The organism is Erwinia aeris, from assembly GCF_041224955.1.
Classification (GTDB): domain Bacteria; phylum Pseudomonadota; class Gammaproteobacteria; order Enterobacterales; family Enterobacteriaceae; genus Erwinia; species Erwinia aeris.
Genome location: NZ_JBGFFX010000010.1, coordinates 113638 through 171040, shown reverse-complemented (window position 1 = coordinate 171040; position 57403 = coordinate 113638). Strand labels below are relative to the sequence as shown.

At 57.7% G+C, this 57403-nt stretch carries 52 protein-coding genes (2 of these 52 running past the window's edge); 19 read left to right on the top strand and 33 right to left on the bottom strand.

Annotated features, from left to right (window positions below; genetic code table 11):
* Positions 1-169 carry the end of a YccS/YhfK family putative transporter gene (locus tag AB6T85_RS16655; RefSeq protein WP_253457687.1) on the top strand. It extends 1910 nt beyond the left edge of the window, so only the last 169 of its 2079 coding nucleotides appear in the window; its start codon lies beyond the left edge, outside the window; the stop codon is at positions 167-169.
* A gap of 93 nt (positions 170-262) precedes the next feature.
* Here the strand turns inward: AB6T85_RS16655 and argD are convergent, their stop codons facing one another.
* From argD to ppiA, 4 genes are all read right to left on the bottom strand, one after another.
* Positions 263-1480, bottom strand: coding sequence for a bifunctional acetylornithine/succinyldiaminopimelate transaminase (gene argD / locus AB6T85_RS16650; protein ID WP_301730895.1), 1218 nt, complete (start codon positions 1478-1480; stop codon positions 263-265).
* An 85-nt stretch (positions 1481-1565) separates the two neighbouring features.
* The gene (locus AB6T85_RS16645) at positions 1566-2141 is read right to left on the bottom strand and encodes an aminodeoxychorismate synthase component II (RefSeq protein WP_253457682.1); all 576 of its coding nucleotides are present in this window, start codon (positions 2139-2141) and stop codon (positions 1566-1568) included.
* Between the two features lie 32 nt (positions 2142-2173).
* On the bottom strand, positions 2174-2734 hold the full coding sequence (locus AB6T85_RS16640; protein WP_369896191.1) for a putative adenosine monophosphate-protein transferase Fic: 561 nt from the start codon (positions 2732-2734) through the stop codon (positions 2174-2176).
* A 72-nt stretch (positions 2735-2806) separates the two neighbouring features.
* Positions 2807-3379, bottom strand: coding sequence for a peptidylprolyl isomerase A (gene ppiA / locus AB6T85_RS16635; RefSeq protein ID WP_253457676.1), 573 nt, complete (start codon positions 3377-3379; stop codon positions 2807-2809).
* A gap of 266 nt (positions 3380-3645) precedes the next feature.
* Here ppiA and tsgA point away from each other — a divergent pair, with 266 nt between their 5' ends.
* Entirely contained in the window at positions 3646-4827 is a 1182-nt protein-coding gene (tsgA, locus tag AB6T85_RS16630) for an MFS transporter TsgA (protein ID WP_253457673.1), read from the top strand.
* A gap of 30 nt (positions 4828-4857) precedes the next feature.
* On the opposite strand, the gene AB6T85_RS16625 is transcribed toward tsgA, so the two are convergent.
* Entirely contained in the window at positions 4858-6138 is a 1281-nt protein-coding gene (locus tag AB6T85_RS16625; protein ID WP_301730896.1) for a cytosine deaminase, read from the bottom strand.
* A gap of 219 nt (positions 6139-6357) precedes the next feature.
* Between AB6T85_RS16625 and nirB the strand changes: the two genes are divergently transcribed.
* Genes nirB through cysG form a run of 3 tightly spaced genes read left to right on the top strand, consistent with a single transcriptional unit; the run spans position 6358 to position 10634 of the window.
* Positions 6358-8889: a nitrite reductase large subunit NirB gene (gene nirB / locus AB6T85_RS16620; protein ID WP_369896189.1), complete on the top strand. Its 2532-nt coding sequence runs from the start codon at positions 6358-6360 to the stop codon at positions 8887-8889.
* Complete coding sequence (gene nirD / locus AB6T85_RS16615; RefSeq protein ID WP_253457664.1) at positions 8886-9212, top strand: nitrite reductase small subunit NirD; 327 nt, start codon at positions 8886-8888, stop codon at positions 9210-9212. The genes nirB and nirD overlap by 4 nt, the downstream gene beginning before the upstream one ends.
* Positions 9213-9269: 57 nt before the next feature.
* Entirely contained in the window at positions 9270-10634 is a 1365-nt protein-coding gene (cysG, locus tag AB6T85_RS16610; RefSeq protein ID WP_369896187.1) for a siroheme synthase CysG, read from the top strand.
* Positions 10635-10693: 59 nt separating this feature from the next.
* On the opposite strand, the gene trpS is transcribed toward cysG, so the two are convergent.
* The 12 genes from trpS to pilM all read right to left on the bottom strand — a co-directional run bounded on the left by trpS (position 10694) and on the right by pilM (position 20620).
* Positions 10694-11695: a tryptophan--tRNA ligase gene (gene trpS / locus AB6T85_RS16605; RefSeq protein WP_125289866.1), complete on the bottom strand. Its 1002-nt coding sequence runs from the start codon at positions 11693-11695 to the stop codon at positions 10694-10696.
* Positions 11696-11712: 17 nt separating this feature from the next.
* Positions 11713-12390 carry a phosphoglycolate phosphatase gene (locus AB6T85_RS16600; RefSeq protein WP_253457655.1) on the bottom strand — a complete coding sequence of 226 codons (678 nt, stop codon included), beginning with the start codon at positions 12388-12390 and terminating at the stop codon, positions 11713-11715.
* A complete protein-coding gene (rpe, locus tag AB6T85_RS16595) occupies positions 12374-13060 on the bottom strand; it encodes a ribulose-phosphate 3-epimerase (protein WP_125289868.1) in 687 nt (228 codons plus the stop codon). Before rpe ends, AB6T85_RS16600 begins: the two co-directional genes overlap by 17 nt.
* A 53-nt stretch (positions 13061-13113) precedes the next feature.
* Positions 13114-13932 (bottom strand): adenine-specific DNA-methyltransferase, encoded by an 819-nt coding sequence (gene dam, locus AB6T85_RS16590; RefSeq protein WP_253457652.1) that lies wholly within the window; start codon positions 13930-13932, stop codon positions 13114-13116.
* 119 nt (positions 13933-14051) lie between these two features.
* Positions 14052-15059, bottom strand: a complete 1008-nt coding sequence (locus AB6T85_RS16585; RefSeq protein ID WP_301251834.1) for an SPOR domain-containing protein — start codon at positions 15057-15059, stop codon at positions 14052-14054.
* 62 nt (positions 15060-15121) lie between these two features.
* On the bottom strand, positions 15122-16213 hold the full coding sequence (gene aroB, locus AB6T85_RS16580; protein WP_369896183.1) for a 3-dehydroquinate synthase: 1092 nt from the start codon (positions 16211-16213) through the stop codon (positions 15122-15124).
* 38 nt (positions 16214-16251) lie between these two features.
* The gene (gene aroK, locus AB6T85_RS16575) at positions 16252-16773 is read right to left on the bottom strand and encodes a shikimate kinase AroK (protein WP_034934892.1); all 522 of its coding nucleotides are present in this window, start codon (positions 16771-16773) and stop codon (positions 16252-16254) included.
* A gap of 389 nt (positions 16774-17162) precedes the next feature.
* Positions 17163-18425: a DNA uptake porin HofQ gene (hofQ, locus tag AB6T85_RS16570; RefSeq protein ID WP_369896182.1), complete on the bottom strand. Its 1263-nt coding sequence runs from the start codon at positions 18423-18425 to the stop codon at positions 17163-17165.
* Positions 18325-18777, bottom strand: coding sequence for a hypothetical protein (locus tag AB6T85_RS16565; protein WP_369896181.1), 453 nt, complete (start codon positions 18775-18777; stop codon positions 18325-18327). The genes hofQ and AB6T85_RS16565 overlap by 101 nt, the downstream gene beginning before the upstream one ends.
* Positions 18767-19264 (bottom strand): HofO family protein, encoded by a 498-nt coding sequence (locus tag AB6T85_RS16560; RefSeq protein ID WP_253457640.1) that lies wholly within the window; start codon positions 19262-19264, stop codon positions 18767-18769. The genes AB6T85_RS16565 and AB6T85_RS16560 overlap by 11 nt, the downstream gene beginning before the upstream one ends.
* On the bottom strand, positions 19257-19796 hold the full coding sequence (locus AB6T85_RS16555; RefSeq protein WP_253457637.1) for a PilN domain-containing protein: 540 nt from the start codon (positions 19794-19796) through the stop codon (positions 19257-19259). Before AB6T85_RS16555 ends, AB6T85_RS16560 begins: the two co-directional genes overlap by 8 nt.
* Positions 19796-20620 carry a pilus assembly protein PilM gene (gene pilM / locus AB6T85_RS16550; RefSeq protein WP_301730904.1) on the bottom strand — a complete coding sequence of 275 codons (825 nt, stop codon included), beginning with the start codon at positions 20618-20620 and terminating at the stop codon, positions 19796-19798. The genes AB6T85_RS16555 and pilM overlap by 1 nt, the downstream gene beginning before the upstream one ends.
* A gap of 116 nt (positions 20621-20736) precedes the next feature.
* Between pilM and mrcA the strand changes: the two genes are divergently transcribed.
* Positions 20737-23283, top strand: a complete 2547-nt coding sequence (gene mrcA, locus AB6T85_RS16545; protein ID WP_253457629.1) for a peptidoglycan glycosyltransferase/peptidoglycan DD-transpeptidase MrcA — start codon at positions 20737-20739, stop codon at positions 23281-23283.
* An 82-nt stretch (positions 23284-23365) separates the two neighbouring features.
* On the opposite strand, the gene nudE is transcribed toward mrcA, so the two are convergent.
* Positions 23366-23932, bottom strand: a complete 567-nt coding sequence (gene nudE, locus AB6T85_RS16540; RefSeq protein WP_253457626.1) for an ADP compounds hydrolase NudE — start codon at positions 23930-23932, stop codon at positions 23366-23368.
* Positions 23933-24338: 406 nt separating this feature from the next.
* Between nudE and AB6T85_RS16535 the strand changes: the two genes are divergently transcribed.
* The 4 genes from AB6T85_RS16535 to pckA all read left to right on the top strand — a co-directional run bounded on the left by AB6T85_RS16535 (position 24339) and on the right by pckA (position 29821).
* Complete coding sequence (locus AB6T85_RS16535) at positions 24339-26477, top strand: intracellular growth attenuator family protein (RefSeq protein ID WP_369896178.1); 2139 nt, start codon at positions 24339-24341, stop codon at positions 26475-26477.
* A gap of 140 nt (positions 26478-26617) precedes the next feature.
* Complete coding sequence (gene hslR / locus AB6T85_RS16530; RefSeq protein ID WP_301251843.1) at positions 26618-27019, top strand: ribosome-associated heat shock protein Hsp15; 402 nt, start codon at positions 26618-26620, stop codon at positions 27017-27019.
* A 23-nt stretch (positions 27020-27042) separates the two neighbouring features.
* Complete coding sequence (gene hslO, locus AB6T85_RS16525; protein WP_253457617.1) at positions 27043-27921, top strand: Hsp33 family molecular chaperone HslO; 879 nt, start codon at positions 27043-27045, stop codon at positions 27919-27921.
* Between the two features lie 286 nt (positions 27922-28207).
* Complete coding sequence (pckA, locus tag AB6T85_RS16520) at positions 28208-29821, top strand: phosphoenolpyruvate carboxykinase (ATP) (protein ID WP_301251845.1); 1614 nt, start codon at positions 28208-28210, stop codon at positions 29819-29821.
* Between the two features lie 58 nt (positions 29822-29879).
* On the opposite strand, the gene envZ is transcribed toward pckA, so the two are convergent.
* A complete protein-coding gene (gene envZ / locus AB6T85_RS16515) occupies positions 29880-31229 on the bottom strand; it encodes a two-component system sensor histidine kinase EnvZ (RefSeq protein ID WP_253457611.1) in 1350 nt (449 codons plus the stop codon).
* Positions 31226-31945: an osmolarity response regulator transcription factor OmpR gene (gene ompR, locus AB6T85_RS16510; RefSeq protein WP_001157751.1), complete on the bottom strand. Its 720-nt coding sequence runs from the start codon at positions 31943-31945 to the stop codon at positions 31226-31228. The genes envZ and ompR overlap by 4 nt, the downstream gene beginning before the upstream one ends.
* A 290-nt stretch (positions 31946-32235) precedes the next feature.
* On the opposite strand from ompR, the gene greB reads away from it, so the two are divergent.
* The 5 genes from greB (at position 32236) to AB6T85_RS16485 (ending at position 39695) form a co-directional block, all read left to right on the top strand.
* Complete coding sequence (gene greB / locus AB6T85_RS16505; RefSeq protein ID WP_253457608.1) at positions 32236-32715, top strand: transcription elongation factor GreB; 480 nt, start codon at positions 32236-32238, stop codon at positions 32713-32715.
* A 98-nt stretch (positions 32716-32813) separates the two neighbouring features.
* Complete coding sequence (locus tag AB6T85_RS16500) at positions 32814-35126, top strand: Tex family protein (RefSeq protein ID WP_369896176.1); 2313 nt, start codon at positions 32814-32816, stop codon at positions 35124-35126.
* Between the two features lie 224 nt (positions 35127-35350).
* Positions 35351-35575 carry a FeoA domain-containing protein gene (locus AB6T85_RS16495; RefSeq protein ID WP_125289886.1) on the top strand — a complete coding sequence of 75 codons (225 nt, stop codon included), beginning with the start codon at positions 35351-35353 and terminating at the stop codon, positions 35573-35575.
* Positions 35576-35589: 14 nt separating this feature from the next.
* Entirely contained in the window at positions 35590-37890 is a 2301-nt protein-coding gene (gene feoB, locus AB6T85_RS16490) for a Fe(2+) transporter permease subunit FeoB (RefSeq protein ID WP_369896174.1), read from the top strand.
* 95 nt (positions 37891-37985) lie between these two features.
* Positions 37986-39695, top strand: coding sequence for an alpha-amylase family glycosyl hydrolase (locus AB6T85_RS16485; RefSeq protein WP_369896172.1), 1710 nt, complete (start codon positions 37986-37988; stop codon positions 39693-39695).
* Between the two features lie 19 nt (positions 39696-39714).
* On the opposite strand, the gene AB6T85_RS16480 is transcribed toward AB6T85_RS16485, so the two are convergent.
* The gene (locus AB6T85_RS16480; protein ID WP_253461199.1) at positions 39715-39984 is read right to left on the bottom strand and encodes a YdgH/BhsA/McbA family protein; all 270 of its coding nucleotides are present in this window, start codon (positions 39982-39984) and stop codon (positions 39715-39717) included.
* A gap of 146 nt (positions 39985-40130) precedes the next feature.
* Positions 40131-40907, bottom strand: a complete 777-nt coding sequence (bioH, locus tag AB6T85_RS16475; protein ID WP_253457593.1) for a pimeloyl-ACP methyl ester esterase BioH — start codon at positions 40905-40907, stop codon at positions 40131-40133.
* Between the two features lie 34 nt (positions 40908-40941).
* Between bioH and gntX the strand changes: the two genes are divergently transcribed.
* From gntX to AB6T85_RS16460, 3 genes are all read left to right on the top strand, one after another.
* A complete protein-coding gene (gene gntX / locus AB6T85_RS16470; RefSeq protein ID WP_369896171.1) occupies positions 40942-41622 on the top strand; it encodes a DNA utilization protein GntX in 681 nt (226 codons plus the stop codon).
* A 59-nt stretch (positions 41623-41681) separates the two neighbouring features.
* Positions 41682-42257, top strand: coding sequence for a Fe-S biogenesis protein NfuA (nfuA, locus tag AB6T85_RS16465; protein WP_125289892.1), 576 nt, complete (start codon positions 41682-41684; stop codon positions 42255-42257).
* Positions 42258-42472: 215 nt separating this feature from the next.
* Positions 42473-42598, top strand: a complete 126-nt coding sequence (locus AB6T85_RS16460; RefSeq protein WP_301289650.1) for a hypothetical protein — start codon at positions 42473-42475, stop codon at positions 42596-42598.
* On the opposite strand, the gene AB6T85_RS16455 is transcribed toward AB6T85_RS16460, so the two are convergent.
* From AB6T85_RS16455 to glpE, 6 genes are all read right to left on the bottom strand, one after another.
* Positions 42590-43108: a ClbS/DfsB family four-helix bundle protein gene (locus tag AB6T85_RS16455; RefSeq protein ID WP_369896168.1), complete on the bottom strand. Its 519-nt coding sequence runs from the start codon at positions 43106-43108 to the stop codon at positions 42590-42592. The genes AB6T85_RS16460 and AB6T85_RS16455 overlap by 9 nt on opposite strands.
* Positions 43109-43573: 465 nt before the next feature.
* Positions 43574-45652: a 4-alpha-glucanotransferase gene (malQ, locus tag AB6T85_RS16450; RefSeq protein WP_369896167.1), complete on the bottom strand. Its 2079-nt coding sequence runs from the start codon at positions 45650-45652 to the stop codon at positions 43574-43576.
* Positions 45645-48065: a maltodextrin phosphorylase gene (malP, locus tag AB6T85_RS16445; protein WP_369896165.1), complete on the bottom strand. Its 2421-nt coding sequence runs from the start codon at positions 48063-48065 to the stop codon at positions 45645-45647. Before malP ends, malQ begins: the two co-directional genes overlap by 8 nt.
* Before the next feature lie 147 nt (positions 48066-48212).
* Positions 48213-48971 carry a DeoR/GlpR family transcriptional regulator gene (locus tag AB6T85_RS16440; protein WP_253457578.1) on the bottom strand — a complete coding sequence of 253 codons (759 nt, stop codon included), beginning with the start codon at positions 48969-48971 and terminating at the stop codon, positions 48213-48215.
* Positions 48972-48990: 19 nt separating this feature from the next.
* Positions 48991-49803, bottom strand: coding sequence for a rhomboid family intramembrane serine protease GlpG (gene glpG, locus AB6T85_RS16435; RefSeq protein WP_253461197.1), 813 nt, complete (start codon positions 49801-49803; stop codon positions 48991-48993).
* Positions 49804-49851: 48 nt separating this feature from the next.
* Entirely contained in the window at positions 49852-50181 is a 330-nt protein-coding gene (gene glpE, locus AB6T85_RS16430; protein ID WP_253457575.1) for a thiosulfate sulfurtransferase GlpE, read from the bottom strand.
* A 226-nt stretch (positions 50182-50407) separates the two neighbouring features.
* Between glpE and glpD the strand changes: the two genes are divergently transcribed.
* Entirely contained in the window at positions 50408-51916 is a 1509-nt protein-coding gene (glpD, locus tag AB6T85_RS16425) for a glycerol-3-phosphate dehydrogenase (RefSeq protein ID WP_301730910.1), read from the top strand.
* Between the two features lie 55 nt (positions 51917-51971).
* On the opposite strand, the gene AB6T85_RS16420 is transcribed toward glpD, so the two are convergent.
* The 5 genes from AB6T85_RS16420 to glgC form a co-directional block, all read right to left on the bottom strand.
* Positions 51972-52337, bottom strand: a complete 366-nt coding sequence (locus AB6T85_RS16420; protein ID WP_253457570.1) for a hypothetical protein — start codon at positions 52335-52337, stop codon at positions 51972-51974.
* Between the two features lie 14 nt (positions 52338-52351).
* Positions 52352-52627 carry a hypothetical protein gene (locus tag AB6T85_RS16415; RefSeq protein WP_253457568.1) on the bottom strand — a complete coding sequence of 92 codons (276 nt, stop codon included), beginning with the start codon at positions 52625-52627 and terminating at the stop codon, positions 52352-52354.
* 342 nt (positions 52628-52969) lie between these two features.
* A complete protein-coding gene (glgP, locus tag AB6T85_RS16410; RefSeq protein WP_253457565.1) occupies positions 52970-55417 on the bottom strand; it encodes a glycogen phosphorylase in 2448 nt (815 codons plus the stop codon).
* 19 nt (positions 55418-55436) lie between these two features.
* A complete protein-coding gene (gene glgA / locus AB6T85_RS16405) occupies positions 55437-56870 on the bottom strand; it encodes a glycogen synthase GlgA (protein WP_125289905.1) in 1434 nt (477 codons plus the stop codon).
* A 75-nt stretch (positions 56871-56945) separates the two neighbouring features.
* A protein-coding gene (gene glgC, locus AB6T85_RS16400) for a glucose-1-phosphate adenylyltransferase (protein WP_253457562.1) crosses the window boundary here: on the bottom strand, positions 56946-57403 show its end. The gene runs 832 nt beyond the window's last position; 458 of the gene's 1290 nt are visible here — the last part of the coding sequence; the start codon falls outside the window, past its right edge — the gene reads right to left on this strand; the stop codon is at positions 56946-56948.

Sequence of the window (57403 nt, the reverse complement as noted above, 5' to 3'; positions counted from 1 at the left end):
GCTGGAGACGGATACGCCCTTTCAGCAGGGCGCGACCACGGTGATGGAAAGGCACATAAAGCGCATTCTGGAACATCTTGGCGTGATGCACACTATTTCTTCGTTGGCCTGGAGCAGCCGGCCTCATCATGGCCGCTGGCTGTCGCGCCATTTACGGAAATCAGCCTGATGATGCTGAGCAGAAGTTTTTCGGCGCGTGTAAGCGGCTGGTGCAGACGACGCACCTGTTTAGCCGGAAGCGCGAGGCTTCCGGCCTGACGATTTAAGCCAGCAGTTTTTTCACGGCGGTGGCGAAGCGGTTCATGCCCTCTTCGATATCGGTCGGTTCAATGACCAGCGACGGCGCAAAACGGATCACGTCCGTCCCGGCATTGAGGATCATTACGCCTTCGGCGGCGGCGGCGTTCAGAATATCGCGCGCTTTACCGGCATGCTGCGGCTTCAGCGCCGCGCCAATCAGCAGGCCTTTGCCGCGAATGTCGCTGAACAGATCCAGCTGCGCGTCCAGCGCTTTCAGCGCGGCGACAAACTGCTCGCGGCGCGCCTCTACACCGTTCAGCACTTCTTGCGTATTGATGATATCCAGCGCCGCTTCCGCTACCGCGCAGGCCAGCGGGTTGCCGCCATAGGTGGTGCCGTGCACGCCGGGCGCCATCACCGAGGCGATCTCGTTGGTGGTCAGCATGGCGCTGACCGGAAAGCCGCCGCCCAGCGCTTTGGCGGTGGTCAGAATATCGGGCTGGACGCCGTAGTGTTCATACGCAAACAGCTTGCCGCTGCGGCCCATGCCGCTCTGTACCTCATCCAGCACCAGCAGCGCCTGATGCTGGTCGCACAGCTCGCGCAGCCCCTGCATAAACGCCTGAGTAGCCGGCATCACGCCGCCTTCGCCCTGGATAGGTTCCACCACGATGGCGCAGGTATGGTCGTCGATAACCGCTTTTACCGCGTTAAGATCGTTAAACGGCACGTGGACGATGTCCGCCGGTTTAGGGCCAAAGCCGTCGGAATATTTCGGCTGGCCGCCGACGGAAACGGTAAACAGCGTGCGGCCGTGGAAGGCGTTATGAAACGCGATAATTTTGCTTTTAAAAGGCGAATGGCGTTTAGTCGCGTAATAACGAGCCAGCTTAAAGGCCGCCTCGTTGGCTTCCGCGCCGGAGTTAGCGAAGAACACGCGTTCGGCGAAGGTGGCGGTAATCAGCTTGCTGGCCAGGCGCAGCGCGGGTTCGTTGGTGAAGACGTTGCTGGTGTGCCACAGGGTTTCACCCTGCGTTTTCAGCGCTTCCACCAGCGCCGGATGACAGTGGCCCAGCGCGGTAACGGCGATACCGCCGGAAAAGTCGACGTACTCTTTACCCTGCTGATCCCAGACGCGGCTGCCTTTTCCCTTAACCGGCACAAACTGCGCTGGTGCATAAACAGGCAAAATCACTTCATCAAACGTCGAGCGCGTTACCGCTAATTTATCCGCTGCCATTGCCAACCTCATCTTTTTACGTTACAGAGCCACTGAAATTATAATCACAAAATATGCATAAAAAATCACTTTAAGGCAATCAAATTTATTGCCTGAGGAAATTCTTCAGCAGCTGATGCCCCTGCTCGCTGAGGATACTTTCCGGATGAAACTGCACGCCTTCCAGCGGCAAATCACGATGCCGCACGCCCATGATCTCGTCCTTCTCGCCGTCGCGCAGCGACCAGGCCGTCACCTCAAAATCGGCGGGGAGCGAGGCAGCCTCGACGATTAGCGAATGATAGCGCGTTACCCGTAGCGGATGATTCAGGCCGTTAAAAACGCCGCTGTTATTATGCTCAATCAGCGAGGTTTTACCGTGCATTACCTCACGCGCCCGCACAATACGCGCGCCAAAAGCCTGCGCTATCGCCTGATGCCCCAGACAAACGCCAAGCACCGGGATTTTTCCGGCGAAGGCCCGGATAGCCTCCAGCGAGATGCCCGCCTCGTTGGGCGTGCACGGCCCCGGCGAAATCACCAGATGTTCAGGCTTTAGCTCGCTTATTTGCGCCAGCGTCAGCTCGTCGTTACGTCTGACGTGAACATCTGCGCCTGCTTCACAAAAATATTGATAAAGGTTCCAGGTAAAAGAGTCATAGTTATCGATCAGCAGCAGCATACAAGCTCCGGGAAAAAAGAAACGCCGCTATTCTACGCGTTTTCGTCCCGCTCGCTGATGACTTTGCCGAAAGCGGCTTCCAGCAGCGATGAGTCGCCCGCCAGGCTTGCCTTAACGGCCGCCTGCCAGCTTTCGCTGTCGATCAGGCTCCATTGAATGTCGCAACCGGCATGGATAATCAGCTGTTCGAAAAAAAGCCGCTGGGCGCGTCCGTTGCCGCGCAGAAAAGGATGCAGCACGGTCAGCTCGCAGTAGTACCAGGCGAGCCTTTCCGCCATGCGATCCAGCGGCAGATCGGCCAGACCGTTCTCTTCTTCCAGCGCCTGCATCAGCGCGTTGCCTTCTTTCTCGATGTATTCAAAGTGGCAGCAGGGCGTGTCGCCGATGGCGATATCGACTTCGCGCAGCTCGCCCGCCTCCTCCAGCACATCCTGAAAAAGCGCGCGGTGCATGGCGCGCAGATGAGGCAGACCCGGATTGCGCGTGCCCAGTTCGGGCAGGGAACCCGTTAATAAAAAGCTCGCCAGGAAGTTGGTCGGCAGACGCTGCTGCCAGAGCGTATTTTTTTGCTTGTCGGTGAGCTTTCTGGACATGAGTTCTCCTTGAAGGGGTAATTGCTGCTAAAAGCTTAGCTGATTATCAGCAGCAATCCCCCGACCGGAGCGTTAAGGCAGGATTTTTGCGGAAAGGATCACGACAGGTTTAACCGGCACGTTCTGGTATGGCCCCATATTCTGGGTCGGCACCTGAGCGATTTTATCCACCACTTCCTGGCCTTTCACCACTTTGCCAAAGACGGCATAGCCAAAGTCACGCTGGCCGTGATCCAGGAAAGCGTTGTCCGCTACATTGAGAAAGAACTGGCTGGTAGCGCTGTCTTTATCGGCGGTGCGGGCCATGGAGATGGTGCCGCGCTTGTTCAGCAGGCCGTTATCCGCTTCGTTTTTAATCGGCGCGGCGCCAGGTTTCTGCTGCATATCGGCGGTAAAGCCGCCGCCCTGCACCATAAAGCCCGGGATCACGCGATGGAAAACGGTGTTGTTGTAGAAGCCATTGTTGACGTAATCAACAAAGTTCTTCGTGGAAATCGGGGCCTTTTGATTATTGAGTTCCAGCTCAATATTGCCAGCAGAGGTGGTCAGCAGCACGTGCGTATCTCCTTTTGCCGCCAGGGCAGAAGCAGAGAGCGTAGATAACGCAAACACGGTGGCGACCGCTGTCAAAGTACGTTTTAACATAAAAGATTCCTTACTTAAGGGCTACAGGCCGAAAGCTGATTGTAAAGAGGCGCTTATCCCTGCGCCAGCGTTTTACCTATTTTTACGCGTGCCGGGCCGACGCAAACGCTTTCGCCAGGCAAAAAACGGTGATATTCATCACGAATATCCTGAAATCGCTGGGGAAACTTGCATTATTTATTTAAGCAGATCACGAATCCAGCTAAACTGCCCGCGCTTAGCGTGAGCGTCCAGCCTCACAACTCTTGACTCCACGGGCCACAACTATGACTAATCGCGATCGAATCGGGCTTACCTGGATCAGCTTTTTCTCCTATGCGCTAACCGGCGCGGTAGTAATCGTCACCGGTATGGTATTGGAGAATATTGCTGACTATTTTCATCTGCCAGTTGCGCAGATGAGCAACACCTTCACCTTCCTGAACGCCGGCATTTTAGTCGCCGTGTTTCTTAACGCCTGGCTGATGGAAATCATTCCTCTGCGCCGACAGCTGATTTTCGGCTTCGTGCTGATGGTGCTCGCCATACTGGGGCTAATGACCAGCCACTCGCTGAGCGTCTTCTCGCTCTGTATGTTCGTGTTGGGCGTGGTCAGCGGCATCACCATGTCGATTGGTACTTTCCTGATCACCCATCTGTACGAAGGCCGTCAGCGCGGTTCGCGCCTGCTGTTTACCGACTCCTTCTTCAGCATGGCGGGCACTATTTTTCCCATTATCGCCGCCGCGCTGCTGGCGCGTTCGCTGCCGTGGTACTGGGTTTATGTCTGTATCGGCGTGATCTACCTGGCTATTTTTGTGCTGGCGCTCTGCTTTGAGTTTCCCGTGTTGGGCAAAAAAGCCGCCGTTCAGAACGTGGAAAAAGAGAAATGGGGCATCGGCGTGCTGTTCCTGTCTGTCGCCGCGCTCTGCTACATCCTCGGCCAGCTTGGCTTTATCGGCTGGGTGCCGCTGTACGCCACAAAAACCATGGGCATGGATCTGACCCAGGCTGGCGCGCTGGTCGGCAACTTCTGGACCGCCTATATGATCGGCATGTGGGCGTTCAGCGCCATTCTGCGCTTCTTCGATCCGCAGCGCATCGTCACCGTACTGGCGCTGCTGGCGACGGCGCTGATGTACTGGTTTATCAGCAGCAGCGACGCCAGTATGCTGAAGTGGATCATGATGAGCCTGGGCTTCTTCTCCAGCGCCATCTACACCACCATCATTACGCTGGGATCGCTCCAGACTAAAGTCTCTTCGCCAAAGCTGGTGAACTTTATTCTGACCTGCGGCACCGTTGGCACCATGCTGACTTTCGTGGTCACCGGCCCGATTGTGGATAAGCACGGCGCTCACGCGGCGCTCTCTACCGCTAACATGCTGTACGCGGTGGTGTTCGTGATGTGCCTGCTGCTGGGCTTCGTCAGCAAACACAAGCTGCACGGGCATATGTCCTCGCACTAACGGGAAAGGCCGGGAAACCGGCCTTTTTTATTAGCGCCGAAAATCCACTTTTTCGCTCTCCGCTAAATAAATTGTGCTCGCCGCAGGCTGCGTTTGTGCAATCACCCTTCCCTGACGGATCGAATAACGCGTCGGCACCTGACGCCGCAGCGCATCAAAACCGTTCTCCGCAGGCAGGATAATCAGGTTGGCGCTGTTGCCGCTCTGAATGCCGTAATCCTGCAGCTGTAGGGTTCTGGCGCTGTTATGCGTAATCAGCTTAATGCCTTCATCCAGCTGGCCATACCCCATCAGCTGACAAACATGCATCCCCATATGCAGCACCTGAAGCATATTGGCGGTGCCGAGCGGATACCAGGGATCGAAAACGTCATCGTGGCCAAAGCAGACGTTGATCTCCGCCTCCAGCATCTCTTTTACCCGCGTTACGCCGCGCCGTTTGGGATAGCTGTCGAAGCGTCCCTGAAGATGGATATTCACCAGCGGATTGGCGACAAAATTAATGCCGGAAAGCTTCAGCAGCCGAAACAGACGCGAGGTATAAGCGCCGTTATAAGAGTGCATCGCCGTGGTATGGCTGGCGGTGACGCGGGCGCCCATTTTCTCGCGCAGCGCCAGCGCGGCGACGGTTTCCACAAAGCGCGACTGTTCGTCGTCGATTTCGTCGCAGTGCACGTCAATCATGCGCTGATACTTCTGCGCCAGCGCGAAAGTTTTATGCAGCGACTCCACGCCATACTCGCGCGTAAATTCAAAATGCGGGATAGCGCCAACCACGTCCGCGCCCAGCCGCAGCGCCTCTTCCAGCAGGGCTTCGCCATCGGGGTACGAGAGAATGCCCTCCTGCGGAAACGCGACGATCTGGATATCGACCCAGGGTGCCATCTCGCTTTTCACTTCCAGCATGGCCCGCAGCGCGGTAAGCGAGGGATCGGACACGTCTACGTGCGTGCGCACATGCTGGATACCGTTGGCGATCTGCCATTTCAGCGTCTGCCGCGCGCGGGTTTTGACATCTTCATGATCCAACATCGCTTTGCGCTCTGCCCAGCGCTCAATGCCTTCAAACAGCGTACCGGATTCATTCCAGGCCGGTTCGCCTGCGGTCTGGGTGGTATCAAGATGGATATGCGGCTCAATAAAAGGCGGAAAAGCCAGCCCGCCCTCCGCATCCAGCGATCCTTCCGGCGCGGCGCCGTGCGACTGGGGCGAGATCGTGGCGATTTTGCCGTCGCGGATAGCAATCTGCCAGAGTCCCTCACGCCACGGCAATCGCACATGGTGAATGCTTTTTAATGGAATAGCCTGCATAAACACGCTCCTGAACGTCGGTGGTTTTTTTAACCATACCATCCTTTGTGGCGGAGCGAGACGGGAGCAATACCAGTAAAATCCATAACTTACTTAAAAAAGCTTAAAAATCATCACTCTACCCATAAAGGGGTATTTAAAAACTGGCTTGATATACATCAATAACCCTGGAGTTTTGCGCGCTATTGTAGCGGCATTATTTTGTAATGTGAGGCACAAATGCGCACCCGACTCGTTATTATTGGCAACGGCATGGTAGGGCATCGCCTGCTGGAAGAGCTGGCCGAAAAGGCCGCGCCGGAGCAGTTCGACATCACGGTTTTTTGCGAAGAGCCTCGCGTGGCTTACGATCGCGTGCATCTCTCCGCTTATTTCACCCATCACAGCGCCGAGGCCCTTTCGCTGGTGGCGGAAGGCTTCTGCGAAAAGCATAAAATAAGCGTGCTAACTGGTGAAAAGGCCTTAACAATCGACCGCCAGGAAAAGGTGGTGTATTCCGACCAGGGCCGCGCGGTGAGTTACGATAAGCTGGTGCTGGCGACCGGCTCTTATCCCTGGGTGCCGCCAATTGCAGGCGCCGACGGGAACAACTGCTTTGTTTATCGTACGCTGGACGATCTGGACGCAATCGAAGCCTGCGCCCGTAACAGCCGTAGCGGCGCGGTGATCGGCGGCGGTCTGCTGGGGCTGGAGGCCGCCGGCGCGCTGAAAAATCTGGGCATGGAAACGCACGTGGTGGAGTTCGCGCCCGTGCTGATGGCGGAACAGCTCGATCCGCTGGGCGGAAAGCTGCTGCGGAAAAAAATCGAAGGAATGGGCGTTGCCGTTCATACCAGCAAAAATACCCGACAGATTATTGACGGCCCGTCAGGCGGAAAAATCCTGCAGTTTGCGGATGAAAGCCAGCTGGCGGTCGATTTTATCGTGTTTTCCACCGGCATTCGCCCGCAGGATCGTCTCGCCAGAGAAGCCGGCCTTGCCATTGGCCCGCGCGGCGGCGTAGTGATTGACGACAGCTGCCGCACTACGGATGCAGATATTTACGCCATTGGCGAATGCGCCGCCTGGCAGGAACGCGTGTATGGCCTGGTGGCGCCGGGCTACAAAATGGCGCAGGTTACGGCAGACAGCCTGCTGGGCCGGGAGAACGCCTTTACCGGCGCGGATATGAGCGCGAAGCTCAAGCTGCTGGGCGTGGACGTCGGCGGTATCGGCGATGCGCACGGCCGGACGGAAGGCGCGCGCAGCTATCTCTACCTGGATGAAAACAAAGAGGTCTATAAGCGTCTGGTGGTCAGCGCGGACAATAAAAAGCTGCTGGGCGCGGTGCTGGTGGGCGATACCAGCGACTACGGCAATCTGCTGCAGCTGATGCTTAACGGCATCGAACTGCCGGACAACCCCGACACGCTGATCCTGCCCGCCCATGCGGGAAGCAAACCGGCGCTGGGCGTGGATTCGCTGCCGGAAACGGCGCAAATCTGTTCCTGCTTTGACGTCACCAAAGGCGACCTGGTGCTGGCGATCCACAACGGCTGCCATACCGTGGCGGCGCTGAAGGCGGAAACCAAAGCCGGCACCGGCTGCGGCGGCTGCGTGCCGCTGATGACCCAGGTGCTGAACGCCGAGCTGAGCCGCCAGGGCATTGAAGTTAACAGCCACCTTTGCGAACACTTTCACTATTCCCGCCAGGAGCTGTATCACCTGATCCGCGTGGAAGAGATCCAAACCTTTGAGCAGCTGCTTAGCAAATATGGCCAGGGCTATGGCTGCGAGGTCTGTAAACCCACGGTAGCGTCATTACTTGCCTCGTGCTGGAACGATTATGCCCTCCAGCCTTCGCTGGTGCCTTTGCAGGACAGCAACGACAGCTTTCTTGGCAATATTCAGAAAGACGGCACCTACTCCGTGATCCCGCGCTCTGCGGGCGGCGAGATCACCCCAGCCGGGCTGATAGCCATTGGCGAGGTTGCCAGCCGCTACGGCCTTTACACCAAGATCACCGGCTCGCAGCGCATCGGTCTGTTCGGCGCGCAGAAAGACGATCTGCCCGCCATCTGGCAGACGCTGATCGAAGCCGGTTTTGAAACCGGCCACGCCTACGCCAAAGCGCTGCGCATGGCGAAAACCTGCGTGGGCAGCAGCTGGTGCCGCTTCGGCGTCGGCGACTCTGTGGGGCTGGGCGTGGAGCTGGAAAACCGCTACAAGGGCATCCGCACGCCGCACAAGATGAAATTTGGCGTGTCGGGCTGCACCCGTGAATGCTCGGAAGCGCAAAGCAAAGATGTCGGCATCATCGCTACGGAAAAAGGCTGGAACCTTTACGTCTGCGGCAACGGCGGTATGAAGCCGCGCCACGGCGATCTGCTGGCGGCGGATCTGGATCGGGACACGCTTATCCGCTATCTGGATCGCTTTATGCTGTTTTATATCCGCACCGCCGATAAATTGCAGCGCACCTCGCTGTGGCTGGAGAGCCTGGACGGCGGCATCGACTATCTGCGCCAGGTCATTATCCACGACAAGCTGGGCCTCAACGCGCAGCTGGAGGCCGACCTGGCCCGCCTGCGCGAGCGCTTCGTCTGTGAGTGGCAGGCAACCCTTGCGCAACCGGAGCGGCTTGCCCGCTTCCGCCACTTTATCAACAGCGACAGCCGCGACCCGCTGGTGCAGAGCGTGCCGGAGCGTCAGCAGCACCGGCCCGCGCGGCCCGAAGAGCGTATTCCCGTTGTTATGGAGGAACAGCCATGAGCCAGTGGCATAGCGTTTGCCCTTTAGAAAGTATTCAGCCCGCCACCGGCGTTTGTGCGCTGGTGGCGGGAGAACAGGTTGCCCTGTTTCGCCCTCGCGCCGATGAAGCGGTGTTCGCCCTGAGCAATATCGATCCCTTTGCCCAGGCCAGCGTGCTCTCACGTGGCCTGATTGCCGAGCACCAGCAAAGCCTGTGGGTTGCCAGCCCGCTGAAGAAGCAGCGTTTTCGCCTGAGCGACGGCCTCTGTATGGAGGATGAGAGCCGCTCGATCCCCGCCTGGCCCGCCAGAGTCCGCGACGGCATGGTGGAAGTGGCGATATAAGCCCTTCTCTCTTTTTCACGGCCGCGCATTGCGGCCCTTTTTTATTGCGAGCCTCCTGTGAACTGGTTTCCTCTTTTTTGCGACCTGCGCCATAAGACCGTCCTGCTGGTCGGCGGCGGCGCCGTGGCCGAGCGCAAAGCGCGGCTGCTGCTGAAGGCTGGGGCGGATGTCCGCGTCTGCGCCACGCATTTTTCCTCCCCCTTTTACGAATGGCAGCAGGCCGGGAAGCTGACGCTGCGGGAAGCGCGCTTCAGCCCTGAACACCTTGACGGCTGCTGGCTGGCAATAGCGGCGACGGACAGTCATGAGGTCAATCAGCAGGTCAGCGACTACGCCAGCGCCCGGCAGATGTTCTGCAACGTGGTGGACGCGCCTGCCCAGGCCAGCGCCATCATGCCTTCCGTGGTCGATCGTTCGCCGCTGATGATTGCCATTTCCAGCGCTGGCGACGCGCCGGTGATGGCTCGCCTGCTGCGGGAAAAAATCGAAGCGCTGCTGCCGCAGCATTTGGGCAAAGTTGCCGCGTGGGCGGGCGCGTTACGACCACGGGTAAAATCAACCTTCAACGAAGCCGGGCAGCGCAGGCGCTTCTGGGAAAAACTGTTCCACCACGACCGGCTGGCGCAAACGCTCGCCAACGGGGACGATAAGCAGGCGGAAAAGCTGACGGAAGCATTGTTTAACGAGCCGCTGGCGCAACAGGGCGAAGTGGTGCTGGTCGGCGCCGGGCCAGGCGATGCGGGCCTGCTGACGCTGAAAGGGCTACAGCAGATCCAGCAGGCGGACGTGGTGGTTTACGACAGGCTGGTATCTGAAGAGGTGCTGGAGCTGGTCAGGCGCGATGCGGAAAGGATTTTCGTCGGTAAACGCGCGGGCTATCACTGCGTGCCGCAGGAGGCCATCAATCAAATCCTGCTGGAGCAGGCGGGCCAGGGAAAACGCGTGGTGCGGCTGAAAGGCGGCGATCCCTTTATTTTTGGGCGCGGCGCGGAAGAGCTGGAGGCGCTGTCCGGATCGGGCATTCCTTTTTCCGTGGTGCCGGGCATTACCGCCGCCTCGGGCTGCTCGGCCTACAGCGGCATCCCGCTCACCCATCGCGATTACGCGCAGAGCGTGCGGCTGGTGACCGGCCACGTGCAGAAAAACGGTGAGCTGGACTGGCAAAACCTGGCGGCGGAGCGGCAGACGCTGGTGTTCTATATGGGGCTGACGCAGGCGGCGGAGATCCAGCGGCAGCTGCTGGCGCACGGTATGAGCGGCGGGATGCCGGTGGCGCTGGTGGAAAACGGCACCTCGACCCGACAACGCGTTGTGGCAGGGCAGCTGAGCGAGCTGGCCGAGCTGGCCACGCAGGCGCAAAGCCCGTCGTTGATTATCATCGGTCGGGTGGTGGCCTTACGCGAGCCGCTGCGCTGGTTTTAGCCAGCCCATAAAAAACGGCGCCCCGGACTGACTTTCAAGGGCGCCGTTCAGGTTAGCCGTTACGGCTGGGCGACAAAGCCTACGGCTTCGTAGACTTTTTTCAGCGTTTCCTGCGCCTGAGCGCGAGCTTTCACCGCGCCGTCACGCATAACCTGCTCCAGGAAAGCCTCATCATTGCGATAACGATGATAGCGCTCCTGCAGCTCGCTCAGCATCCCGGAAACCGCATCGGCTACCGCGCCTTTCAGGTGCCCATACATCTGGCCTTCAAACTGCTTTTCCAGATCGGGAATGCTGGTGCCGGTCACGCCGGACAGGATATCCAACAGGTTAGAAACGCCCGCTTTGTTTTTTACGTCATAGCGCACGACCGGCGGCTCGTCGCCATCGGTCATGGCGCGCTTGATCTTCTTGACCACCGACTTCGGATCTTCCAGCAGGCCGATCACGTTGTTGCGGTTATCGTCCGACTTGGACATCTTTTTGGTCGGCTCCAGCAGCGACATGACGCGCGCGCCGGATTTCGGAATAAACGGTTCCGGCACCTTAAACACATCGCCATAGAGCGCATTGAAACGCGCGGCCACGTCGCGGCTCAGCTCCAGATGCTGCTTCTGATCTTCGCCAACCGGCACCTGCGTGGTCTGGTAAAGCAGGATATCCGCCGCCATCAGCACCGGATAATCGAACAGGCCCGCGTTGATATTCTCTTCATAGCGTGCGGATTTGTCCTTGAACTGCGTCATGCGGCTCAGCTCGCCGAAATAGGTATAGCAGTTCAGGATCCAGCTCAGCTGCGTGTGCTCCGGCACGTGCGACTGCACGAAGATAGTGCTTTTCTGGGGATCGATGCCGCAGGCCAGATAGAGCGCCAGCGTATCCAGGGTCGCTTTACGCAGCGCAGCCGGATCCTGACGTACCGTAATGGCATGAAGATCGACAATGCAGTAAATGCAGTTGTAGTCGTCCTGCATGCTGACCCACTGACGCAACGCTCCCATATAGTTACCGATGGTCAGTTCGCCGGAAGGCTGCGCGCCGCTAAATACGATGGGTTTCATCTTTTTCGTCCTGGTCGTTACAGCCCTAATGCGGGCAACAAATCGTTAAAATGGTCAAGCACCAGCGTCGGCTGGCTGCTCGCAATCGGCTCGCCGTAGTTATAGCCGTAGGTCAGCCCTACGCAGGGCGTGCCCGCCGCTTTCGCCGCCTGAATATCGTTGCGGGAATCGCCCACGAACAGCAGTTCGCCGGGCAGCAGGCCAAACTTGCCCAGCACCAGAAACAGCGGGGCCGGATGCGGTTTTTTCGCCGTCACGTCGTCGCCGCCGATAATCAGCGAAAAGCAGTCGTCAATGCCGAGCGAGGCCAGCAAAGGCGCGACAAACGGCGTCGGCTTGTTGGTCACGATAGCCATCGGCATCCCGGTGGCCGCCAGTTTTTGCAGGCCTTCTTTCACGCCGGGGAAGAGTTTACTGCCGCTTTCGACAACGACAGCATAATGCTTATCAAGCAGCACCCGCGCGTCGCGCAGCAGATCGCTTTCCGGCGCGTGTCCCAGTGCCCAGGTCAGCGCGCGTTCAATCAGCACGTCCGCGCCGTTGCCAATCCAGGTGGAGACGCGCGCCAGACCCGCCGCCGGAAGGTTGAGCGACTGCAAAGCGGCGTCTACCGCGCTGGTCAGGCCCGGCGCGCTGTCGGTCAGCGTGCCGTCAAGATCGAACGCCAGCGCGCGAATATCAGTGAAATGAGCCATGACGAGATTTCTCCAGTTCCGTGCGCATATCATCAATGACTTTTTTATAGTCAGGCTGATTGAAAATAGCGGATCCGGCCACGAACATATCGGCGCCGGCCGCGGCGATTTCGCCGATGTTTTCTGTCTTCACGCCGCCGTCCACTTCCAGGCGAATATCGTAGCCGCTTTGGTCGATTAGCTTACGGGCCTGGCGCAGCTTGTCCAGCGTGCCGGGAATAAACGACTGACCGCCGAAGCCCGGGTTAACGGACATGATCAGCACCACGTCGATTTTGTCCATAACGTAGTCCAGATAGCTGAGCGACGTGGCCGGGTTAAACACCAGCCCTGCTTTACAGCCATGCTCTCTGATCAGCTGTAGCGTGCGGTCAACATGCTCGGACGCTTCCGGGTGGAAGGTGATATAGCTGGCGCCAGCCTTGGCAAAATCGGGGATCAGGCGATCGACCGGTTTCACCATCAGGTGCACATCGATCGGGGCGGTAATGCCGTAATCACGCAGCGCTTTCAGCACCATCGGCCCCATAGTCAGATTGGGCACGTAGTGATTATCCATGACGTCGAAATGCACGACATCGCCACCGGCAGCCAGCGCTTTGGCCGTGTCTTCGCCCAGGCGAGCAAAGTCTGCAGACAGAATTGACGGAGCGAGCAAAAACTTTTTCATCCATTTCTCCCAATTTAGCGCGCCTGGCGACAGGCACGTAGTGCTGTTGAGGATCAGTCGCTGCTAAACAGCGCCAGCAGCTCGTTGACCTGCAAACGCCCGCTGCCGCTGCGGCTGATCGAGCGACGAGCTTTAATCTGATGCAGCTGCGCGGCCTGATACCACTCGCGGGTCAGCGGCGTATCGTGATTGGAGATCAGTACCGGAATACGGCTTTCACGCGCCAGCTTCTCCGCCAGCTCCGCCAGGTGCTGCTGCTGCGCCAGGCTAAAGCTGTTGGTGTGGTAAGCGGTGAAATTTGCCGTGGCCGACAGCGGCGCATAGGGCGGATCGCAGTAGACCACCGATCCCGGCTCCGCCCGACCCAGCGTATCAGCGTATGATTCGCAGATAAAGGTGGCGTTTTGCGACCGCTCGGAGAACCAGTACAGCTCATCCTGAGGAAAATAGGGTTTGCGGTAGCGGCCAAAAGGTACGTTAAACTCGCCGCTTAAATTGTAGCGGCACAGTCCATTGTAGCAGTGGCGGTTAAGGTACAAAAACAGCACGCTGCGGCGCCAGGCATCAGTAGATCGATTAAACTCCAGCCGGCGAGCGTAGTAGAACTCAGCGTCGTTGCTTTCGGTCGTGAACAGCTGGCTGGCATCCGCCACAAACTCGTCCGCGCGATCTCTTACCACGTTGTACAGGTTGATCAAATCTTTGTTGATATCCGCCAGCACGTAGCGCGAGAAATGCGTATTGAGGAATACGGACCCTGCGCCAACGAAGGGTTCAATCAGGCAATCCCCTTCCGGCAGGTGACGCTGGATATCGTTAAGCAGCGGGAACTTGCCGCCCGCCCATTTTAAAAAAGCGCGATTTTTTTTCATGCCGTCGTTTTATTACACTTACTCTTCTGGCTGCGGTTACACCGACAGCATATCTGCGCTTTAAATTACCAGCCCGCATAACGCGGGCTGGCAGAGAACATCGTCAGGCTCAATAGCCGTTAATTTGCTGACTCTTTTTTCACCTGGCTGACAGGTTTCACCCAGGGGTTTTTCGCCTGCACCTCTGACGGCAGCGAAGCTACCGCGCGTTTTGCATCTGCCGGCGTGGCGTAAGCGCCGCTTACCAGTACGTACCAGGGCTGGCCGTTGCGCGTGGTTTTATACACGTGATAGCCGCTCAGGTTCTGCTTTTTCGCCCAGGCGTTAAGCGTATCGGGACGCGAAGCGCTGCTCAGCTGCAACGTATAGTTGCCGCCGGTTACCGCAGCAGGCGCGGCTACCGGCGCGCTGTGGCTCTCTTTCGCGACCGGTTTCGCCGCCGCAGGTTTGTGCGTGGCGGGTCTGGTGTGCTGCTGAGGCGCGGCAGGCTGACGCGTAGCCGAACGTGCAGGCGCAGGCTGAGACGTCTGCGGCGCGGTGACCGGTTTGCCAGCAGTGCCGCCGCCCGCAACGGTCGCCGGTGCCAGCGGCAGCGAGCTGCCCTGCATATCCGTGCTGGCCGCATCCACCTGATTCTGCTGGTTAGAGAGCGCGCTATTGAGATCGCCCGGCAGCTCGACGCGCTGTTGGCCCGCCGGGGTCTGCACGGGCTGCGCTTCGGTCGGCGTGGAGGCGACCGGCGGGGCACTCAGTTCCTGAGGTGCATTACCGGATGCGGCTGAGCCCTCGGCAGGCTGCCCGCCCGCGCCAGAGGCGCTTGCATCAGCGCCAGGCTGCTGCGCGCCGCTCTGTCCGCTCATGGAAGAAGAGCCGGTCAGATCGATATTTTTATCGCTGCCGCCGGAGGTGGCCGGCGTCTGGGCGGCTTTTTTATCGCCGCTGTCCGACGAGTTCAGCGTTGAACCGATGCCAAGCACGATCAGCAGCAGCACCAGCACGCCTACCCCCATCATCAGATGCTGGCGTGATACCGGCACCTTAGGGGCAGAGGACGTTTTTCGCGCTCGCTGTGGACGGCGATCGCTGGTATCAGGCTTTAACTCATCTTCCGGTTTAAAATCGTCCATTTCACCTCCTCCGGTAAAGCAGCCGCGCCGCTTTACGTGTACGCCAGTAGTTAACTAACGGCTCAGGCCGGTTTCTGACAGTCGTTAATCGCTGCCAGCACCGTATCATGCGCAACGCCGCCGCGCACGCAGGCCTGTCCTAAAGCCAGCGGCAGCACCAGACGCAGCTCGCCCGCAAGCACTTTTTTATCACGCAGCATATGCGGCAGATAATCCGTCGCCGCCATGCTCTCCGGGCCGTGCACCGGCAGTCCGGCACGCTGCAGCAGGCTGATGAGCCTGTCGGTATCGCCAGCGGAAAACTCGCCCAGCCGCTCTGCGGTACGCGCGGCCATCACCATGCCGGCCGCCACGGCCTCGCCATGCAGCCAGTTACCGTAGCCCATATGCGCTTCGATGGCGTGTCCGTAAGTGTGGCCCAGATTCAGCAACGCGCGCTGCCCCATTTCGCGCTCGTCGGCGGCGACGACCTCGGCTTTCAGCTCGCAGCAGCGGCGAATACAGTAGGCCATCGCCTTGCCGTCCAGCGCCAGCAGCGCATCCAGGTTAGCTTCCAGCCAGCAGAAGAACTCACCGTCGAGGATGATGCCGTATTTGATCACTTCCGCAAGACCTGACGCCAGCTCGCGAGCGGGCAGGCTGCTCAGGCAGTTGATATCGATCACTACCGAAGCCGGCTGATAGAACGCGCCGATCATGTTCTTGCCAAGGGGATGATTAACGGCCGTTTTGCCGCCAACGGAGGAGTCCACCTGCGACAGCAGCGTGGTAGGAACCTGAATAAACCGCACGCCGCGCTGGTAGCTGGCCGCCGCGAAACCGGTCAGATCGCCAATCACGCCGCCGCCCAGGGCAATCAGCGTGGTATCGCGACCGTGCGGTTTTTCCAGCAGCGCGGTAAAGACCCGATCCATCACCGCCAGCGTTTTGTGCTGCTCGCCATCGGGCAGGATCACCTGGTCCACTTCTATACCAGCGCTTTCCAGCCGCTGACGAACAGGTTGAAGATAAAGCGGTGCCAGCGTGTCGTTAGTGACCAGCATTGCCCGCTCGCCCGCCTTAAGCGGCCAAAAAGAAGCCGGATCGTTAAACAGTCCGGCAGCGATGGTAATGGGGTAACTGCGTTCCCCCAGAGTGACGGTAATCTTCTCCATGAAGCACTCCTTTTCGGCCCGCAGGCGGAGCAGAGCCGCTAGCTCTTTTCCAGCATGTTAATGATTTGATTTGCGACGACTTTAGCACTTTGGTCATCGGTACGAATGGTGACGTCAGCAATCTCTTCATACAGCGGATTACGTTCGTCCGCCAACGCTTCCAGCACTTCGCGCGGTGGAGAATCCACCTGCAGCAAAGGACGCTTTTTATCGCGCTGCGTACGAGCCAGCTGTTTTTCGATCGTGGTCTCCAGATAGACCACCACGCCGCGAGCGGAAAGACGGTTGCGTGTTTCGCGAGACTTAACGGAACCGCCGCCGGTCGCCAGGACAATGCCCTGCTTCTCGGTGAGTTCGTTAATGATCTTTTCTTCGCGATCGCGGAAGCCTTCTTCGCCTTCGACGTCGAACACCCAGCCCACATCCGCTCCGGTACGTCGCTCAATTTCTTGATCGGAATCGAAAAATTCCATATTGAGTTGCTGAGCTAACTGACGCCCAATAGTGCTTTTGCCGGCACCCATAGGCCCAACCAGAAAGATATTGCGTTTCTCTGCCATTTTTTCGGTATTACTAAGACAATTCGTTAATGATACCCCGTCCTACAGCGGACAGGACATGAACTGAAACCTCATGAGCGATAGTGCGAGAGTCAGAGGAAAATTATCTCAACACTGAAGGTGTTTTGGCAACCGATTAAATTGACCTTGCCCATTGCGCCCACAGCTGGCGCGTTCAGTCCGCTTCATTTATCACGCCGATGTCACAGCATCGGTTACGCCGGTTGCGCACGATAAAAAACGGGTAAATGCTTTTTCTTAAAGCCAAACCGAGGCCTGTAATTCAAAAATCGCTAAACCTTGTAAGCTAATTCCGCCCTTGCGTCAAACGCATATGGCTGCAATCCGCTAAAAAAGCACTCGCTCGCTCAGTTTGTTACAAAAAAGCTTTACTCGTCACGAATCAGTCTTGGGGTTATGAAGATCACCAGCTCACGTTTTTTTTGGCCGGTAGTCGCATGGCGAAAAAGCGCGCCCAACAGCGGTACAGAGCCAAGAAACGGCACCCGGCTCTGCCCTTTTGCGCGCTGCTGCTGGAAGATGCCGCCCAGCGCCAGCGTTTCACCATCTTTCAGCGTGACCTGGGTCTGGATCTCCTGTTTATCGATGGCGATATATTCGCCCTCGCCGCTGCGTACCGTACTGCCGGGCAGGTTCTGGCTGATATGCAGCCTTAGCATGATGCGGCCGTTCGGCTGCACGTAAGGCGTTACGTCCATGCCTAAGACCGCCTCCCTGAACTCCACGCTGGTTTTACCGTTGCTACCGCTGGAGACCTCATAGGGGATTTCGGTGCCCTGTTTAATACTGGCGGGCTGCTGATGCGAGGTGAACAGTCGGGGACTGGCGATAATCTCCAGTTTGTTTTCCTGCTCCAGCGCGTTCAGCTCCAGATCCAGCATCCTGCCGTTCAGGCGCGCCAGGGTAAAGCCTAAGGCCAGTGCGGGATTAGCCACCGGCAGATCAACGCGCAGCTGGCTGACCCGCAGCGCGCGGGCGATCTGCTCTTCGCCGCCCAGGCCCCAGCGCACGCCCAGCTCGCGCAGGCTCTCTTCGCTGAGGGTAACGATATGCGCGGCGAGTTCGACCTGCTCCAGCGGCGTATCCAATGCCGTGACCCAGCGCTGGATCTCGTTCAGCGCGGCTCGGGTGTCGCGCAGGATCAGGCTGTTGGTGCGTTTATCTACCGTCACGCTGCCGCGCGAACTCAGCAGCTTCGCCTGCGCGCTCTGCAGGCTGCCGTAGACTTTTTCCGCCTCTGCATAGCGCAGCGGCAACGCCAGCGTATCAAGCGGCAGCGCCTTTTCCGCCTCCTCCCGCTCAAGCGTTTGCCGTCGCTGCTGCTCTTCCTGCCAGCCCTGCGGGAAAACCAGCAGCACGTTGCCTTCTTTATTCACCTTCAGCTTCGCCAGGCGGGAAACCAGCGTCAGCGCCTGCTGCCAGCTGACCTCTTTTAAACGGACGGAAAGCCGTCCCTCGACGCCGGGCGCAACCAGCAAATTCAGCTGCTGATAGTCCGCCAGCGCCTGAAGAATTTGCCCGACAGGCGCGTCATCGAACGCCAGGGAAAGCGGCGCCGGGCTGCCCCGCAATGGCGTTGCCAGCCATAGCGGCAGCAGGAGAAGAACTTTCCACAGGCGAATGTGTTTCATAAAGGCTTCCTTGCAAGTTAATCCTTAAAGGCGCGCTGCACGGCGTGGCGGCCGCCAGCGTAATGCCCAGCGCGGTGACGTCCCGCAGCTGCCAGTAAGCGTCCGGCCAGCTCTGCGCAGCCCATAATTTACCGCTGCCGCTACGGGTCACCAGCCAGGCGCGGTAGTTCGCTGGCCGACCGATGATGCCGCGCAGCTGCGGCGGCGGCATGGGTAACAGGGGGTCACAAAACATGTTTTCCGGCGGCGAAAAGGGATCGCGGGCCGCCAGCGCGCTACACCCCAGCAGCAGCGCAGCCACCAGTATTACCGGGCGTTTTAGCCAATCTTTTAAAAAGGCACTAGCGTTCATATTGCACCACCAGATTTAACCGCAGCTGTTCATCCACCCGCTTCAGGCTGAACTGCGCCAGCCTGACGGCGGGTTGCCGCTCGCTCAGATAGCGAAACGCGGACTGCAGCTGCGGCCAGCTAAGCAGCAGGGTTAATTCGCCGCCCTGAGGCGTTGGCTGCCAGCCCTGTAAACGGTTGCCCGCCGCCTCGCTCAGCTGTAGCCACGAGAAAGGCCGCGCCGCCCCAGGCCGTAACGCCAGTTGCAGGCCAGCGATATCCGCTTCGGCTTCGTGCAGCGAGCTTCGCTGTTGCAAATTGTGCAGCAGCAGCCGATAGCGCTTGTGCTCCTGTTGCCGCTGCTGCGCCACCTGTAAAGCCTGCTGCTGAAGAGGCCGCAGCCAGACCTGGCGTACCATCAGCGCGCCCGTGATAAAGCAGAGCACCAGCAACAGCAGCCTTAGCCAGAACGGCAAAGCGAGCCAGCGATGCAGCAGAACGCTACTCATGTTCCTGTTCCGGCAGCGTGGCCTCCAGGCTGAAGCGGATAATGCCCTTTCCGTCGCGGCTGAGCCTGCCGGTGTTGACCTGTTGAAACAGGTGAAACCGCTCTAACTGCTGACGAAACGCCTCAACTTCAGCCAGCCGCAGGCAAAATCCGGTGACGGTCAGACTCTGCGCGGTTTTGCTGATTTCGCTCAGCCAGAGCGCCGCTGGCAGGGTTGCGGCCAGGTCACGCGTAAATGCCTGCCACTCGCGCAGGCGCGCCTGCCTGCCTTCACTGATGGCCAGCGCGCGTCGAAGCGTATCGCGCCGGGCTTCCAGACGAGCCAGGCGAGCGCTGAGCCTGTCGAGCTGGTCGTTGGTTTCTTTCAGCCAGCGCAGGCCGGTCTGCTGCCGCTTGCCGAGCGTCTGCTGCTCCAGCAAGGGCATCGTCAGCGCGAGCAACAGAACCAGTAGCGCCATAAGCAACAGGCCGTCGCGGCGCAGCTGTTGACGCTGCCGCTGCCGACGCCAGGGAAGAAAATTTACCCAGACCATCAGGCGTCCTCCGGCCGCAGCGCCAGCCCGGCGGCCAGCGCAAAAGCGCCGCTGTACGCGGGCAACGGCAGCGACTTAAAAGCGAAAGCCGCCAGCGGCTCCAGCCACAGCGCATCGGCAGGCAGCGCTTCCGGCAAGGCCGAGCTATAGTAAAGCGTGGCCGCATCGGCGAGGTATTTTTCGCGCAGCGCCGCCAGGTTGGCCGCTTCATCAGCGGGACACCACCCCCATGGCGGCTGTAGCCGCGCGCCAAACCAGAGCCAGTGGTCGGGTAAACGGTGCACCAGCACGGCATCCGGGCTGAGCCGCAGGCTTTGCGCCAGCGCAAACAGCGCGGCCGGGGCCAGCTCCAGCACCCGAGGGTTGAGTCCCGCCGTCTTCAGCATCGATAGCCAGTCATGAACCGCGTCCCGACGGGCGGCGGTCAGCCACAGCTGCCCGCTGTCGGCAGCTGCCTGGCGGTAGTCAAGCGCAAGTTTTTCAGGCTCTATCGGAAAAAATCGCTTCGCCGCGGCCGCGATATAGCTGCTACGCTCTGGTTCACGCAGTGAGGTTTGCGGCAGCGCCAGCGCGTGCTGCAACGCCAGCCGGGCGGGAAAGCCGACGCGCAGCGAGATCTGCCGCGGCAGCCGTTTTCGCCACTGTCGCAGCAGGGGAATAAGCGGGTCGGGCCGTTGCACCAGCCCGTTGGTTAACGTATCGTGCGGCAGCGCATGTTGCCACCAGTGGCGCAGTTGCCAGCCGTTACGACGGTATTGAATACCCAGGGCGCAAAGCTGTCCGTTCTGAATATCCAGGCCGACTTGCCATGTCTGAAATGCCATTTCGCGCGGTCTCCCTGCTCAGTAGAAAAATGATGTATCCAGGCCTCTGGCTTGCCTTTATACTACCGCGCGATTGTTTATAAACTGTCCAGGCGACTTAAGATGGAAAATATCAGGTGAAGTTCGTAAAGTATTTTTTGATCCTTGCAGTGTGTTGCATTTTGTTGGGAGCCGGCTCGATTTATGGTCTGTATCAGTACATACAGCCGCAGCTGCCCGATGTCGCCACGCTGAAAGATGTCCGGCTGCAAACGCCCATGCAGGTCTACAGCGCGGATAACGAGCTGATTGCTCAATACGGCGAAAAGCGCCGCATCCCGTTAAAGCTTGGGCAGATCCCGCCCGTCATGGTCAAGGCCTTTATCGCTACCGAAGACAGCCGCTTTTATGAGCATCACGGTATCGATCCTATCGGCATTTTCCGCGCGGTAAGCATTGCGCTGGTTTCCGGCCACGCTTCCCAGGGCGCCAGTACCATCACGCAGCAGCTGGCCCGTAACTTTTTCCTCAGCCCCGAGCGTACGCTGATGCGTAAAATCAAGGAGGCTTTTCTCGCCATTCGCATTGAGCAAATGATGAGCAAAGACGAAATCCTTGAGCTTTACCTGAACAAAATCTATCTGGGCTACCGCGCCTATGGCGTGGGCGCCGCTGCACAGGTCTATTTCGGCAAAAATGTCGATCAACTCTCGCTGGGCGAGATGGCGATGATCGCCGGTCTGCCTAAAGCGCCATCGACCTTTAACCCGCTCTATTCCCCTACTCGCGCGCTGTCTCGTCGCAACGTCGTGCTCAGCCGCATGCTGGATCAGAATTACATTACGCAGGCGCAGTATGACGAAGCGCGCCTTTCGCCGCTGGAAGCGCACTATCACGCGCCGGAAATCGCCTTCTCCGCCCCTTATCTGACCGAGATGGTGCGTCAGGAGATGGTGAAACGCTACGGCGACAACGCGTATAACGACGGCTTTAAAGTCACCACGACCATTACCCGTAAATTACAGCTGGGCGCGCAGAAAGCGTTGCAGGACAACGTGCTGAATTACGATATGCGTCATGGCTACCGCGGCCCGGCCAACGTGCTGTGGAAAGTCGGCCAGACCGCCTGGGGCCGTACGGAGATCCTGAAAACGCTGAAGGCGCTGCCGGTTTACGGCCCGCTCTTCCCGGCGGTGGTAACCGAAGCCAACCGCGAAGAAGCCACGGTACTGATGCGCGACGGCAGCAGCGTGACGCTGAACCTGGCTGGCGTACGCTGGGCGCGGCCTTATAAATCCGATACCGTCCAGGGCCGCACGCCGACTTCCGTGACCGAAGTGGTGCAGCCGGGCCAGCAGATTTGGGTTCGCCAGATGGATACCGGCTGGTGGCTGGCGCAGGTGCCGGACGTTAACTCGTCGCTGGTTTCGCTGGATCCGCACAACGGCGCCGTTCGCGCACTGGTAGGCGGTTTCGACTTTAACCTGAGCAAATTTAACCGCGCGACCCAGGCGCTGCGCCAGGTAGGCTCGAACATCAAGCCGTTCCTGTATACCGCAGCGATGGATCGCGGGCTGACGCTGGCCTCTATCCTGAACGACGTGCCGATCTCCCGCTGGGATGCCGGCTCGGGCGCCGACTGGCGGCCAAAAAACTCACCGGCGACCTACGACGGCCCGATCCGCCTGCGTCAGGGGCTGGGTCAGTCCAAGAACGTGGTCATGGTGCGCGCTATGCGTGCGATGGGCGTTGATTACGCCGCGCAGTATCTGCAACGCTTTGGCTTCCCGGCGCAGAATATCGTGCACACCGAATCGCTGGCGCTTGGCTCCGCTTCGTTTACGCCATTGCAGATGGTGCGCGGCTATTCGGTGATGGCCAACGGCGGCTTCCTGGTCGATCCTTTCTTTATCAGCAAGATTGAGGATGAACAGGGCAATACGCTGTTTGAAGCCAGGCCGAAAGTAGCCTGCCCGGAATGCAATCTGCCGGTGATTTACGGCGAGACGCAGAAAGCGGTAGCGCTGAATGAAGACAGCGTGGAAAACCCGACGGTATCGCAGCAGGGCGGCAACGCAGTCGTTCCGCAGCCGCAGCTGGAGCAGGTTTCCCAGCCGCCACAGCAGGATGAACAGTACGCGCCGCACGTGATCAACACGCCGCTCTCTTTCCTGATCAAAAGCGCGATGAACTCCAATATCTTTGGCGAACCGGGCTGGATGGGCACCGGCTGGCGCGCAGGACGCGATCTGAAGCGCAACGATATCGGCGGTAAAACGGGCACCACCAACAGCTCGAAAGACGCCTGGTTCTCAGGCTATGGTCCGGGCGTGGTGACCTCTGTGTGGATCGGCTTTGACGATCACCGCCGCGATTTGGGCCGAACGACCGCTTCCGGCGCGATTAAAGATCAGATTTCAGGCTATGAAGGCGGCGCGAAGAGCGCTCAGCCAGCGTGGGACGACTACATGAAGGTCGCGCTGGATGGCGTACCGGTGCAGCCGCTGACGCCGCCTGAAGGCGTGGTTACCGTCACCATCGATCGCCGTACCGGCAAGCTGGCCAACGGCGGCGGCAATACCCGTCAGGAGTACTTTATCAACGGCACACAGCCGACCGAGTATTCCGTCCATGATGTCGGCACCACGCTGATGGACAACGGCGAAAGCCACGAGCTGTTCTGATGCCGGGCCATGTCGCCCGTGCCTGATGGCCACAAAAAAGCCCGGTTTTTACCGGGCTTTTCTTTGGAATGCTGTCGCGTTTTTAGTAGCTCAGCCGCCCCTGGCGAATCAACCACTCCCGCACCATAAACAGCGCGCTGACGTTGCGCGCCTCGCAAAAATCAGGCTCCTGCAGCAGCGCCATCAGGTTATCCAACGGCCAGCGAACCTGCGGCAGCGGTTCCGGCTCGTCGCCTTCCAGCCGCTCTTCGTAAAGATCTTCCGCCACGATGATATTCATCTTACTGGAAAAATAGGACGGCGCCATGGTGAGCTTGCCCAGCCATTCCTGCTGACGTGCGCCAAAACCTACCTCTTCCTTCAGCTCGCGGTTGGCGGCTTCCGCAGGCGTTTCGCCCGGATCGATCAGGCCTTTAGGGAACCCCAGCTCATAATTTTCCAGTCCGACGGCATATTCCCGGATAAGAATAAGATGGTTGTCCACAATGGGGACGATCATCACGGCTTCACGTTCAGTGGGTTTCATTCGCTCATAAACGCGCTCAGCACCGTTGCTGAACACTAAATCCACGGCCTCCACGGTAAACAGACGCGACCGCGCGACGGTTTCAACATTCAGGATTTTAGGTTTTTGCAGTTGTCCGGTCATAGTGGCCCCAGGGAAAAGCCAAAAAAATGAGCGTAATAGCTCGCCAGTCGCGGTAAATTTACCGACAGTTACGCTATTGTGCGGCAGTGAAAGAAGGTTGCCAATCAGCGCATGAATTATTTTACACCGTTATAACAAATCCACCCGTAAGTAATTAAAAAGTTTTAAAAAAGTCAATGCGTGTTTTACAAAATAAGAATATACCGATATTGCTACGGCCTATGGCTTGTTACCATCTCGGTCGGGGCTAATCTACTATTATTCTAATTTTATGATTTTGCGCGTTATTTTATTAAACTTCGCGGATTGCCAGCGCTGCCTGAAGCCGTCACAATATCGATATAACTATGATTCAGGCCGGTAATTTCCAGCACAATGGCAGGAGCAGGATGGCAGGGAGAAAAGCATGAGCACAATAGTCATTATATTGGCTGTAATGCTGGCCTGTTCACTCGGAGCGGGTTGTTTTTTCTGGTACGCTATGCGGCATCGCCCGCCGTTGGCGAAACCGCTGCCATTCATTAGTCCGCCTTTTCGCAAGCTGAGCGACGACGAGCGTAAAGCCGTTGAACGCTACATCGGCTCTTTAGCGAAGCACCGCAGCATTCCGCTTCCCGGCGGCAATACACATGCAAACGATAATCTGGCGCTAACCTCGCAAAGCAGCAACGTCTATCCGGTTACCCGCTCTATTACCCGCTACGGCCTTTCCACCGACGATCCGCACAAATGGCGTTACTATCTGGATGCGGTTGAAGTGCATCTGCCGCCGCTGTGGGAACAGTACATCGCCGAAGAAAATTACGTCGAGCTGATCAAAACGCAAACTATTCCGCTGGTGGTTTCGCTCAACGGGCATTCGCTGGTCAACTACGTTTACGAGCCGCCTGCGCTGGGGACGGTAACGCGGCCTGCGGCGCAAAACGCCTCGATCAGAAAAGAAGAAAGCGAAAACATTGAGCTGCTTAGCGTGCGTAAAGAGACGCCTGAAGAGTATATGCTCAGCCGTCCCGACGGCACGCGCGAGGCGGTAGCTATCAGCCTGGGGCTGCTGCTGCTCTTTTTTAGCCTGATTAGCCCGGCGGTAATGATGCCGTGGCTGGTGGTCACCGCGCTGGTCATTATCCTTATCAGCGCCTGGTCGCTCTGGCGGCGGCCAGGCGAGAAAGACCTGCGGGAAATCCACTGCCTGCGCGGCGCGCCCAAACGCTGGGGTCTGTTCGGCGAATCCAACCAGGGCCAGGTCAGCAATATTTCACTCGGCATTATCGATCTGATCTATCCTCCCCACTGGCAGCCTTACGTGGCGCACGATTTAGGCCAGCCTACCGAAGTGGATATCTATCTTAACCGTCAGGTCGTGCGTCAGGGCCGCTTTCTGTCACTACAGGATGAAGTCCGCAATTTCCCTATTCATCGCTGGCGCAAAAACCTGGTGCTGGCTACGGGTTCGCTGCTGGTGCTGGTGCTGCTGGTTTTTCTGGTGCCGCTAAGTATGCCGCTCAAGCTAAGCATCGCCTGGCTGAAAGGCACCGAAAGCGTCCAGGTGCACAGCGTGGGCGAGCTGGAAAACGTTGCCTTGCGCATCGGCGACTCCCTTAAAGTCAGCGGTGAAGGCATGTGTTCAGTCCCGGCGACCTATCAGGGCAACCGCAGCTACGCGTTTATGCCTTTCGACTGTTCGGCCGTCTACTGGAATAACGCCGCTCCCCTGCCCCAGCCGCAGTCGGATATTATCGATAAGGCTACCGCCCTGCTGAACACCACCAGCCTGCAGCTGCATCCACAGAACAGCACCGATCCCAAGCTTAATCCGCAGCTCGCCACGGCTATCCAAAAATCAGGCATGATCCTGCTGGATGACTTTTCCGATATCGTGCTGAAAACGCAGGATCTGTGCAGCCAGGAGCAGGACTGCGTCAGGCTGAAAAACGCGCTGGTCAACCTTGGCAACGCTAAAGACTGGGAAACGCTGGTGCGTCGGGCGGACTCTGGCGCGCTGGCCGGCACCAATGTGCTGCTGCGACCGGTCAGCGCCGAAGCGCTGGAAAACCTGGTCAACACCGCCACCTCTTCGTTTTTCTATCGGGAAACAAGACGCGCGGCGGAAGCGCTTAACAGCCCGCCGCCCGGCGGTTTTCTGATCCTCAGCGATGAAGGCCGCCAGCTGGTCAATCAGCAGGCGCCCGGCATCTCCCTGTTCGACTTCAACGCGCCCGACCAGTGGCCGGAATTACAGCGCCTGGCGGGCATGCTGCTGCACACGCCGTTTTCCGCCAGCGGCATCGTGACCAGCATTACCACCGACGCCAACGGCACGCGGCATATCGCGCTGCACAGCGAGCCGGACGCCACCCGACTGGGCCACTATCTCGGCACCACCCTGCTGCTACTGATCGTTGCCTTAAGCTTTATCTTTAACGGTCTGCTGGCCCTCAGACGTATTCATCTCAATCGCGTGCGCACCACGGCGATTCAGGACTATTACGATAAGTGTTTTAACCCCGCGCTAAGCACGCCGCAGACTATCCGACCGCTGTTCTGAGCCCGTCGGTTTTATGCTATTTTTAAGGTTATCGTCCTCTCTGCGCCATCCCGCATGACGCTCTCCGGCTTAAGCCGGAGAGGCACCTTGATTTCCGACAGGCAACCCATACATAGGGATATTCCCAAACAGGAGCAGCGATGAAAGAGAAATCCGCAGAAGCGGTTCGGCTCGATAAATGGCTGTGGGCCGCTCGCTTCTATAAAACCCGCGCGGTCGCACGTGAGATGATTGAAGGCGGCAAAGTGCACTACAACGGCCAGCGCAGCAAGCCGAGCAAGCTGGTGGAGCTGAACGCCCAGCTAACCTTACGCCAGGGCAATGATGAACGTACGATCATCGTTCTGGCAACGGGTGACCAGCGTCGTCCGGCCGCAGAAGCCCAGCAGATGTATGCCGAAACGGCTGAAAGTATTGAGAAGCGGGAAAAGATAGCGCTGGCGCGAAAAATGAACGCGTTGACTATGCCGCATCCTGACCGTCGCCCTGACAAAAAAGAGCGCCGGGACCTGATGAAATTTAAAAATTCTGGCGACGAATAAGCTTGCCACAACGAGAGAGAATTATGGCTCATCAAGACCAAATGCACCGTTATCTGTTTGAAAATTACGCCGTACGCGGCGAACTGGTGACGGTATCCGACACCTGGCAGCAGATTATCAACGGTCACGATTACCCGCTGCCGGTACAGAAAGTGCTGGGCGAGCTGCTGGTCGCCACCAGCCTGCTGACCGCCACGCTGAAGTTCGACGGCGACATCACCGTGCAGCTTCAGGGCGACGGCCCGCTGAACCTGGCCGTGATCAACGGTAACAATCGTCAGGAAATGCGCGGCGTGGCCCGTGTTAACAGCGAGATCGCGCCGGACAGCAGCCTGAAAGAGATGGTCGGCAACGGCTACCTGGTGATCACCATCACGCCAGCCAAAGGCGAACGCTATCAGGGCGTGGTTGGGCTGGAAGGCGAAACCCTGGCCGAGTGTCTGGAAGACTACTTTATGCGTTCGGAGCAGCTGCCGACCCGCCTGTTTATCCGTACCGGCGAAGCGGAAGGCCAGGCTGGCGCAGGTGGTATTCTGCTGCAGGTTCTGCCCGCGCAGGACGCCAAAACAGAGGACTTCGAGCATCTGGCGACGCTGACCGACACCATTAAAACGGAAGAGCTGCTGGGCCTGCCGGCCAACGAAGTGCTGTGGCGACTGTATCATCAGGAAGAAGTCACGCTCTACGATCCGCAGGACGTGATCTTCCGCTGCACCTGTTCGCATGAACGCTGCGGTGAAGTTCTGCGCAGCCTGCCGGAAGAAGAAGTGAATGAGATCCTGGCCGAAGACGGCAAGATCGATATGCATTGCGACTACTGCGGCAGCCACTATATTTACGATGCTGTAGATATCGCAGCGATCCGCAACGACTCTGCCGCCGGCGACGAGCGCGTGCACTGATAATACTGCGCCGTCGCCAGGCGGCGCATCTCTCTGACCATCCTATGCCTTTTTACCGTAGTCATTCCGCAAAACCCTTACGCAAATGCATACGCTGAGGCGATAATAAGCGTTTCATGTGTCGCCTCTCATTTCTGCCTCCTGTTGCTTTTCCTCAGCCTTTAGCCGTGTAAACTGCGCGCGATCGCAATTTACACTTTATTAAGAATTTGATAACCACTACGGTTAACGGCACGTGATTTCCCTTCATCTGTAATTACAACCGACCCGACAAAGGAGCAGTAACATGCGTGACCTGACCCAGCAGGATCTCGTCGATTATGGCATCACGGACGTGGTTGAGATCCTTTACAACCCGGATTTCGACACGCTGTACAGGGAAGAAACGCGTCCCGAACTGAGCGGATATGAACGCGGTATCGAAACGCAATCCGGCGCGATTGCCGTCGATACCGGCATCTTTACCGGCCGTTCCCCCAAAGATAAATATATCGTGCGTGACGAGACAACTCGCGACACGCTGTGGTGGAACGATCAGGGCAAAGGCAAAAATGACAACCAGCCGCTTTCGCAGGAAATCTGGCAGGATCTGAAAGCCAAAGTCACCAAACAGCTCTCCGGCAAACGTCTTTTTGTTGTGGATGCCTGGTGCGGCGCTAACCCGGATACGCGTCTCAGCGTGCGTTTTATTACCGAAGTGGCCTGGCAGGCGCATTTCGTTAAGAACATGTTTATCCGGCCGGATGAGGCGGCGCTGGCCAGCTTCGAACCTGACTTTGTGGTGATGAACGGCGCGAAATGCACTAACCCCGACTGGCAACAGCAGGGGCTGCATTCCGAAAACTTTGTCGCGTTTAACCTGACCGAGCGCATCCAGCTGATTGGCGGCACCTGGTACGGCGGCGAGATGAAGAAAGGGCTGTTCGCCATCATGAACTATCTGCTGCCGCTGAAGGGTATCGCGTCGATGCACTGTTCGGCCAACGTTGGCGAAAAAGGCGATGTGGCGGTGTTTTTCGGCCTCTCCGGCACCGGCAAGACCACGCTGTCGACCGATCCAAACCGCCAGCTGATCGGCGACGATGAGCACGGCTGGGACGATGACGGCGTCTTCAACTTTGAAGGCGGCTGCTACGCCAAAACCATCAAGCTGTCTGAACAGGCGGAGCCGGAAATCTATCACGCTATTCGTCGCGATGCGCTGCTGGAAAACGTGGTGGTACGCGCCGACGGTTCGGTGGACTATGACGACGGCAGCAAGACCGAGAATACCCGCGTCTCCTACCCGATTTACCACATCGACAACATCGTGAAGCCCGTGTCGAAAGCGGGACACGCCCGTAAGGTGATCTTTCTGACAGCGGACGCTTTCGGCGTGCTGCCGCCGGTGTCGCGCCTGACGCCGGAGCAGACGCAGTATCACTTTCTGTCAGGTTTTACCGCCAAGCTGGCCGGTACGGAGCGTGGCGTCACCGAACCGACGCCGACCTTTTCCGCCTGCTTTGGCGCGGCGTTCCTGACGCTGCATCCGACGCAATACGCCGAGGTGCTGGTAAAACGCATGGCGGCGGCGGGCGCGGAAGCTTATCTGGTCAATACCGGCTGGAACGGCAGCGGCAAACGTATTTCGCTGAAGGACACACGCGCCATTATCAACGCTATCCTCAGCGATGAGATTGCCGGGGCGGAAACCATCACGCTGCCGATCTTTAACCTGACGGTGCCGCTGGCGCTGCCAGGCGTGGACAGTGCGATCCTCGACCCGCGCAACACTTACGCCGATGCCGCACGGTGGGAAGAGAAAGCGCGCGACCTGGCGCAGCTGTTTATTACTAATTTTGATAAGTATACCGATACGGCCGCCGGTGCGGCGCTGGTATCCGCCGGCCCGCAGCTGTAGGCCAGGCGTGATAAAAAAGGCCGGATGTCTGACATCCGGCCTTTTTCATTGTTGCGGCTTATCCCGTCACGACCGCAGGCGCGGTGCTGGGCGGCAAAGGCAGCCAGGCGCGGATACATAATCCGCCCCGCTCGCTTTCGCCAATTTCCAGCGATCCCTGATGCGCATCGATAATGCGCTGCACGATCGCCAGCCCCAGCCCTGTACCGCTGGTGCTGCGGGCGCTGTCGCCGCGCACAAAAGGCTGAAGCAGGTGCTTAAGCTGCTCGGGCTTGATCCCCGGCCCGTCATCCTCTACCTGGAACCAGGCGCGCTGTAGCTCGCTGCCGCTGCTGACCTTGATCCAGCCGTTGCCATAGCGAGCGGCATTAACCACCAGATTGGCGACCGCGCGCTTGATCGACAACGGATTGATATCCAGCATCAGTTCCGTCGGCATTACCGCGTTCTCGATTTCCCGCTCGTAGCCGCTTTCCGCCGCCACGACCTCGCCTACCACGCTATTGAGATCCGCACGCTCGGTCTGCATCTCCTGCCCGGTACGCAGGTAGTCGATAAACTGCTCGATAATGGCGTTGCATTCTTCAATATCTTTGTTGATCGATTCCGCCAGGTAGCCGTCTTCCTGCGACATCATTTCAGTGGCCAGGCGAATACGCGTCAAAGGCGTGCGCAAATCGTGGCTGACGCCTGCCATCAACAGCGTGCGGTCGTCGGCCAGCTGCTTCACGCCTGCCGCCATCTGATTAAACGCCCGCGTCACCGATCGCACTTCAGACGCGCCGTATTCCCGCAGCGGCGGCGGAATAATGCCCTTGCCCACCTGAAGCGCGGCGTGCTCCAGCTCCACCAGCGGTCGGTTCTGGATGCGGATAAACAGCCATGCGCCGCCTATCGCCAGCAGCATAATCGCCAGCGTGTAGCGGAACAGCGGCGAGAAGTCGCCCTGATGAATTTCGGTCAGCGGCACCCGCACCCAGATATCGGGCGAAAGCCAGGTTTTCAGCCAGACAACCGGCGAATTTTTGTTTACTTCGACGCGTACGTCGGTTGGGCCGCCGAGCTGCTGCGCCATCTGCTGGCTGAGAAACTCGTAGTGTTGCGCCCAGCGTAATCCGCTCTCTTCCGCCGCCGCATTGGTATACAGCGAAATACCCAGCTCGCGATAGATTTCCCGGCGAAACGCTGGCGGCACTTCAAGCTGCGTGCCGTCCTCCAGCTGCAGCCTGTCGGTCATCAGCATTCGCACCTCATACGCCAGCACCTTATTAAACTGCTGCAGGCTGGGCAGAATGGCGAAATTCAGCACCACCAGATAGGTCGTCACCAGGCTGACAAACAGCAGGGTGACGATCAGCAGCAGCGTGCGGGCAAAGGAACTGCGGGGAGAGAAGCGGAGTCGCCTCATGCTTTACTGCCGTCCGGTACAAAGACGTAGCCTAAACCCCACACGGTCTGGATATAGCGCGGATGGGCCGGATCTTCTTCCACCATGCGGCGCAGACGGGAAATCTGCACGTCGATAGAACGCTCCATCGCGCTGTATTCGCGGCCGCGCGCCAGATTCATCAGCTTGTCGCGGGAAAGTGGCTCGCGCGGGTGGCTCACCAGCGCCTTCAGCACGGCGAATTCTCCGCTGGTCAGCGGCATCGGCTCGTCTTCGCGGAACATTTCGCGCGTGCCCAGGTTCAGCTTAAACTTGCCGAAAGCGATAACCGCTTCTTCCTGCGAAGGCGCGCCCGGCAGCTCGTTGGCCTGACGACGCAGCACGGCGCGGATACGGGCCAGCAGTTCGCGTGGGTTAAACGGTTTGGGAATATAGTCGTCGGCACCGATTTCCAGCCCTACGATACGATCCACTTCTTCCCCTTTCGCCGTGACCATAATGATCGGCATCGGGTTGCTCTGGCTACGCAGACGGCGGCAGATAGAAAGACCGTCTTCGCCCGGCAGCATCAGGTCCAGCACCATCAGGTGGAAGGATTCGCGGGTCAGCAGACGATCCATTTGTTCAGCGTTCGCGACGCTGCGCACCTGGAAACCCTGCTCGGTCAGATAACGTTCTAACAGCGCGCGCAAACGCATATCGTCATCCACGACCAGGATTTTGTAGTTTTCTTGCATTTCGATACTCCAAAGGCGCTATTGCCTGCGCCGGTATTCTTAAAAAAGATGCCTGAATGTAACAGTCAATAATGGTTTATATTCTAGCCGAAATTGTTACAAAGCATATTAAACAGCAGCTTATCTTTAATTTATCCGCGAAACTACCCCTTCAGCCGCCCTCTTTTTGCACTGAAAGATCAGGACAAACAATCAGTAACGGCGGGCCAGAAAAAACGTGAAGGTATTTGCATCGCCGGCCGGGCCGCAACAAAATAATGCGCGCACTCCCGAGAAAGAGAAGGACGACAATGAAAACCAAACTGATCACCCGCGAAGGTTACGACAAGCTGAAAGCCGAGTTGGACTATCTCTGGCGCGAAGAGCGTCCGGAAGTGACAAAAAAAGTGACCTGGGCCGCCAGCCTGGGCGACCGCAGCGAAAACGCCGACTACCAGTACAACAAGAAACGCCTGCGTGAAATTGACCGCCGCGTGCGCTACCTGACCAAGTGTCTGGAGCAGCTGCGCATCGTGGACTATTCGCCGCAGCAGGAAGGCAAAGTGTTCTTTGGTGCCTGGGTCGAAGTGGAAAACGACGACGGGGAACTCAAGCGCTTTCGCATCGTCGGCTACGACGAGATCTTCGGCCGCAAAGACTACATTTCTATCGACTCGCCTATGGCGCGCGCGCTGCTGAAAAAAGAGGTAGGCGATCTGGCCGTGGTGCAGACGCCCGTTGGCGAGGCGGGCTGGTACGTCAACGACATCACCTACGTTAAACAATCCTAATCCTGCGGATCTGCGGCCTCCTTAAGGCCATACGCTGGCAATTGCCGTCGGCAATCCGTAGACTTGCCGCAGTTTCTCAAGCCATAAAGTAACCGACAATGAAAGATTCGCTGAGCCGCATAATTGCAAGTGAGCTGCAGGCACGGGCAGAACAGGTTGATGCCGCTGTCCGTCTGCTGGATGAAGGAAACACCGTGCCGTTTATCGCACGCTACCGTAAGGAAGCGACCGGCGGCCTGGACGATACCCAGCTGCGCCAGCTGGAAGCGCGCCTGGGCTACCTGCGCGAGCTGGAAGAGCGCCGTCAGTCGATCCTGAAATCCATTGGCGACCAGGGCAAGCTGACCGACGAGCTGGCCGAGGCTATCGGCAGCACGCTGAGCAAAACCGAGCTGGAAGACCTTTACCTGCCCTACAAGCCGAAACGCCGCACGCGTGGACAGATTGCTATCGAAGCGGGCCTGGCGCCGCTGGCCGACGCCCTGTGGCAGGATCCCTCCCACGAGCCGGAGCAGTTTGCCGCAGGCTTTGTCGATGCCGATAAAGGCGTGGCCGACACCAAAGCCGCGCTGGACGGCGCGCGCTATATCCTGATGGAGCGCTTTGCGGAAGACGCCGCGCTGCTGGCGAAAGTGCGTGACTACCTGTGGAAAAACGCCCATCTGGTATCGCGAGTGGTGGAAGGCAAGCAGGAAGAAGGCGCCAAGTTCCGCGACTATTTCGATCATCACGAACCGCTGTCTACCGTGCCTTCGCATCGCGCGCTGGCCATGTTCCGTGGCCGCAACGAGGGCGTACTCCAGCTTGCACTGAACGCCGATCCGCAGTTTGACGAGCCGCCGCGCGAAAGCCAGGGCGAACAGATCATCGCCAGCCATCTCAACCTGCGCCTGAACAACGCCCCGGCGGACAGCTGGCGCAAAGCGGTGGTGAGCTGGACATGGCGCATTAAAGTGATGCTGCATCTTGAAACCGAGCTGATGGGCACGGTACGCGAACGCGCGGAAGACGAGGCGATTAACGTGTTCGCCCGTAATCTGCACGATCTGCTGATGGCCGCGCCTGCGGGTATGCGCGCCACGATGGGTCTGGATCCGGGTCTGCGCACCGGCGTGAAGGTCGCTGTGGTGGACGCCACCGGCAAGCTGGTCGCCACGGATACGGTTTATCCGCATACCGGCCAGGCCGCCAAAGCCGCCGCTGCGGTCGCCGCGCTTTGCACAAAGCATCAGGTTGAGCTGGTGGCGATCGGCAACGGCACCGCCTCGCGCGAAACCGAACGTTTTTATCTGGATGTGCAAAAGCAGTTCCCCCAGGTTAAAGGCCAGAAGGTCATCGTCAGCGAAGCGGGCGCCTCCGTCTATTCCGCTTCCGAGCTGGCCGCGCTGGAGTTTCCGGATCTGGACGTTTCGCTGCGCGGCGCCGTTTCCATTGCCCGTCGCCTGCAGGATCCGCTGTCCGAGCTGGTGAAAATCGATCCGAAATCGATCGGCGTCGGCCAGTATCAGCACGACGTCAGCCAAAGCCAGCTGGCGAAAAAGCTGGATGCGGTGGTGGAAGACTGCGTTAACGGCGTGGGCGTGGATCTGAACACCGCTTCCGTGCCGCTGCTGACCCGCGTCGCCGGCCTGAGCAAGATGATTGCGCAGAATATCGTTAACTGGCGCGACGAGAACGGCCGCTTCCGCAATCGCCAGCAGCTGCTGAAGGTCGCCCGCCTGGGGCCGAAAGCCTTTGAACAGTGCGCGGGCTTCCTGCGTATCAGCCAGGGCGATAACCCGCTGGATGCCTCAACCGTTCACCCGGAAACCTATCCGGTCGTCGAGCGCATCCTGGCCGCCACCGAGCAGGCGCTGAGCGATTTGATGGGCAACGCAACCGCGCTGCGCGATCTGCGCGCCGTGGATTTCACCGACGAGAAGTTTGGCGTGCCGACGGTCAGTGACATCCTCAAAGAGCTGGAGAAACCGGGCCGCGATCCGCGTCCCGAGTTCAAAACCGCCCAGTTTGCGGAAGGCGTGGAAACCATGAACGACCTGCTGCCGGGCATGGTGCTGGAGGGTGCCGTCACCAACGTCACCAATTTCGGCGCTTTTGTCGATATCGGCGTGCATCAGGATGGCCTGGTGCATATCTCTTCGCTGGCCGACAAGTTCGTCGACGATCCGCATAAGGTGGTGAAAGCGGGCGATATCGTCAAAGTCAAAGTGATGGAGGTCGATCTCCAGCGCAAGCGTATCGCCTTAACCATGCGTCTTGACGAGCAGCCGGGCGAAACCAACGCTCGCCGCAGCGCTGGTCGTGACGCTCGCCCTGCGCAAAATAAAGCGCGCGCACGTCCTGCCGCGCAGCCTGCAGGCAACAGCGCGATGGGTGATGCGCTGGCCGCCGCCTTCGGCAAGAAGTCCTGATCGCGGGCGCTAACGCGCCCGTTCTGCAAAAAGCGTGCGGCTCGCCCGATCCGCACGCTTAACCGGCGATTTTTTTGCGCGCCATTCGCTTTTTGGTTTCCCGTTTACTTTCCAGATAACTTCCTTCGGCGTAAATTTGTCCTACATCAACTGAAGTAATAATCATTCTCAATATAATCACCCCCGTCAATTATCACGGCAGCGTAACTTGCCAGGGTGGTGCTATGAAATTTCTTGCCAATCGCTATTACACAATCAAAGGTTTCTCTCCGGCTATCAGTCCGGGCTTCCGGCAAAAACTGCTATTGCAGGGGCTTTGTCCCGGTTCTCGCTTTCAGGTTAAGGCCGTGGCGCCGTTCGGCGGCCCCGTCAAAATCGAAAACGGCTATGCCAGCCTGGCGCTGCGCCGCAAAGATCTTTCCCTTATCCAGCTTGACTGCCTGAACTGAAAGCGAGCGACTCTATGAAAACCACGACGATCGGCCTTATCGGCAATCCCAACGCCGGGAAAACGACCCTGTTTAACCAGCTGACCGGCGCCCGCCAGCGCGTCGGCAACTGGGCTGGCGTCACCGTGGAGCGCAAGGAAGGTTCCTTTACCACCGCGCAGCACAAGGTGCAGCTGGTGGATCTGCCTGGCACCTATTCACTGACCACCATGTCGGAGCAAGGCTCGCTGGATGAGCAGATCGCCTGTAGCTATATTCTGAGCGGCGAGGCGGATCTGCTGATCAACGTGGTTGACGCCAGCAACCTGGCCCGCAATCTGTACCTGACGCTACAGCTGCGCGAGCTGGGCGTACCCTGCATCGTCGCGCTGAACATGCTGGATATTGCGGAAAGTCAGCATATCCATATCGATGTGGCGCAGCTGGAAAAAGCGCTGGGCTGCCCTGTACTGCCGCTGGTGTCCACACGCGGCACGGGCATTGATCGGCTGAAGGCGGCGATTGACGACTTTGACGGCCGGGCCAGGGTATTGACCGTCGATTATCCCGAAGAAACGGAGCGCCACGTCGCCACGCTCCAGGCCGCCATGCCGGTTCAGCTGCCGCTTTCGCGTCGGCGCTGGCTGGCCCTGCAGATGCTGGAAGGCGACGTCTGGTGCCGTATTCAGGCCGGTGAGCGCGCCGCAGCGCTGGCGGCACAAATCGGCCCGGAAGCGCCGCTTGCCATCAGCCAGGCTCGCTATGCCGCGATTGAAAAGCTGTGCCAGCGCGCCAGGGGAAAACAGACGGCCATTCCGCCTCGTCTCTTCGGGCTGCTTGACGCGCTGGTGCTGCATCGCTGGCTGGGTATCCCCATTTTCCTGGCGGTGATTTACCTGATGTTCTTTCTCGCCATCAACCTGGGCGGCGCGCTGCAACCGCTGTTTGAACAGGGTAGCGCGGCCATCTTTGTCGACGGCATGCAGTGGCTGGGCGCAACGCTGCACTTCCCTGGCATGCTGACGCTGTTCCTGGCGCAGGGCATCGGCGGCGGCATCAATACGGTGATGCCGCTGATCCCGCAGATTGGCCTGATGTATCTGTTTCTCTCTTTTATGGAGGATTCCGGCTATATGGCCCGCGCGGCTTTTGTCGTGGATCGGCTGATGCAGGCGCTGGGGCTGCCCGGCAAATCCTTTGTGCCGCTGATCGTCGGCTTCGGCTGCAACGTGCCTGCGGTGATGGGCACCCGCACGCTTGACGCGCCGCGCGAACGGTTGATTACGCTGCTGATGGCGCCCTTTATGTCATGCGGCGCGCGGCTGGCTATCTTTGCCATTTTCGCCTCGGCTTTCTTCGGCCAGCACGGTGCGCTGGTGGTATTCAGCCTCTATCTGCTGGGGATCCTGGCCGCGATCGTCACTGGCCTGGTGCTGAAGCACACGCTGCTGCGCGGCGAGGCGACGCCTTTTATGATGGAAATGCCTGCCTGGCACGTGCCGCATCTGAAAAGCCTGTGCCTGCAAACCTGGCAGCGGCTGAAAAGCTTTGTGCTGCGCGCCGGCAAGGTCATCGTGATCGTGAGCGTGATTATCGGCGGTCTGAACAGCTTTTCGTTCAGCGGCCAGCCCGTTTCCAGCATCAATGATTCGGCGCTGGCGACGGTAAGCCGTCAGCTGACCCCGCTGCTCGCTCCGATTGGCGTCAGCAGCGATAACTGGCAGGCTACGGTCGGGCTGCTCACCGGCGCGATGGCGAAAGAAGTGGTTATCGGCACGCTGAATACGCTTTATACCGCCGAGGCGCTGCACGAAGAAACCTTCGATCCACAGAGCTATAGCCTGCTGGCGGAGCTGAAAGGGGCGGTAACGGAAACCTGGCAAAGCGTGAAGGAAACATTCAGCCTGAGCGTGCTGCTGCATCCGCTTGATGCCAGCAAAGGCGACGGCGATATGGCAAGCGGCGCGATGGGCATGATGCACAGCAAATTTGCCAGCGATACCGCCGCCTATAGCTATCTGATTTTCGTGCTGCTTTACGTGCCTTGCGTGTCGGTGATGGGCGCGGTAGCGCGCGAAAGCAGCACCGGCTGGATGCTGTTCTCAAACTTTTGGGGGCTGAGCCTGGCCTACAGCCTGGCGGCAACGTTTTATCAGCTTGCCACCTTCACCAGCCATCCGCAGTCAAGCGCGATAGTCCTGGTCGCGGTCGCCCTGTTTAATCTGCTGCTGCTGGCGGTGATGAAAAACATCAGGCTGCCGCCAGCCCGGCTGTCGGTCAGAACCCTTGATGCCAATGGCTGCATGGGATGCAGTAAAAAAGGCAGCTGCCACTAAAGCGTCAGCCGCCGCAGGAAGTTGCGATTTCGCTTCCAGGGTCTACAGTGAACATTACGTGGCTGTAAACCAATGCGGTGGCTCACTTTATAAAAATGGAAATTATCAATAATTTAATCGATAAGATCTATGAGGGCGCTTTTCCCGCCGATACGCTGAACCAGCTGACGGAAGCCATCAGGCAGACGCAAAAAGAACTCGGCTACCAGCGTAAAGCGCACTGGGACGAAAAAGACGTGGTGCTGATTACCTACGCCGATCAGTTCCGCGAGCGCGAGGCGCCCACGCTGCGCACCTTCTCCCGCTTTTATCAGCAGCATCTCAAGTGCTTTACCCTGGTTCATCTTCTGCCTTTTTTCCCCTACTCCTCCGACGATGGCTTTTCGGTCATTGACTATCATCGGGTCAATACCATCTGCGGCGACTGGTCAGACGTGGCGGAACTGCATCAGCATACGCGGCTGATGTTCGATTTCGTCTGCAACCATATTTCTGCCCACAGCGCCTGGTTTAAGCACTATCTGGCACAGGATCCCGGCTGGGACGATTTCTTTATCAGTATGCCGCCCGGCACGGATCTCAGCGCGGTAACGCGGCCCAGAACCTCGCCGCTGCTGACGCCTTTTACGCTGGCAAACGGCGAAACCCGTTTTATCTGGACCACCTTCAGCGCCGATCAGATCGACCTGAATTTCGCCAGGCCAGAGGTGCTGCTGAGCATGGTCAGGGTGCTGCTCGACTATCTGGCAAAGGGCGCGGACTATGTGCGGCTGGATGCGGTGGGCTATATGTGGAAAACGCCCGGCACCTCGTGCATCCATCTGGAAAAAACGCACCTGCTGGTGAAGCTGTTCCGCGCTATCGCGGAGGAAGTCGCGCCCGGCACGGTGATCATTACCGAAACCAACGTGCCGCATAAAGACAATATCAGCTACTTCGGCAACGGGCGCGATGAAGCGCAGATGGTCTATCAGTTCTCGCTGCCGCCGCTGTTGCTGCACGCTATCCATTATGGCTCCTCACGCGCGCTCAAGCAGTGGGCAGCCTCGCTGGGCGTCGGCAACGGCACCACCACCTGGTTTAACTTTCTGGCCTCGCACGACGGCATCGGCCTGAATCCGCTGCGCGGCATCCTGCCGGAAACCGAAATCGTGTCGCTGGTCAGGGATCTGGCGCTTGAAGGCGCGCTGATCTCCTATAAAAACAATCCTGACGGCACCAGCAGCCCCTATGAGATCAACGTTACCTATATGGATGCGCTGAATAAAAAAGAGGACAGCGACGAGGTGCGCTTCCAGCGCTTTATGCTGGCGCATGCGGTACTGCTGGCTTTTCCCGGCGTGCCGGCGGTTTATATTCAGAGCATTTTGGGTTCACGTAACGATATGGAAGGGGTAAAAGTAGCGGGCCACAACCGGGCCATTAACCGCGAAAAATACGCTATCGGCGAGATTGAAGCCGCGCTCAGCGATACCCGCTCGTTACGCCATAAGGTGTACCATGGGCTGAGCCAGCTGATTCAGTTAAGAACGCGCCAGCCCGCTTTTCATCCCGATAACCCTGCCGAAGTGCTGGAAAGCGATAACTCACTGTTTATTTTGCGACGTCGATCGGCGCAGACGCATGAAGAGATGCTCTGTATTTATAATCTGAGCGGTAAAGAAGTTAGCTGGACGCTGCCGGACGATCGGCTCTACCGTAATATTGCCGGTAACAGCATTTTTAACAGTAATCATCCGCTGACGCTGCCGCCGTGGCGCTTTCTGTGGCTGAAAAATGTGGGAGAGAAACAGCAGGCAGAATGAATTCTGCCTGCCGAAAGCTTTACTTATAAACGTCTGCGGTCGCGCTGAATTTACCGTGTTCACGGCCAGCGATAATCAGATAGTATTTGCCGCCCTTTTCATCCGCCAGCTTCGACAGCACCGCTTTGGCATCCATTGGCGAAGTGGTTTCCGCCGTGGTGTGCACCGTGCCGATTTTTTCCAGGTTCATGGTTTTGACTTCTTCTCGGGTCACCTCTTTCGCCGCCAGCGCGGCAAAAGGCAGGGACAGCGCCAGAAAGGCAACGGCCATCGTTTTTAATTTCATCAGAGACACTCCCGGTTAATGTTATTGTCGTCGGCTGCCGGATGAGAATGCTGGGCAGGAATTCAGCCTGCCCACTCAGAGGTAAAGCGGTCAGCAGCCCCTGATAATTATTATCGGTAACCCGCAATTCGCCAGTTTTCTGAACAAAATTAACGCGGCAATTTCAATCCAAAATCAATCAGTTGCTTGCAGAACGCTTCGGCATGGGAAATAAAAGGCGCGTGTGCGGCCTTGTCGATGATAACCGCTTCGCTGTCGGGCCAGCGCGCATCCAGCAGCGGTGCGATTTTACGCGGCACCAGGCCGTCCAGCGCGCCGTAAATACGCAGCAGTGGCACCTGTAATGCCTGCATCGGTTCGCGCAGATCGACGGTGCGCAGAATTTCCAGCCCGCCCTGCAGCACGCTGACTTCCGGAGCAGGCAGTGAGAGCACCACGCTTTTGAGCTGGCGCGCATCCTGCCTGGCCGTTTCCGTGCCCAGCGTTTGCAGCGCCAGGAAGCGCTCGACGGTACGCTGAAAATCCTCGCTCAGCTGCTGCTGAAAATTACTTAGCGTCTCGGGTTTGATGCCCGGCCAGTCGTCCTGCGCGGTAAAACAGGGGGAAGAAGCCACGCTGACCAGCCCGCTGACGCGTTGCGGATGCTGCAACGCCAGCGAACTCGCCACCAGGCCGCCTAACGACCAGCCCAGCCAGACGGCGCGGGCAGGCGCAAAGGGCAGCAGGTTCGCCACCATCTCCTCCACGCCCATCGCCGGAAACCCTTCGCTGCGGCCATAACCGGGCAGATCCACCAGGTGCAGACGAAAATGCGGGCTGAGTCGCGCAATGATGTTCTGCCAGACGCCCGCGTTCAGTCCCCATCCGTGGAGCATCACAAGATCGCGATCTCCCGTGCCGATTGTCTGCCAGTAAAGCTGAGCCATCTATTACTATCCTGTTTTTGTCATGGAGGACGCTATGCTAACAATGCCCGCCGCCTGTTGGCTATGCCGGATGCCGCTGACGCTGGCCCATCACGGTATATGCAGTTACTGCCAGCGCGCCCTGAAACCGCCCTGTTGCTGTCCGCGCTGTGGCTTATCGACCTTTTATCCCAATGAGGAGTGCGGACGCTGCCAGCGCCATCCGCCCTCGTGGCAGCGGCTGGTTTTTGTCGCCGACTGGCAGCCGCCGCTAAAAGAGCTGGTCAAAAAACTGAAGTTTTCGCAGCAAACAGCACTATCGGTGATGCTGGCGCGCCTGATTTTGCTAACCTGGTTAACGGCCCGTCGTGAAGGCAGGCTCCAGCGTCCCGATCTGCTGCTCTACGTTCCGCTGCATCGCAGCCGCGCCTGGCGGCGTGGTTATAATCAGCTGGACGATATGGCCCGCTATCTGGCGCACTGGCTTGCCATTCCCTGCGCGCCGGGCGGCCTGAGCCGGAAAAAAAGGACACGGGTTCAGCACTTTTTATCGGCCCGCGCCAGACGGCGTAATCTGCGGGGCGCCTTTAAGGTTGAAATCGAGGTGAAAGGACGGCATATCGCTTTACTGGATGACGTCGTCACCACCGGCAGCACCGTTGAAGAAATCGCCCGGCTCCTGCTGCGTGCGGGTGCGGCCAGCGTACAGGTCCTGTGCCTTTGCCGCACCTTGTAGAGCGTCGGCGATGAGCGTAAAATAAACCCACTAATTTAGTCAACTATTGAGCAATCGCCATGATCCGAATTACTGATTCTGCGCAAGAGCACTTCGCAAAACTGCTGTCAAAACAGGAAGAGGGCACCCAGATTCGCGTATTCGTTATCAATCCGGGTACGCCCGGTGCGGAATGCGGCGTTTCTTACTGCCCACCCGATGCGGTAGAAGCCACCGACACCGAGCTGAAGTTCGAGAAGCTCTCCGCCTACGTTGATGAACTGAGCGCGCCCTACCTGGAAGACGCCGAGATTGATTTCGTCACCGATAACCTGGGTTCCCAGCTGACGCTGAAGGCGCCAAACGCCAAAATGCGTAAGGTGAGCGACGACGCGCCGCTGATCGAGCGTGTGGAATATCAGCTCCAGGCCACTATTAACCCACAGCTGGCGAGCCACGGCGGCAAGGTATCGCTGATGGAAATCACCGACGACGGCTTCGCTATCCTGCAGTTCGGCGGCGGCTGTAACGGCTGTTCAATGGTTGATGTGACGCTGAAAGAAGGTATTGAGAAAGAGCTGCTGGCGACCTTCCCCGAGCTGAAAGGTGTGCGCGATCTGACCGAGCACCAGCGTGGCGAACACTCTTTCTACTAAGCGTTAGCGGCCCGATAAAGCCAACGTTGCCTTTTCCCGAATGCCAGATCCCGATCTGGCATTTTTATTCACTGTTCAAAATTCCTGCCAAACCGCCTTTGTCATCGCAACCAGTCGCGTGGTTTTATCAGATCTGTCTCGCCATTTTCTTTATGATCGTTTGGATGTATAAACTATCCCTTATGCCAGATACCGAAAATGGAGAGGAAAGAAAAATGACCGATTTGAAGGATTACCTGAAAGCTCAATTTTCAGAGGCCGAGCGCGCAGAGATCCAGCGGGTGGCTGACGAGCTAATCCTGGCAACCGGCCTACAGCTACTGCGGGAAAAACTATTGTAAGCGAACGGCGTTTTCTTTAGCCCATTTCCTTAATCGTGCACAGGCATTAGCGTAAGGCGAGGAGGTGTTAAAAGAGATCATCCTTCCCATCGTCCATTTCCCGTACCAGGCTTTTCCATAGAGCGCTTCGTCGGTGCGGTTCTTAATCATCTGGACGATCTTCCTGTTAGCGGACTGGAGGTTGAGGATTAACGTTCCGTAATCCAGATGCTGGTAATCCTGATAAAACTTTTGCGCCAGCAGGCCCAGCTGATTCCATTTATAGCCGGATTCTGGAAAATCAACGGGCTGCCCTTTTTCGCCCTGGTTGATCCATTTTATCACTAAGTTATTCCAGCCCAGCAGGTAACAAATAAGATCGCAGACGCTGATCTGGGTGCCTTTAGCATGGCCTTCCATCGTTTTGCTCAGGGTAAGTTCTGGAGGAATCACCTCAAGATAACGTTGTAGCTTAGCGAAGTTTTTATCAATTGCCGATAATAATGCCGTTCGGGTTTGTGGTACGCTCATGGAAATTCCCTCTTCGTTTTAAAATAGCCTTTATTTATATTACTTTTTTCCCTTTATCCTTTTGTCTGATTTTGTATCTCTGACAGATAAAAACATAACGAAACAATAAAACAGTAATGCCGAACTGAGATTTTCACCGGGCCAAAATTACCGATTAATGACAGAAAATAGCAAATTAGATGAGAATATTGTCATACTGTATGCGGTTAAAGAAGAAAAGCAATCTTCTGGTAGGTGGATTTCAGTGAAAGACTACAGGAGGATCTATCTGGATAACGAAGCCAGGAATTTAATAGTAGGTTCATTTATGAAAATGAAGTAGCAATGCGTAATACTTTCTATACCACTGCGATCGTTAATAACGATGAGTACAGCGTAAGATTTAACGGCTATATTATCGCTAAGCATGAGCTTTAATCTTACCTCCTTTGCGTAGCGGCAAAGGAGGTAATTTACTGCCGTCGCCTACGCTTTCTTCCCAACCCTGCGCCGCCGGTCCACATCCTTCAGCAGCAGATTGACCTGCTTGTCGGCAAAGGTTTCTGTCACCGTTTTGCTGAGCTTACGACGCCAGTTGGGATACTGATCCGTGGTGCCCGGCACGTTAACCGGCTTGTCCATATCCAGCAGATCTTCCGGCTGAAGCCCCAGCAGTGCGCTGTCGGTGTCGGCAAGAAAACGGTGCATTCCCCGACTCAGCTGCGGCGTCATTTTCACCAGGGCGGCCTTTTTGCCACTGTCTTTCGGCACGCAGCCGTAGCGATGCAGCGCCTCCAGCAGCGCCTGTTTCTGCCGCGCTCTGTCTTCATAAAGACCGCGCAGCACCACCTTATCGGGATACAGACCCAGCTTCTCGCCCATCTCCAGATCGACAGCGTTCCAGAAGCCGCGCAGCGTCGGCAGGTCGTGCGTGGTGGCGCTCGCCATGGCCTGACGCGCCCACTTGTCCGGCGCGCGATAGCGATCGGGCTTCTCCTGCTCGAAATAGAGCACTTTCCAGGAGTAGATGCCGCTTTGCCGCAGCTTTGAGACGATCTCGACGGGCACCGTTCCCAAATCTTCCCCAATCACCATACATTGGTTACGCTGGCTTTCCAGCGCCAGGATCGCCATCAGATCGTCAACGGGATAGTAGACATAAGCGCCGTAATTGGCGGTTTCACCGTAGGGGATCCACCACAGGCGCAGCAGCGACATTACGTGGTCGATACGCAGCGCGCCGCAGCTCATCATGTTCGCTCTGAGCAGGTCGATAAAAGGCTGGTAGCCGCGCGCGGTCATGATATGCGGATCCATCGGCGGCAGTCCCCAGTTCTGTCCCAGCGGGCCAAGGATATCCGGCGGCGCGCCTACCGATGCATCCATACAGTACAGTTCGCGATCGCACCAGGTTTCCGCGCCGCCTTCCGCCACGCCCACCGCTAAATCGCGATAAAGTCCAATCGGCATGGCGTGCTGCTGGCTGACCTGCCAACACTCTTCAAACTGTCGGTTCGCCAGCCATTGCAGCCACAGCCAGAAACGCACTTCGTCCTCGTTGTCGCGGCAGAATTGCTGTACGGCTTCGCCATGTGCTTCCCGCAGATTTTCCGGCCACACCGGCCAGCCCCAGGCATCTTTATTTTCGCGCCGCATGGCGCCATGCAACGCGTCGAAAGCAGCCTGCCAGTAAAGGCTTTCACCGCCCTTTTCGATAAAGGCGGTAAAATGCGCCTGGCTGGCATCATCCTGCTGACGCTGGCTGAACCGCTGCCAGGCATAGCGCAGAGCCGTCATTTTCAGCTCCCCTACCGTGTCATAATCTACCCACTCGGCCTCTCTGGCCTGCTGCAGGCGACTCTGGATGGCCTTACCGCGCAGCCAGCGCTGGCCTTCTTTGCTTTCCTGAAATTCCGGGACGGCATTAACGTCGATATAGAGAACGTTGAGCCAGCGCCGCGAAGAGGGGCTATATGGGCTGGCGTTTGCCGGGCTGGCAGGATAAAGCGAGTGGACAGGATTGAGGCCGATAAACGACCCGCCGCGCTCGGCAATTTCAGTCAGCATTTGCTTCAGATCGCCAAAATCGCCAATTCCCCAGTTCTGTTCGGAGCGTAGCGTATAAAGCTGGACGCAGGCGCCCCACAACTTTTCGCCCTGGCGCAGCGGCTCCGGCTCGTAGCAGCGTTTCGGTGCAATGATAATCCGGCACGGCCAGCTCTTTTTCCCCTGACGCAGGGACAGCGTGTGATAGCCATAGGCCAGCGAGGAAGGCAGCGTGAGGGCTTCTCCGGCATTGATCTCGCCCTGATAGTCACGGCCTTTTTCGGTGGTCAGCTGCCACTGGTAGCTGCCCTTGCCGCCGATTTCCAGCGTCATTGTCCGCTTACGCAGGAAAACCTTGCACGGCGGGATCGGGCCGGGTTTGCTGCGGTTGGTTGACATCGCTGCCAGCAGGCGCTGCCGAATGTCGGGGGAAATTTCTTCCTGCTCGCCTTTGGCGTTGATGTATTGGGCGGCGATACCTGCCGCTGCTGCTGCCTGCTCAAATTTCTTTTTATCCATTGCTGCTCCCTGTACGTTTGGCCTGCCAGATACGCTGCTGATAGTCATGAATAGAACGGTCGGAGCTGAACATGCCGCAACGCGCGGTATTAAGGATGGTCATCCTTGTCCAGGCTTCCTGGTCAAGATAGTGCTGTTCGGCGCGCTTTTGCGCTTCGCAATAGCTGGCGAAGTCGGCCAGCGCCAGCCAGTAATCACCGCCCTCGCCCAGGCTGTTAAGCAGCGGCGCAAAGGCTTGTTTATCGCCATTGCTGAAGAAGCCGTTCTCCAGCTCTTTCAGAATGGCGTTGAGATGCTTATCTTTTTTACGCAGCTTCAGTGGCGCGTAGCCTTTTTTCCGCAACGCTTTCACTTCGTCTACCGTATGGCCGAAAATAAAGATGTTCTCTTCGCCTACCTGCTCTGCAATCTCCACGTTGGCGCCGTCAAGCGTGCCGACGGTCAGTGCGCCGTTTAGCGCCAGCTTCATATTGCCGGTGCCGGAAGCCTCATAGCCCGCCGTAGAAATCTGCTCGGAAATATCCGCGGCCGGGATCATCAGTTCCGCAGCGGTAATGCGATAGTCCGGGATAAACACGACCTTCATTTTGTCGCCGATAAGCGGATCGTTATTGATTTTCTCCGCCACTTTGTTGATGGCATAAATGATATTTTTTGCCAGGTAATAGCCCGGCGCGGCTTTAGCACCGAACAGAAAGACGCGCGGCACCCACGCCATACCGGGATCTTCACGCAGCCTTTTGTAGCAGGAGAGAATATGCAGCAGCCCAAGATGCTGACGCTTGTATTCGTGCAGTCGCTTGATTTGCACATCGAACAGCGCTTCGGGACTGACTTTGATCCCGGTCACGCGGTGAATATAGTCCGCCAGCCGCACCTTATTATCATATTTGATCTGGCGATAGCGCTGGCGGAAAGCCGCATCGTCGGCGAACGCTTCCAGCCCTTGTAACGCCTCCAGATGGTTGACCCACTCCACTTTCAGCGTGTCGTCGAGCAGCGTCGCCAGCTGTGGATTGCATTGCTTAAGCCAGCGGCGCGGCGTAATGCCGTTGGTGACGTTATGGAATTTGGTTGGCCAGAGCCGGTGGTATTCCGGGAAGAGATCCTTAACCACCAGCGCCGAATGCAGCGCCGCCACGCCGTTCACCGCAAAACAGCTGACCACGCACAGGTTCGCCATGCGCAGCTGGTTGTCATGCAGCAGCGCCAGCTTTGCCCAAACCGCCTCGTCGCCCGGCCAGACTTTATCGACCTGCTTTTTAAAGCGCCTGTCGATCTCTTTGATAATCATAAAGTGGCGCGGCAGCAGCGCCCGCACCAGCCGCTGATCCCAACATTCCAGCGCTTCCGGCATCAGCGTGTGGTTGGTATAGGCGAAAGTTTTACTGACGATGGCCCAGGCGTCGTCCCACGCCAGCTGGTGCTCGTCCAGCAGCACGCGCAGCATCTCCGGAATGGCAATAGTGGGATGGGTATCGTTAAGCTGGATCACTTCGTAGTCGGGCAGTTCGGCAATATGGCGTCCGGCAAGATGATGGCGGCGCAGAATATCCGCCACCGAGCAGGCGCACTGAAAATATTGCTGCATCAGACGCAGGCGCTTGCCTTCCTGATGGTTGTCGTTGGGATAAAGCACCTTGGTCAGCTTTGCCGCCTCGATGCCCTGCTGCTCCGCCTGAAGAAATTTGCCGTCGTTAAACAGCGTCAAATCGAAAGGATGCGCGTGGCTGGCCTGCCAGAGCCGCAGCGGCTGCGTTACGCCGTTGCGGTAGCCGACCACCGGCAGATCCCAGGCCTCGCCGCGCAGCATAAAAGCGGGCTGCCAGTCGACGCTGCCCTCGTTGTTTTTGGTGACTTTCCCGCCGAAACCGACGTTAACATCCAGCGCGCTATTGTGGCGAAACCACGGATAACGCTCGCGATGCCAGTCGTCCGGCGCCTCGATCTGGCGGCCATCGTCAAAGGACTGGCGAAACAGGCCGTACTGGTAGTTCAGCCCGTAGCCGGTGGCGGACTGCCCGACCGTCGCCATTGAATCCAGATAACAGGCGGCCAGCCGTCCCAGCCCGCCGTTGCCCAGAGCCGGATCGACCTCTTCCTCCAGCAGCTCGCTCAGGCTGCACTGGTGAGCGGCCAGCGCCGCTTTTACCTCGTCATACCATCCCAGGTTCAGCAGCGTGTTGCCGGTCAGCCTGCCAATCAGAAATTCCATGGAAATATAGTTTACGTGGCGCTGCTGCTTTGCCGGCTTTGCGGGCGCGGCAGCGGCCAACATCTCGGCCAGCGCGCCGCTGAGCGCCTGCCACCACTGGTGAGACGTCATTTCATCTGCTGAAGAAAGGCCGGTGCGCTGCCACTGGCGGGCCAACGCCGCCTCGAAACGAGCCTGATTAAATTTCTGCTGCGACATACCGCTTCCTTTTAAAAGAGTAAGAGGAACACTGGCGGAACACATACAGTTAAGACCTGAACAGTAAAAAATGCTCATGCAGGCTGATGATAAAATTAAAAAAGCCATCGACAGGGCGTCGATGGCTGGTTCGCTATCAGGCAGGGTTTAGCACAGTTCCAGATGAACCTCGTGCTGCTCGATGGTTTTCAACACGCCGGGCGGCGGCACCTCATCCGTAAAGAGATAGTCAATCAGGCTCATATTGCCCAGGTTGACCATCGCGTTACGGCCAAATTTTGAATGGTCGGCCACCAGCATCACGCAGCGCGAGTTTTCGATAATCGCCCGCTTGGTGCGCACCTCGTGATAGTCGAAGTCCAGCAGCGAGCCGTCCATATCAATACCGCTGATGCCCAGGATGCCGTAGTCCAGACGAAACTGAGAAATATAATCCAGCGTCGCCTCGCCCATGATGCCGCCGTCACGCGTGCGGACTTCGCCGCCCGCCACAATCAGGCTGAAGTCGGGCTTGCTCATCAGCAGCATCGCCACGTTAAGATTGTTGGTGACAATGCGCAGGTTGTTATGGTTCAGCAGCGCGTGCGCAACGGCTTCCGGCGTGGTGCCGATATCAATAAATAACGAAGCGCCGTCCGGGATCTGGCTGGCCACTCGCTGCGCGATGCGCGCTTTTTCCGCCGACCACATCATTTTACGATCCTGCCAGGCGGTATTTTCCGAACTGGAGGGCAGCGCCGCGCCGCCGTGATGACGCTGGATCTTATTCTGCTCCGCCAGCTCGTTCAGATCGCGACGGATGGTTTGCGGGCTGACGGTAAAGTGATCCACCAGCTCCTCGGTACTGACATAGCCCTGACGACGAACCAGATCGATAATGGCGTCGTGTCGTTGCGTCTGCTTCACAAAGCTCTCCTGTTGCCCGTTATTTTTTTCGGGTGTCTACAAAGGCCATTGCCAGGCCTGTCAGCAGCCCGGTAACGTGAGCGGCGTTGGCGATCGACAGGCCGAACCAGCCCATATAGCCAATCACCAGCCAGACGATGGAAAACGCCATCAGGCCGCGCTCAAGGAAGATACCGCTGGCGGGATCCCGCTCTCCGCGCAGCCAGGCGTAGCCCATCAGCGCGTAAACCACGCCGGAAAGGCCGCCAAACAGCACGCCGCTGAACTTCGCCTGCATCCAGCCGCTGAGCAGCGCGGAGATTAGCATAATCACAAACAGCTTACCGCTGCCCAGCCGTTTTTCTATGGCGCCGCCCAGATACCACCACCAGAGCAAATTAAAGAGGATATGCACCAGTGAAAAATGCAGCAGCGCGTGGCTGAACCAGCGCCACAGCTGAAAATGCTGATCGACATCCGGCCAGGAAAGCCAGCTCAGCACGGTGCCGTCGCCGACAATCTGCATCAGGATAAACACGATGATACAGGCCGCCATTACGATCAAAGTCAGCGGCCCGGCGCGTTCACGAAGGTTAGCCATCAGCGAGGAATGACTATAGGTAATGCCGCTGTTGGTGGTGCCAGAGTGCCAGCTTGCCATCTGATAACGCGGATGATTCGGGTCGCGGATAAACTGGTTAAGTTCGTTTTCGACCAGCTCCAGCTGGGCATCGTTATCCAGCCACAGCGTGTAGCGGCTGTCCTGCTCAATCCGCAGCGTGACGCCGCGCGTCGCCATATAATCCACAAAAGCCTGCGCCATGCGCTGGCTGGCAAAATCGGTAATGCGCATCATCGCCGGTAAAGTCCCTGTTGCTGAAAAATGGTTTCCTGTCTGCGGTTAGTCCGCGGCGGAATCAACCTGCTGTGGAAAAGCGGCGCGCCAGGCGTCGAAACCGCCATCAATACTGTAGGCCGCTTTGAAGCCCTGCGTCAGCAGATACTGCGCCGCGCCCTTGCTGCTGTTGCCGTGGTAGCACATCACCAGTACCGGCACAGAGAGATCGCTCTGCTGGATAAAGGTGCTGAGCGTGGTGTTAGTCAGGTGGAAAGCGCCGCTGGCGTGTCCGATAGCGTAGCTTTGCGGATCGCGGATATCGACCAGCAGGGCGTTGTCCTGGGTCAGCAAAGCCTGCGCCTGCTGCACGTTGATGCACTCAAATTGTTCCATGATCGATTCTCGAATAATGACAAGCGGCCACTATTGTATCGCGAACAAAGCCGACAATAACCCAACGAAATGCAGGGCTATACGGCTTTTTCGTGAACAATTCTGTTACCTGCATCACGCATAAATGTTTTTATTCGGTTAAGGCTGGCATCAGTGTCGCTTTGCGATTATTATAATGCTCGAAAACGAACATTTAAGAACTATTCCGAACATCGGAGGAGATGACGTGGAAACCAAAGACTTGATCGTAATCGGCGGCGGTATCAACGGCGCTGGCATTGCAGCAGATGCTGCAGGACGCGGCCTGTCTGTGCTGATGCTGGAAGCGCAAGATTTGGCCTGCGCTACCTCTTCCGCCAGCTCTAAACTGATCCACGGCGGCCTGCGCTACCTGGAACACTACGAATTCCGCCTGGTCAGCGAAGCGCTGGCCGAGCGTGAAGTGCTGCTGAAAATGGCGCCGCATATCGCTTTCCCAATGCGCTTCCGCCTGCCGCACCGCCCGCACCTGCGTCCGGCATGGATGATCCGCGTTGGTCTGTTTATGTACGATCATCTGGGCAAACGCACCAGCCTGCCGGGCAGCAAAGGGTTGCGTTTTGAATCAGACTCGGTGCTGAAGCCGGAAATTACGCGCGGTTTCGAATATTCCGACTGCTGGGTAGACGATGCGCGCCTGGTCGTGCTCAACGCACAGGAAGTGGAAAAGCGCGGCGGCGAAGTCCGTACCCGCACCCGCGTCACTCGCGCCTGGCGTGAGAACGACCTGTGGACGGTAGAAGCAGAAGATATCGATACCGGCAAAACCCACACGTGGCAGGCTAAAGGCCTGGTCAACGCGGCTGGCCCCTGGGTGAAGCAGCTGTTTGACGACGGCCTCCAGCTGAAATCACCTTACGGTATTCGCCTGATCAAAGGCAGCCATATCGTGGTGCCGCGCGTGCATACGCAAAAGCAGGCTTATATCCTGCAAAACGAAGACAACCGTATCGTTTTTGTGATCCCGTGGATGGATGAGTTTTCCATTATCGGTACCACCGACGTGGAGTACAAAGGCGATCCGAAAAACGTGCATATCGACGAGAAAGAGACCGAGTATCTGCTGAAAGTGTTTAACAACCACTTTAAGAAGACGCTGAGCAAGGAAGATATCGTCTGGTCTTATTCCGGCGTGCGCCCGCTGTGCGATGACGAATCCGATTCGCCGCAGGCCATCACCCGCGACTACACGCTGGACGTGCGTGACGATAACGGTAAGGCGCCGCTGCTGTCGGTCTTCGGCGGCAAGCTGACCACCTACCGCAAGCTGGCTGAGCATGCGATGGAAAAGCTGTCTAAGTATTATCCGAAAGCCGGCCCGGCCTGGACGCGCAGCTGCGTGCTGCCCGGCGGCGATATCGCCGGCACGCGTGAGGATTACGCCGCCAGCCTGCGTCGCCGCTATCCGTTTATTACCGAAGCGATGGCTCGCCACTATGCCCGTACCTACGGCAGCAACACCGAGCTGTTCCTGAAACCGGCGAAAAGCCTGGACGATCTGGGCGAACGCTTTGGCCACCACTTCTACGAAGCGGAGCTGCGTTATCTGGTCGAGAAGGAATGGGTGCGCGAGCAGGACGATGCGCTGTGGCGCCGTACCAAAATGGGCATGTTCCTGAACGAGCAGGAGCGCGCACGCGTCGGTGAATGGCTGGCCCAGCACGGTAAAAAACCGGTTTTATCGCTGGCCTCATAAGGGCTGACGGCTAAAGCGGTAACACAGAGGGCGGAATTGATTTCCGCCCTTTTTGTCAGAGCGGCTGGTTTATTAACAATCGATAAAGCGCATCAGTGTGATTCTGGCGTGGACTGGCATAATAAAGGACGGCGATATCATCAGTATCGTGATCAAAAAAACACAGATAATCCCGTTTTGCATCGTAGTAGCGTTTAACTTTTATACCGCGATTAGCCATATCGGTATCGTAAGCCCATTCCAGCCTCTCATTGCTAATCTGTTCAAGGCTATTTAGCATCAAATTTTCAACAAATGCCTGGGCCGCTTCTTCGCTTTCAGCATAGGGCATACCCGCGCGTATTGACGCTTCGCGCTTATAAAATTTAATTTCCTGTAGCGACCTAACCGCAGTTTCGGCTAAGTAAACCTCCTTGTTCATAACAGCCTCGCGAATTATCCTTTTATTTCACGCAATTTTTTTAACGCCTCTTCCGGCGTCATCTTGCGTCCCTGAGTAATGTCATTTTTTCCGCGCATTAAAATTTTGCCTAAAGCATTAAGCTCACGCTCTTTAGCGATGGCGGCAAGCTCTGCTTCACGTTCGTCGGCGGGCTGAACGAAGAGTCCGGTCGCGCCATTTTGGGTAATATAGACACCACCTTTAAATTGCTGCGGATCGCCTAATTTCTCCCGTGCCACCTTTTCAGAAAGAGTAATTTTACTCGGCATGTTCGACATCCTTTGCTGATGGTAAAGTGAGCAAATTATATCGCAGCGGGCCGTGAAATGTACAAATTTAAACTCAGGTTGAAGGCTCAGAACGGACCTTTAGCGCTACAGGCGGATCGCCGTGGTCACCCCTCCTTCACCAGCAAGTTACGGATAATGCAATGGCAGCCAGCTCCTGAAATGAAGGTGCTCGTGGCGTTCTGTTTGAGGTATTTATTTGCCTGATACAAAAAATAAAATAGTGCCAAAGCGGGGAGAAACTTCTTCAGGCCAACTCTCGCCATGCTGTATAAAAATACAGCACAGCGAGTCTTCAGGTAAAGCTTTTAGTCACGGCAGAGCTTAGAGGCGGATCGGCTTGATGCCCCAAATCTCATCGGCGTATTCCTGAATGGTGCGATCCGACGAGAAGTAGCCCATATTGGCGATATTCAGCAGCGTTTTGCGCGTCCATTCCTCCGGATGGCGGTACAGCTCGTCCACCTTGTCCTGGGTATCCACGTAGCTGCGATAGTCCGCCAGCAGCTGATAGTGGTCGCCCAGATTCACCAGCGAATCATAAATATTACGATAGCGGCCAGGCTCCTGTGGGCTGAAGGTGCCGGTAGCGATCTGCGTCAGCGCCTGATGCAGCTCGGCGTCCTGTTCGTAGTATTTACGCGCGTTATAGCCCTGGGCGCGCAGCTCCTCGACCTGCGGCGTGGTGTTGCCGAAGATAAAGATATTCTCTTCGCCGACGTGCTCCAGCATCTCGACGTTGGCGCCGTCCAGCGTCCCGATGGTCAGCGCGCCGTTCAGGGCAAATTTCATATTGCTGGTGCCGGACGCTTCCGTGCCCGCCAGAGAAATCTGCTCGGAAAGGTCGGCCGCCGGGATAATGACCTGGGCCAGGCTGACGCTGTAGTTGGGGATAAACACGACCTTCAGCTTATTTTTCACCTGCGGATCGTTGTTGATCACCTGCGCGACATCGTTGATCAAATGAATAATATGTTTTGCCATGTAGTAGGCCGACGCGGCCTTACCGGCAAAAATATTCACGCGCGGTACCCAGTCGGCATCCGGATCGGCCTTGATCCGGTTGTAGCGGGTGATCACATGCAGCACGTTCAGCAGCTGACGTTTGTACTCGTGGATACGCTTGATCTGCACGTCGAACAATGCGTGAGGATCGATAACGATATCCATTTTCTGGGCGATATGCGCCGCCAGCCGCTTTTTGTTGGTCAGCTTGGAATCGCTGATCCTTTTCAAAAAGCCAGGATAGTCGATATGCTGCTTCAGCTCGTCAAGCTGGCTTAAGTCGGTACGCCAGTTGCGCCCAATGGTGTCGTCCAATACTTCTGAAAGCGAAGGATTGGCCAGCGCCACCCAGCGACGCGGCGTCACGCCGTTGGTTTTATTGCAGAAGCGGCCAGGGAACAGCGCGGCAAAGTCGGCGAACAGCGACTGTACCATCAGGTTAGAGTGCAGTTCGGACACGCCGTTGACCTTGTGGCTGACCACGACCGCCAGCCAGGCCATCCGTACCTGACGACCGTTGTTCTCATCAATGATCGAGATGCGCGACTGCAGATCCCAGTCATCGGGATAGTAGTCCTGAATCGTTTTCAGGAAGTAGTCGTTGATATCGAAAATAATTTGCAGATGGCGCGGCAGGATCCTGCCGATCATATCTACCGGCCAGGTTTCCAGCGCCTCCTGCATCAGCGTATGGTTGGTGTAGGAGAAGACCTGACAGGTCACTTCAAACGCGTCGTCCCAGCTGAACTTATGCTCGTCGATCAGCAAGCGCATCAGCTCCGGGATAGCCAGCACCGGATGGGTATCATTCAGGTGGATGGCTATCTTATCCGCCAGGTTATCGAACGTCTGATGCATCACCCAGTGCCGGTTAAGAATATCCTGCACCGTGGCCGACACCAGAAAATATTCCTGGCGTAAACGCAGCTCGCGCCCGGAGTAGGTCGAATCATCCGGGTAAAGCACGCGCGAGACGTTTTCCGAGTGGTTTTTATCTTCCACCGCCGCAAAGTAGTCGCCCTGATTAAATTTCCCCAGGTTGATTTCGTTACTCGCCTGCGCGCCCCACAGGCGCAGCGTGTTGGTGGCGTCGGTATCAAAGCCCGGAATGATCTGGTCATAGGCCATCGCCAGCACTTCTTCCGTTTCCAGCCAGCGGGAACGGCTGCCCTCTACCTGAATACGTCCGCCGAAGCGGACTTTGTAGCGGGTATTAAAGCGCTGGAACTCCCACGGGTTGCCGTACTCCAGCCAGTAATCCGGCGATTCCGCCTGGCGACCGTCAACGATATTCTGTTTAAACATGCCGTAATCGTAGCGGATGCCGTAGCCGCGTCCGGGCAGGCCCAGCGTGGCGAGCGAGTCCAGGAAGCAGGCGGCCAGGCGGCCCAGACCGCCATTGCCCAGCCCCGGATCGCTCTCTTCGCCGATCAGATCTTCCAGATCGAAACCCATTTCTTCCAGCGCGGCGCGCGCGTCTTCGTAAATACCCATTGCCAGCAGCGCATTGGAAAGCGTGCGGCCTACCAGGAATTCCATCGACAGATAATAGACCTGACGCACATCCTGTGACAGCTGCGCCCGGTTAAAACGCAGCCAGCGTTCCACCATCCGATCCCGCACCGCCAGCAGCGTGGCGTTCAGCCATTCATGTTTGTTGGCAACGGAAGGATCCTTGCCGATAGTGAACATCAATTTATAGGCGATGGAGTGCTTCAGTGCCTCGACGCTGAGCGTTGGGGCGGTATAGATGAAAGGTGCGTTCATATCAATTTTCCTGGGTTCTTTACAGCAGACGTTGATAGAGATCGCGGTAGGCCACGGCGGCCACCTGCCAGCTAAAATCCATTGCCATTGCCTGACGCTGTACGTAACGCCACAGCGAAGGGCGCGACCAGAGCACAAAGGCGCGGCGAATGGCACGGAGCAACGACCAGGCATTGCTGTCTTCAAAGACGAAACCGCTGGCAATGCCGTCGGCCAGGTTCTCCAGCGAGCTGTCGTTGACCGTATCGGCCAGGCCGCCGGTACGCCGCACCAGCGGCAGCGTGCCGTACTTCAGGCCGTAAAGCTGCGTCAGCCCGCAAGGCTCAAAGCGACTCGGCACCATAATCACGTCGGCGCCGCCCATGATGCGGTGCGAAAAGGCTTCGTGGTAGCCAATCTGCACGCCAACCTGACCCGGATATTCCGCGGCCGCCGCCAGGAAGCCCTGTTGCAGCACCGCGTCGCCCGCGCCCAGCAGCACCAGCTGACCGCCCTGCTCCAGCAGCCCAGGCAGCGCCTCCAGCACCAGATCCAGCCCTTTCTGCTTCGTCAGGCGGCTGACCACGGCAAACACCGGGGCTTTTTCGTCAATTTTCAGCCCCATCGCAATTTGCAGCTGGCGCTTGTTCTCCTGCTTGGCGTCTAACACGTCACGGTTATAACGCGTAGTCAGCAGCAGATCCTGCTCCGGATCCCAGATCAGCGGATCCACGCCGTTCAGGATGCCGGTCAGCCGCCCTTCCATCTGCCGCTGCTTCAGCAGATCTTCCATACCGTAACCAAATTCCGGCTGGGTGATCTCGCGCGCATAGGTCGGGCTGACCGCCGTAATATGATCGGCATAGAACAGCCCAGCTTTGAGGTAGGAGATCTGCCCATAAAATTCCAGGCCGTGCATATTGAAGAAAGACCACGGCAGCTGGATTTCGTCCAGATGATGCGCGTAAAACAGCCCCTGATACGCCAGGTTGTGTACGGTGAACACGGATTTTGCCGGACGGCCTCTGGCGGCCAGATAGGCGCAGGTCAGACCGGCGTGCCAGTCGTGCGCGTGAACCACTTCCGGTCGCCAGAAGGTGTCCAGTCCGCAGGCAATTTCGCAGCCCATCCAGCCCAGCAGCGCAAAACGGAGATAGTTATCCGTATAGGCAAACTGCGATTCATCGTGATACGGGCTGCCGGGGCGATCGTACAGTCCCGGCGCGTCGATCAGATAGATGCCTACGCCGTCGTACTGTCCATAAAGCAGCTCGACATAGCCGGCAAAAGTATGCAGTCGGGCGACCACTTCGGTATCCGGTATCCCTTTTTTCAAGTCCGGAAACGCCGGGATCAATACGCGAGTATCAATCCCTTGTGCAATTTGCGCCGCCGGTAATGCTCCCACAACATCAGCAAGCCCGCCCGTTTTCAGCAGCGGGAAAATTTCTGAACAGACATGTAAAACCTGCATTATCGGCTCCTTTACCTTGTTCTGACGCGTTCCTCCGCATCAAATACCTGTGCTTTATTTTTGTACTTTATGCGGTTAACTGCGCCAGCCCAGCTTCGCCAGCATGGAACGCGTCACCAGCACAATGCCTTCTTCCGAGCGGTAAAAACGGCGCGCGTCATCATCCGGATTCTCACCGATTACCGTTCCTTCGGGCAGCACGCACGCACGATCTATAACGCAGCGGCGCAGGCGACAGGAGCGCCCCACTACCACATCCGGCGACAGCACAGAGGATTCGATATTGCAGAAAGAATTGATTCTTACGCGTGAAAACAAAACGGAATTCACTACCACCGAGCCGGAAATAATGCAGCCGCCCGATACCAGTGAATTCATCGTCATTCCATGACTGCCTGACCTGTCCTGCACGAATTTCGCCGGCGGCAGCGGCTCCATATGGGTACGGATAGGCCATTCACGGTCGTACATATCCAGCTCCGGCGTCACCGACGCCAGATCGAGGTTGGCTTTCCAGTAAGCTTCCAGCGTGC

What these genes read in the sequence shown, in the direction of transcription:
- rpe (WP_125289868.1), bottom strand. Translation starts at nt 13,060, where the DNA reads ATGAAAAAGTTTTTGCTCGCTCCGTCAATTCTGTCTGCAGACTTTGCT.
- hofQ (WP_369896182.1), bottom strand. Translation starts at nt 18,425, where the DNA reads ATGAAACACATTCGCCTGTGGAAAGTTCTTCTCCTGCTGCCGCTATGG.
- hslR (WP_301251843.1), top strand. Translation starts at nt 26,618, where the DNA reads ATGAAAGAGAAATCCGCAGAAGCGGTTCGGCTCGATAAATGGCTGTGG.
- AB6T85_RS16495 (WP_125289886.1), top strand. Translation starts at nt 35,351, where the DNA reads ATGAAATTTCTTGCCAATCGCTATTACACAATCAAAGGTTTCTCTCCG.
- aroK (WP_034934892.1), bottom strand. Translation starts at nt 16,773, where the DNA reads ATGGCAGAGAAACGCAATATCTTTCTGGTTGGGCCTATGGGTGCCGGC.
- greB (WP_253457608.1), top strand. Translation starts at nt 32,236, where the DNA reads ATGAAAACCAAACTGATCACCCGCGAAGGTTACGACAAGCTGAAAGCC.
- AB6T85_RS16455 (WP_369896168.1), bottom strand. Translation starts at nt 43,108, where the DNA reads ATGAGCGTACCACAAACCCGAACGGCATTATTATCGGCAATTGATAAA.
- nudE (WP_253457626.1), bottom strand. Translation starts at nt 23,932, where the DNA reads ATGACCGGACAACTGCAAAAACCTAAAATCCTGAATGTTGAAACCGTC.
- envZ (WP_253457611.1), bottom strand. Translation starts at nt 31,229, where the DNA reads ATGAGGCGACTCCGCTTCTCTCCCCGCAGTTCCTTTGCCCGCACGCTG.
- AB6T85_RS16565 (WP_369896181.1), bottom strand. Translation starts at nt 18,777, where the DNA reads ATGAACGCTAGTGCCTTTTTAAAAGATTGGCTAAAACGCCCGGTAATA.
- feoB (WP_369896174.1), top strand. Translation starts at nt 35,590, where the DNA reads ATGAAAACCACGACGATCGGCCTTATCGGCAATCCCAACGCCGGGAAA.
- tsgA (WP_253457673.1), top strand. Translation starts at nt 3,646, where the DNA reads ATGACTAATCGCGATCGAATCGGGCTTACCTGGATCAGCTTTTTCTCC.
- AB6T85_RS16485 (WP_369896172.1), top strand. Translation starts at nt 37,986, where the DNA reads ATGGAAATTATCAATAATTTAATCGATAAGATCTATGAGGGCGCTTTT.
- AB6T85_RS16625 (WP_301730896.1), bottom strand. Translation starts at nt 6,138, where the DNA reads ATGCAGGCTATTCCATTAAAAAGCATTCACCATGTGCGATTGCCGTGG.
- malQ (WP_369896167.1), bottom strand. Translation starts at nt 45,652, where the DNA reads ATGGATAAAAAGAAATTTGAGCAGGCAGCAGCAGCGGCAGGTATCGCC.
- trpS (WP_125289866.1), bottom strand. Translation starts at nt 11,695, where the DNA reads ATGAAACCCATCGTATTTAGCGGCGCGCAGCCTTCCGGCGAACTGACC.
- AB6T85_RS16535 (WP_369896178.1), top strand. Translation starts at nt 24,339, where the DNA reads ATGAGCACAATAGTCATTATATTGGCTGTAATGCTGGCCTGTTCACTC.
- gntX (WP_369896171.1), top strand. Translation starts at nt 40,942, where the DNA reads ATGCTAACAATGCCCGCCGCCTGTTGGCTATGCCGGATGCCGCTGACG.
- AB6T85_RS16420 (WP_253457570.1), bottom strand. Translation starts at nt 52,337, where the DNA reads ATGAACAAGGAGGTTTACTTAGCCGAAACTGCGGTTAGGTCGCTACAG.
- nfuA (WP_125289892.1), top strand. Translation starts at nt 41,682, where the DNA reads ATGATCCGAATTACTGATTCTGCGCAAGAGCACTTCGCAAAACTGCTG.
- ppiA (WP_253457676.1), bottom strand. Translation starts at nt 3,379, where the DNA reads ATGTTAAAACGTACTTTGACAGCGGTCGCCACCGTGTTTGCGTTATCT.
- AB6T85_RS16460 (WP_301289650.1), top strand. Translation starts at nt 42,473, where the DNA reads ATGACCGATTTGAAGGATTACCTGAAAGCTCAATTTTCAGAGGCCGAG.
- hslO (WP_253457617.1), top strand. Translation starts at nt 27,043, where the DNA reads ATGGCTCATCAAGACCAAATGCACCGTTATCTGTTTGAAAATTACGCC.
- nirB (WP_369896189.1), top strand. Translation starts at nt 6,358, where the DNA reads ATGCGCACCCGACTCGTTATTATTGGCAACGGCATGGTAGGGCATCGC.
- ompR (WP_001157751.1), bottom strand. Translation starts at nt 31,945, where the DNA reads ATGCAAGAAAACTACAAAATCCTGGTCGTGGATGACGATATGCGTTTG.
- AB6T85_RS16645 (WP_253457682.1), bottom strand. Translation starts at nt 2,141, where the DNA reads ATGCTGCTGCTGATCGATAACTATGACTCTTTTACCTGGAACCTTTAT.
- AB6T85_RS16500 (WP_369896176.1), top strand. Translation starts at nt 32,814, where the DNA reads ATGAAAGATTCGCTGAGCCGCATAATTGCAAGTGAGCTGCAGGCACGG.
- bioH (WP_253457593.1), bottom strand. Translation starts at nt 40,907, where the DNA reads ATGGCTCAGCTTTACTGGCAGACAATCGGCACGGGAGATCGCGATCTT.
- glgA (WP_125289905.1), bottom strand. Translation starts at nt 56,870, where the DNA reads ATGCAGGTTTTACATGTCTGTTCAGAAATTTTCCCGCTGCTGAAAACG.
- AB6T85_RS16555 (WP_253457637.1), bottom strand. Translation starts at nt 19,796, where the DNA reads ATGGTCTGGGTAAATTTTCTTCCCTGGCGTCGGCAGCGGCAGCGTCAA.
- aroB (WP_369896183.1), bottom strand. Translation starts at nt 16,213, where the DNA reads ATGGAGAAGATTACCGTCACTCTGGGGGAACGCAGTTACCCCATTACC.
- AB6T85_RS16600 (WP_253457655.1), bottom strand. Translation starts at nt 12,390, where the DNA reads ATGGCTCATTTCACTGATATTCGCGCGCTGGCGTTCGATCTTGACGGC.
- pilM (WP_301730904.1), bottom strand. Translation starts at nt 20,620, where the DNA reads ATGGCATTTCAGACATGGCAAGTCGGCCTGGATATTCAGAACGGACAG.
- glpE (WP_253457575.1), bottom strand. Translation starts at nt 50,181, where the DNA reads ATGGAACAATTTGAGTGCATCAACGTGCAGCAGGCGCAGGCTTTGCTG.
- glpG (WP_253461197.1), bottom strand. Translation starts at nt 49,803, where the DNA reads ATGCGCATTACCGATTTTGCCAGCCAGCGCATGGCGCAGGCTTTTGTG.
- AB6T85_RS16585 (WP_301251834.1), bottom strand. Translation starts at nt 15,059, where the DNA reads ATGGACGATTTTAAACCGGAAGATGAGTTAAAGCCTGATACCAGCGAT.
- AB6T85_RS16415 (WP_253457568.1), bottom strand. Translation starts at nt 52,627, where the DNA reads ATGCCGAGTAAAATTACTCTTTCTGAAAAGGTGGCACGGGAGAAATTA.
- malP (WP_369896165.1), bottom strand. Translation starts at nt 48,065, where the DNA reads ATGTCGCAGCAGAAATTTAATCAGGCTCGTTTCGAGGCGGCGTTGGCC.
- dam (WP_253457652.1), bottom strand. Translation starts at nt 13,932, where the DNA reads ATGAAAAAAAATCGCGCTTTTTTAAAATGGGCGGGCGGCAAGTTCCCG.
- argD (WP_301730895.1), bottom strand. Translation starts at nt 1,480, where the DNA reads ATGGCAGCGGATAAATTAGCGGTAACGCGCTCGACGTTTGATGAAGTG.
- pckA (WP_301251845.1), top strand. Translation starts at nt 28,208, where the DNA reads ATGCGTGACCTGACCCAGCAGGATCTCGTCGATTATGGCATCACGGAC.
- glgP (WP_253457565.1), bottom strand. Translation starts at nt 55,417, where the DNA reads ATGAACGCACCTTTCATCTATACCGCCCCAACGCTCAGCGTCGAGGCA.
- AB6T85_RS16560 (WP_253457640.1), bottom strand. Translation starts at nt 19,264, where the DNA reads ATGAGTAGCGTTCTGCTGCATCGCTGGCTCGCTTTGCCGTTCTGGCTA.
- nirD (WP_253457664.1), top strand. Translation starts at nt 8,886, where the DNA reads ATGAGCCAGTGGCATAGCGTTTGCCCTTTAGAAAGTATTCAGCCCGCC.
- AB6T85_RS16640 (WP_369896191.1), bottom strand. Translation starts at nt 2,734, where the DNA reads ATGTCCAGAAAGCTCACCGACAAGCAAAAAAATACGCTCTGGCAGCAG.